Origin of the sequence: Halomonas sp. SIMBA_159 (assembly GCF_046536035.1) — a bacterium.
Taxonomy (GTDB): Bacteria; Pseudomonadota; Gammaproteobacteria; order Pseudomonadales; family Halomonadaceae; genus Vreelandella; species Vreelandella venusta_A.
This window is the reverse complement of the sequence record NZ_JAWJBT010000015.1, coordinates 1-57,671: the sequence shown is the minus strand read 5'-3', so window position 1 is coordinate 57,671 and position 57,671 is coordinate 1. Positions and strand designations below refer to the sequence as shown.

Annotated in this window: 47 protein-coding genes and 1 riboswitch (1 of these 48 running past the window's edge); of the genes, 26 read left to right on the top strand and 21 right to left on the bottom strand. The window is 56.8% G+C overall.

Features of this window, described 5'->3' with window-relative positions; all coding sequences use genetic code 11:
* Positions 1–497, bottom strand: the 5' portion of a protein-coding gene (gene cmoA / locus R0J87_RS11320) for a carboxy-S-adenosyl-L-methionine synthase CmoA (RefSeq protein WP_498886211.1). It extends 247 nt beyond the left edge of the window; 497 of the gene's 744 nt are visible here — the first part of the coding sequence; the start codon lies at positions 495–497; the stop codon falls past the left edge of the window.
* 114 nt (positions 498–611) lie between these two features.
* Between cmoA and pgi the strand changes: the two genes are divergently transcribed.
* The 5 genes from pgi to serB all read left to right on the top strand — a co-directional run bounded on the left by pgi (position 612) and on the right by serB (position 9,720).
* Positions 612–2,315 (top strand): glucose-6-phosphate isomerase, encoded by a 1,704-nt coding sequence (gene pgi, locus R0J87_RS11315; protein WP_498886210.1) that lies wholly within the window; start codon positions 612–614, stop codon positions 2,313–2,315.
* 170 nt (positions 2,316–2,485) lie between these two features.
* On the top strand, positions 2,486–4,381 hold the full coding sequence (gene parE / locus R0J87_RS11310; protein WP_498886208.1) for a DNA topoisomerase IV subunit B: 1,896 nt from the start codon (positions 2,486–2,488) through the stop codon (positions 4,379–4,381).
* A 119-nt stretch (positions 4,382–4,500) separates the two neighbouring features.
* Positions 4,501–6,468: a methyl-accepting chemotaxis protein gene (locus tag R0J87_RS11305; RefSeq protein ID WP_498886206.1), complete on the top strand. Its 1,968-nt coding sequence runs from the start codon at positions 4,501–4,503 to the stop codon at positions 6,466–6,468.
* A gap of 75 nt (positions 6,469–6,543) precedes the next feature.
* Entirely contained in the window at positions 6,544–8,799 is a 2,256-nt protein-coding gene (gene parC, locus R0J87_RS11300; protein WP_498886204.1) for a DNA topoisomerase IV subunit A, read from the top strand.
* Positions 8,800–8,802: 3 nt separating this feature from the next.
* On the top strand, positions 8,803–9,720 hold the full coding sequence (serB, locus tag R0J87_RS11295) for a phosphoserine phosphatase SerB (RefSeq protein WP_498886203.1): 918 nt from the start codon (positions 8,803–8,805) through the stop codon (positions 9,718–9,720).
* An 80-nt stretch (positions 9,721–9,800) separates the two neighbouring features.
* On the opposite strand, the gene R0J87_RS11290 is transcribed toward serB, so the two are convergent.
* The 7 genes from R0J87_RS11290 to R0J87_RS11260 form a co-directional block, all read right to left on the bottom strand.
* The gene (locus tag R0J87_RS11290) at positions 9,801–10,652 is read right to left on the bottom strand and encodes a DUF6694 family lipoprotein (RefSeq protein WP_404463294.1); all 852 of its coding nucleotides are present in this window, start codon (positions 10,650–10,652) and stop codon (positions 9,801–9,803) included.
* A gap of 205 nt (positions 10,653–10,857) precedes the next feature.
* Positions 10,858–11,244, bottom strand: coding sequence for a Na+/H+ antiporter subunit G (locus tag R0J87_RS11285; RefSeq protein WP_404342254.1), 387 nt, complete (start codon positions 11,242–11,244; stop codon positions 10,858–10,860).
* Between the two features lie 22 nt (positions 11,245–11,266).
* The gene (locus tag R0J87_RS11280) at positions 11,267–11,536 is read right to left on the bottom strand and encodes a K+/H+ antiporter subunit F (RefSeq protein ID WP_044629074.1); all 270 of its coding nucleotides are present in this window, start codon (positions 11,534–11,536) and stop codon (positions 11,267–11,269) included.
* Positions 11,530–12,027, bottom strand: a complete 498-nt coding sequence (locus R0J87_RS11275; protein ID WP_404342252.1) for a Na+/H+ antiporter subunit E — start codon at positions 12,025–12,027, stop codon at positions 11,530–11,532. Before R0J87_RS11275 ends, R0J87_RS11280 begins: the two co-directional genes overlap by 7 nt.
* Positions 12,024–13,535, bottom strand: coding sequence for a monovalent cation/H+ antiporter subunit D (locus R0J87_RS11270; RefSeq protein WP_498886200.1), 1,512 nt, complete (start codon positions 13,533–13,535; stop codon positions 12,024–12,026). Before R0J87_RS11270 ends, R0J87_RS11275 begins: the two co-directional genes overlap by 4 nt.
* A complete protein-coding gene (locus R0J87_RS11265) occupies positions 13,532–13,864 on the bottom strand; it encodes a Na+/H+ antiporter subunit C (protein ID WP_404342248.1) in 333 nt (110 codons plus the stop codon). Before R0J87_RS11265 ends, R0J87_RS11270 begins: the two co-directional genes overlap by 4 nt.
* Positions 13,864–16,695, bottom strand: a complete 2,832-nt coding sequence (locus tag R0J87_RS11260) for a monovalent cation/H+ antiporter subunit A (RefSeq protein ID WP_498886197.1) — start codon at positions 16,693–16,695, stop codon at positions 13,864–13,866. Before R0J87_RS11260 ends, R0J87_RS11265 begins: the two co-directional genes overlap by 1 nt.
* A gap of 160 nt (positions 16,696–16,855) precedes the next feature.
* Between R0J87_RS11260 and R0J87_RS11255 the strand changes: the two genes are divergently transcribed.
* From R0J87_RS11255 to R0J87_RS11245, 3 genes are read left to right on the top strand one after another with little or no spacing between them, the layout of a single operon-like run.
* Complete coding sequence (locus R0J87_RS11255; RefSeq protein WP_498886196.1) at positions 16,856–17,758, top strand: ion transporter; 903 nt, start codon at positions 16,856–16,858, stop codon at positions 17,756–17,758.
* A gap of 16 nt (positions 17,759–17,774) precedes the next feature.
* Positions 17,775–19,481, top strand: a complete 1,707-nt coding sequence (leuA, locus tag R0J87_RS11250; protein ID WP_498886194.1) for a 2-isopropylmalate synthase — start codon at positions 17,775–17,777, stop codon at positions 19,479–19,481.
* Complete coding sequence (locus R0J87_RS11245; protein WP_498886192.1) at positions 19,482–20,639, top strand: hypothetical protein; 1,158 nt, start codon at positions 19,482–19,484, stop codon at positions 20,637–20,639.
* A gap of 50 nt (positions 20,640–20,689) precedes the next feature.
* On the opposite strand, the gene atzF is transcribed toward R0J87_RS11245, so the two are convergent.
* The 8 genes from atzF to epmB form a co-directional block, all read right to left on the bottom strand.
* On the bottom strand, positions 20,690–22,507 hold the full coding sequence (atzF, locus tag R0J87_RS11240; protein WP_498886191.1) for an allophanate hydrolase: 1,818 nt from the start codon (positions 22,505–22,507) through the stop codon (positions 20,690–20,692).
* A gap of 41 nt (positions 22,508–22,548) precedes the next feature.
* On the bottom strand, positions 22,549–26,166 hold the full coding sequence (uca, locus tag R0J87_RS11235; RefSeq protein WP_498886189.1) for an urea carboxylase: 3,618 nt from the start codon (positions 26,164–26,166) through the stop codon (positions 22,549–22,551).
* A 75-nt stretch (positions 26,167–26,241) separates the two neighbouring features.
* Positions 26,242–26,880 carry an urea amidolyase associated protein UAAP2 gene (locus R0J87_RS11230; protein ID WP_498886188.1) on the bottom strand — a complete coding sequence of 213 codons (639 nt, stop codon included), beginning with the start codon at positions 26,878–26,880 and terminating at the stop codon, positions 26,242–26,244.
* Positions 26,881–26,895: 15 nt separating this feature from the next.
* Positions 26,896–27,618: an urea amidolyase associated protein UAAP1 gene (locus R0J87_RS11225; protein ID WP_498886187.1), complete on the bottom strand. Its 723-nt coding sequence runs from the start codon at positions 27,616–27,618 to the stop codon at positions 26,896–26,898.
* Positions 27,615–28,409 (bottom strand): ABC transporter ATP-binding protein, encoded by a 795-nt coding sequence (locus R0J87_RS11220; protein ID WP_498886185.1) that lies wholly within the window; start codon positions 28,407–28,409, stop codon positions 27,615–27,617. Before R0J87_RS11220 ends, R0J87_RS11225 begins: the two co-directional genes overlap by 4 nt.
* Positions 28,406–29,233 (bottom strand): ABC transporter permease, encoded by an 828-nt coding sequence (locus R0J87_RS11215; RefSeq protein WP_498886183.1) that lies wholly within the window; start codon positions 29,231–29,233, stop codon positions 28,406–28,408. Before R0J87_RS11215 ends, R0J87_RS11220 begins: the two co-directional genes overlap by 4 nt.
* Positions 29,234–29,290: 57 nt before the next feature.
* Entirely contained in the window at positions 29,291–30,379 is a 1,089-nt protein-coding gene (locus tag R0J87_RS11210; RefSeq protein WP_498886182.1) for a putative urea ABC transporter substrate-binding protein, read from the bottom strand.
* A gap of 58 nt (positions 30,380–30,437) precedes the next feature.
* A riboswitch (guanidine-I (ykkC/yxkD leader) is annotated at positions 30,438–30,557 on the bottom strand.
* Positions 30,558–30,794: 237 nt separating this feature from the next.
* Complete coding sequence (gene epmB, locus R0J87_RS11205; RefSeq protein ID WP_498886180.1) at positions 30,795–31,817, bottom strand: EF-P beta-lysylation protein EpmB; 1,023 nt, start codon at positions 31,815–31,817, stop codon at positions 30,795–30,797.
* 137 nt (positions 31,818–31,954) lie between these two features.
* Here epmB and efp point away from each other — a divergent pair, with 137 nt between their 5' ends.
* Both efp and epmA read left to right on the top strand, forming a co-directional pair.
* Positions 31,955–32,521, top strand: a complete 567-nt coding sequence (gene efp, locus R0J87_RS11200; protein WP_399845097.1) for an elongation factor P — start codon at positions 31,955–31,957, stop codon at positions 32,519–32,521.
* Positions 32,522–32,599: 78 nt separating this feature from the next.
* The gene (gene epmA / locus R0J87_RS11195; protein ID WP_498886178.1) at positions 32,600–33,580 is read left to right on the top strand and encodes an EF-P lysine aminoacylase EpmA; all 981 of its coding nucleotides are present in this window, start codon (positions 32,600–32,602) and stop codon (positions 33,578–33,580) included.
* Positions 33,581–33,606: 26 nt separating this feature from the next.
* Here the strand turns inward: epmA and asd are convergent, their stop codons facing one another.
* From asd to rsgA, 3 genes are all read right to left on the bottom strand, one after another.
* Entirely contained in the window at positions 33,607–34,449 is an 843-nt protein-coding gene (gene asd / locus R0J87_RS11190) for an archaetidylserine decarboxylase (RefSeq protein WP_498886177.1), read from the bottom strand.
* 10 nt (positions 34,450–34,459) lie between these two features.
* The gene (locus R0J87_RS11185) at positions 34,460–35,302 is read right to left on the bottom strand and encodes a sulfurtransferase (RefSeq protein WP_404463277.1); all 843 of its coding nucleotides are present in this window, start codon (positions 35,300–35,302) and stop codon (positions 34,460–34,462) included.
* A 111-nt stretch (positions 35,303–35,413) separates the two neighbouring features.
* A complete protein-coding gene (rsgA, locus tag R0J87_RS11180) occupies positions 35,414–36,433 on the bottom strand; it encodes a small ribosomal subunit biogenesis GTPase RsgA (RefSeq protein ID WP_498886176.1) in 1,020 nt (339 codons plus the stop codon).
* 145 nt (positions 36,434–36,578) lie between these two features.
* Between rsgA and orn the strand changes: the two genes are divergently transcribed.
* Positions 36,579–37,163, top strand: coding sequence for an oligoribonuclease (gene orn, locus R0J87_RS11175; protein ID WP_404463275.1), 585 nt, complete (start codon positions 36,579–36,581; stop codon positions 37,161–37,163).
* A 3-nt stretch (positions 37,164–37,166) separates the two neighbouring features.
* Here orn and queG read toward each other — a convergent pair whose 3' ends face one another.
* Positions 37,167–38,321, bottom strand: coding sequence for a tRNA epoxyqueuosine(34) reductase QueG (queG, locus tag R0J87_RS11170; RefSeq protein ID WP_498886174.1), 1,155 nt, complete (start codon positions 38,319–38,321; stop codon positions 37,167–37,169).
* A gap of 151 nt (positions 38,322–38,472) precedes the next feature.
* Between queG and R0J87_RS11165 the strand changes: the two genes are divergently transcribed.
* The 11 genes from R0J87_RS11165 (at position 38,473) to R0J87_RS11115 (ending at position 51,622) form a co-directional block, all read left to right on the top strand.
* The gene (locus R0J87_RS11165; RefSeq protein WP_498886172.1) at positions 38,473–39,966 is read left to right on the top strand and encodes an NAD(P)H-hydrate dehydratase; all 1,494 of its coding nucleotides are present in this window, start codon (positions 38,473–38,475) and stop codon (positions 39,964–39,966) included.
* Between the two features lie 11 nt (positions 39,967–39,977).
* The gene (gene tsaE, locus R0J87_RS11160) at positions 39,978–40,475 is read left to right on the top strand and encodes a tRNA (adenosine(37)-N6)-threonylcarbamoyltransferase complex ATPase subunit type 1 TsaE (RefSeq protein WP_498886170.1); all 498 of its coding nucleotides are present in this window, start codon (positions 39,978–39,980) and stop codon (positions 40,473–40,475) included.
* Positions 40,466–41,944 (top strand): N-acetylmuramoyl-L-alanine amidase, encoded by a 1,479-nt coding sequence (locus R0J87_RS11155; protein WP_404463271.1) that lies wholly within the window; start codon positions 40,466–40,468, stop codon positions 41,942–41,944. The genes tsaE and R0J87_RS11155 overlap by 10 nt, the downstream gene beginning before the upstream one ends.
* A 73-nt stretch (positions 41,945–42,017) precedes the next feature.
* Complete coding sequence (mutL, locus tag R0J87_RS11150; RefSeq protein ID WP_498886168.1) at positions 42,018–43,931, top strand: DNA mismatch repair endonuclease MutL; 1,914 nt, start codon at positions 42,018–42,020, stop codon at positions 43,929–43,931.
* Between the two features lie 33 nt (positions 43,932–43,964).
* Positions 43,965–44,903 (top strand): tRNA (adenosine(37)-N6)-dimethylallyltransferase MiaA, encoded by a 939-nt coding sequence (gene miaA / locus R0J87_RS11145; protein WP_498886167.1) that lies wholly within the window; start codon positions 43,965–43,967, stop codon positions 44,901–44,903.
* A 151-nt stretch (positions 44,904–45,054) separates the two neighbouring features.
* Positions 45,055–45,303 (top strand): RNA chaperone Hfq, encoded by a 249-nt coding sequence (gene hfq / locus R0J87_RS11140; protein ID WP_159342598.1) that lies wholly within the window; start codon positions 45,055–45,057, stop codon positions 45,301–45,303.
* Positions 45,304–45,339: 36 nt separating this feature from the next.
* Positions 45,340–46,650, top strand: a complete 1,311-nt coding sequence (hflX, locus tag R0J87_RS11135) for a ribosome rescue GTPase HflX (RefSeq protein WP_404463268.1) — start codon at positions 45,340–45,342, stop codon at positions 46,648–46,650.
* A 135-nt stretch (positions 46,651–46,785) separates the two neighbouring features.
* Positions 46,786–48,057 carry an FtsH protease activity modulator HflK gene (gene hflK, locus R0J87_RS11130; protein ID WP_404463267.1) on the top strand — a complete coding sequence of 424 codons (1,272 nt, stop codon included), beginning with the start codon at positions 46,786–46,788 and terminating at the stop codon, positions 48,055–48,057.
* On the top strand, positions 48,058–48,942 hold the full coding sequence (gene hflC / locus R0J87_RS11125) for a protease modulator HflC (protein ID WP_404342212.1): 885 nt from the start codon (positions 48,058–48,060) through the stop codon (positions 48,940–48,942). It begins immediately after the preceding gene.
* 191 nt (positions 48,943–49,133) lie between these two features.
* Positions 49,134–50,327: an ATP phosphoribosyltransferase regulatory subunit gene (locus R0J87_RS11120; protein WP_498886165.1), complete on the top strand. Its 1,194-nt coding sequence runs from the start codon at positions 49,134–49,136 to the stop codon at positions 50,325–50,327.
* Entirely contained in the window at positions 50,327–51,622 is a 1,296-nt protein-coding gene (locus tag R0J87_RS11115; RefSeq protein ID WP_404342208.1) for an adenylosuccinate synthase, read from the top strand. Before R0J87_RS11120 ends, R0J87_RS11115 begins: the two co-directional genes overlap by 1 nt.
* A gap of 89 nt (positions 51,623–51,711) precedes the next feature.
* On the opposite strand, the gene cobO is transcribed toward R0J87_RS11115, so the two are convergent.
* Entirely contained in the window at positions 51,712–52,311 is a 600-nt protein-coding gene (cobO, locus tag R0J87_RS11110; protein WP_404342206.1) for a cob(I)yrinic acid a,c-diamide adenosyltransferase, read from the bottom strand.
* A gap of 250 nt (positions 52,312–52,561) precedes the next feature.
* Between cobO and R0J87_RS11105 the strand changes: the two genes are divergently transcribed.
* From R0J87_RS11105 to R0J87_RS11090, 4 genes are all read left to right on the top strand, one after another.
* Complete coding sequence (locus tag R0J87_RS11105) at positions 52,562–53,047, top strand: YajQ family cyclic di-GMP-binding protein (RefSeq protein WP_404342204.1); 486 nt, start codon at positions 52,562–52,564, stop codon at positions 53,045–53,047.
* A gap of 77 nt (positions 53,048–53,124) precedes the next feature.
* Positions 53,125–55,755 (top strand): aminopeptidase N, encoded by a 2,631-nt coding sequence (gene pepN, locus R0J87_RS11100; protein WP_498886163.1) that lies wholly within the window; start codon positions 53,125–53,127, stop codon positions 55,753–55,755.
* Positions 55,756–55,795: 40 nt separating this feature from the next.
* Positions 55,796–56,755 carry a lipid kinase YegS gene (gene yegS / locus R0J87_RS11095; protein ID WP_498886161.1) on the top strand — a complete coding sequence of 320 codons (960 nt, stop codon included), beginning with the start codon at positions 55,796–55,798 and terminating at the stop codon, positions 56,753–56,755.
* Between the two features lie 31 nt (positions 56,756–56,786).
* Entirely contained in the window at positions 56,787–57,575 is a 789-nt protein-coding gene (locus R0J87_RS11090; RefSeq protein WP_498886160.1) for a hypothetical protein, read from the top strand.
* Positions 57,576–57,671 lie beyond the last annotated feature (96 nt).

The window sequence follows — 57,671 nt, the reverse complement described above, 5'->3', positions numbered from 1 at the left end:
GACAAAATCAGCACGCCGCCGGGCTCAAGCGTGTTGTAAAGCCGCTTGAGCAGCGCATCACGATCTGCCGGGGGCAAAAACTGCAGCGTAAAGTTGAGAATGATCATCCCCGAAGGCGCATACTCGTAGGTACGAATATCGGCTTCCTCCACTTGCATGGCGTGGTCGGGGCACTCATCGAGAAAGGTCTGCTTCGCGCGGGCCGCCATGGCCGGTGAAAGATCAATGCCGGTATAGCGGAACGCGTCGGCGGGCAGCGCGCCTGCCAGGGCGAGGCCGGATGCGCCCAGCGAGCAGCCCAGATCATAAACATGGGCGCCGTGGCGCAGATGGCGTTTGGCAATCAGGCTCAGCATGCCCAGAATTTGGCCGTAGCCGGGCACCGAGCGGCGAATCATATCGGGGAAGCACGCGACCACCTGTTCATCAAAGGAGAACCTAGCCACCTTGTCTAGGGGTGTTGAAAAGATAGCGTCGCGGTAAGATGCATCACTCATGGGCAAGCCAGGATGGTTAATGAGGCTGCGTAGTTTACGCGCCCTTGTTAACGCAGAACAGGCCTGATCAACACAGATTCCTGCCTCACGGAACGACGCCACAGGAGAGGGCACATGGCTTCAGCAACAGCAACTCCCGATACGCTACCCGCTTGGCAAACGTTACAGCAGCACGCTCAAGCACTTAAACACGTCCACTTGAAAAACCTTTTTGGGGATGACCCTGGTCGTTGGAAGCACTTTACTCGTCAGGTGGCGGGGCTCACCCTTGACCTTTCCAAGCAGCGTTGGGACGACGATACGCTGGAGCACCTGCTGGCGCTGGCTCAAGAGGCGGGCGTGCCAGGGGCCATCGAGGCGCTGCTGAGCGGTAAGCGGGTAAACGTCAGTGAGAACCGCCCAGCGCTGCATACCGCCTTGCGCCTACCTGCAGATGCGAGCCTGGAAGTGGAAGGCGAAGATATCGTCGGGGCCGTGCATGACAGCTTGGCGCAAATGGAGCGCCTAGTTCAGCGGCTACACGCTGGCCAGTGGCGCGGGGCCACCGGAAAGCCTATTCGTCACGTGGTGAATTTAGGCGTGGGCGGCTCGGATTTAGGGCCGCTGATGGTTACTCATGCGCTGGCAGACTATCGCCCCAGCGATATTCACCCGGTGGAGGTGCATTTTGCCTCCACGATGGATGGTTCCCAACTGGCGGATTATCTCAGCCGGTTTAACCCCGAAACCACGCTGTTTGTGCTCTCGTCTAAGTCGTTCACTACCATCGATACCCTCTCCAACGCCAACACGGCCCGCGACTGGCTCATCGGGCGGCTTACACAGCACGCCGACCTGCCAGAAGCCAGCCCCCATGCCAAACCGATCAGCGCAGAGCTGATTGTGCGCCAGCACTTTATTGGTGTATCCGCCAGCCCTGACAAGATGAGCGAGTGGGGGATTACCCCGGACCACCAGCTGATGTTTTGGGAGTGGGTCGGCGGGCGCTACTCGCTGTGGGGCACCATTGGGCTGCCGATTGCGCTAGTGATTGGGATGGAAAACTTTCGCGAGCTGTTGGCGGGCGCCCATGCCATGGATAGCCACTTCCGGGATGCACCGCTGGAGGACAATCTGCCGGTGTTACTGGGCTTGGCAGGCATCTGGAACGTGAATTTTCTGGATATCCGCGCCCACTCGATTCTGCCCTACGATGGGCGGCTTGAGTACTTTGCCGCCTACCTTGAGCAGTTGGAGATGGAGTCCAATGGCAAATCGGTCACCCGCCAGGGCCAAGCGGTGAACTACTCCACCTGCCCGGTGCTGTGGGGCCAGCTGGGCCCTAATGCCCAGCATGCGTTTTATCAACTGCTTCACCAGGGCACCCAGCCTGTGGTGTGCGACTTTATCGCGCCGCTTAAGCGTTACGATGAGGTCGAAAATGTAGACACCCGTCGGCACTTGAAAGCGCAGCATCGCTTGGCGCTGGCCAACTGCTTTGCTCAGTCCCGTGTGTTGATGTTGGGTGACGATGCATTAGATGAAGATGGCCCGCGCCCCGAGCACAAACGCTATCGGGGTAACCAACCCTCTTCGACGGTGCTGCTGGATAAGCTTACCCCCGCCACCCTAGGCTCGCTGATAGCGTTGTATGAGCACAAGGTCTTCGTGCAAGCGGTGATTTGGGATATCAACCCCTTTGACCAGTGGGGGGTCGAGCTTGGTAAGCAAATTGCCACCGATACCCAAGCGATTATTGACGGTGAAGGCGATCTTGGTCGAATGGATGCTTCTAGCCGTGGCTTGATTGAAGCCTTTTGGGCCGCCGAGCAGGAGTAGTGTTTCCAATTTATATGGCTGGATATACAGCTTTTTGGTTTTCCGCTATCCTGTGTGCTTTTCATAGCGGCCTCATCTGAAGAATACCCAAGGGGGCCGTCCTGTGACGGCTCCTATTGAAGCCGACAGTACGCTTTTGTTCAGTATGTTTTTTCAGGAACCGACGTTACATGACCCAGTTTGATGCCTCCCAGTACGGCGCGAGTTCTATCGAGGTCCTGTCAGGGCTTGAACCGGTGCGTAAGCGCCCGGGAATGTACACCGATACCTCGCGGCCCAACCACCTCGCCCAAGAGGTGATCGACAACAGTGTCGATGAGGCGCTCGCCGGGCACGCTTCAAGCATCAGCGTGGTACTCCATAGCGGCGGTGCCATTGAAGTGCAGGATAACGGCCGGGGCATGCCGATTGATCTACACCCGGAACATGGCGTGTCAGGGGTTGAGCTCATTCTGACCAAACTCCACGCGGGCGGTAAGTTCTCCTCTTCAAGCTACCGGTTTTCGGGTGGCCTGCACGGCGTGGGCGTGTCGGTGGTCAATGCGTTGTCACGGCGTTTGGAAGTGGAAGTGACCCGAGACGGTGCCCGCCATGCCATCGCCTTTGAACACGGCGATAAAGTTGAAGAGCTGCACGAAATTGGCAAAGCGGCCAAGCGCGCCACCGGCACGTTAGTACGCTTTTGGCCTGACGAGAGCTACTTTGATAGCCCAAAGCTGGCAGTTTCCAAGCTAAAACATCTTTTGCGCGCCAAAGCGGTGCTTTGCCCCGGTTTAGCGGTCACGCTGGTAGAGCCGGATGGCACCAAAACCGAGTGGGCCTATGCCGATGGCCTGCGCGACTACCTGGCCGAAGCCACCGATGGTTACGAAGTACTGCCCAAAGAGCCGTTTGTAGGCCACTTTAGTGACGACGAGCACGGCGTAGACTGGGCCATTCAGTGGCTGCCTGAAGGTGGCGAGGCGCTGCTTGAGAGCTACGTTAACCTGATCCCTACGCCCCAGGGCGGCACCCACGTTAGCGGCTTTCGTTCCGGGCTGTTAGACGCGCTGCGGGAATTCTGTGAATACCGCAGTCTGCTGCCCCGTGGCATCAAGCTCACCGCCGATGATTTGTGGGAGCGCGCTTCCTTCGTGCTCTCGGTGAAAATGCTTGACCCGCAGTTTGCTGGCCAAACGAAAGAGCGGCTTTCCTCGCGCACCATTGCCGGGTTTGTCTCGGGCGTGGTGAAAGATGCCTTCTCGCTGTGGCTGAATCATCACATTGAGCAGGCCGAACAGCTGGCGGAGATGGTGATTAGCGCCGCCCAACAGCGCCAGAAGAAATCTAAAAAAGTCGCCCGTAAAAAGGTCACGTCTGGCCCCGCGCTGCCCGGCAAACTGGCGGACTGTTCCGGCCAGGACCCGGCGCTGAGCGAGCTGTTTCTGGTGGAAGGGGACTCGGCGGGGGGCAGCGCCAAGCAGGCCCGAAACCGCGAGACCCAGGCTATCTTGCCGCTGCGCGGTAAAATCCTAAATACCTGGGAAGTCGAAACCCACGATATCTACGGCTCTCAAGAAGTTCACGATATTGCCGTGGCCATTGGTGCCGACCCGGGCAGTGCCGACCTTGAAAAGCTGCGTTATCACAAAATCTGCATTCTGGCCGACGCCGACTCTGACGGTTTGCATATCGCGACGCTGCTTTGCGCGCTGTTTGTGAAGCATTTCCCCAGTCTGGTCGACGCGGGCCATGTATACGTGGCCATGCCGCCGCTGTACCGCATTGATTTAGGTAAAGAAGTCCACTACGCCCTTGATGAAAGCGAGAAAGCGGCGGTTCTTAAACAGCTGGCGAAAAAACGCGGCACACCCAACGTTCAGCGTTTTAAAGGCCTGGGTGAAATGAGCCCGCTGCAGCTACGTGAAACCACCATGGCGGTGGAAACACGCCGCCTTGTGCAGCTCACCCTGGAAGAGGGTGACGGCACGCTGGAAATGATGGATATGCTGTTGGCCAAAAAGCGTGCCAGCGATCGCAAAAAGTGGCTGGAAGATTACGGCAACTTGGCAGATGTGGACGTGTAATTTGAAAGCAGGCAAACGTTAATGGTGCGTTGTTTGAGTTAACTGCTAATTGGTCGATAGTTGAATAACAGGCAAACATTCTAAAATGCGCTTAAGGCGCTCAAGCTAGGGGAAAGCCTTTGTTTAACTCAATTTCTCGGCAGTTGACGATGTCGGCAGTGATACTCACGCTGCTAATGGGCGCGGGCATCTACGGTGTGATGGCATGGCGGGGGCAGCCGCTGGTTATTGAAGCCAGCCAGTCGCTGATTGAGCGAACAGGGGGCTCCATTGTTAATGCCCTCAATGGCCAGCTAGCACGTGTGGAGGGAAATACCTCAAGCCTTGCGGCGTTGGCGGAGTCGCTACCGCGGGATGAAGCGCTCTACCGGCAAGCGCTACCCAAGGTGGTGGACGACAACGCCAACAGCACCATCGCCGGTGGCGGTATTTGGCCAGAGCCAGGAGCGTTTGAGCCCGGTGTCGATAAATTTAGTTTTTTCTGGGCACGTAACGGCCAGAGCGGGCTCGATTTTTTAGATGATTATAACGCCGCTAGCGCAGCCCCTTATCACGATGAAGCATGGTACAGCAGTGCCCGTGATGCCACGCCAGGGCAGTGTGTTTGGTCGGCGGCTTACCGTGACCCAGCGACTGGGGTCGCTATGGTGACCTGCAGCGTGCCGTACTACAGCGATAACGCCTTTGCCGGTGTGGCTACCATCGATATGCAGCTAGGCGGCGTGGCAGCATTTTTGGCAGAAAATGGTGGTGGCACGGGTGGCTATGCGTTCGTGCTGGATAGCGAGCGTAATATTATCGACTTGCCCGGTGTGGAACAGTCAACGGATGAGATGCAAAGCCTAGCAGGCGTTGCTAATGCTCAGCCTTGGCTAACGCCGGTGGTGGAAGCGCTGGAGTCAGGGCAAGCACAGACCAGTGTCGAGAGTGCGGGTGTTCTGGCAAGCCCTGCTGAAGTCCGCTTGTTCGATATGCCCACTACGGGCTGGACACTAGGGCTAGTAACCCCCAGCGACCAAGTGACGGCGCTGGCGCAAACGCTGACCCGTGACCTGCTGCTGTTTATTTTGCCGCTGCTGGCGCTGTTACTAGGGCTTGGCTGGTGGGGCGGCCGCATACTGCTGTCGCAAATTCGCAGTACTACGCATCAGATTGACCAGCTTGGCCAGGGCGATGGCGGGCGAGAGCTCACCATTTATCGCGATGATGAGATTGGCGAGCTGCGCCGCGCCGTGAACCGCTACTCCGAAAAGCTCCAGCGTCTATTCGGTGACGTGCGCGGCGTGGCGGATGCCATTGCCAGCGAATCGTCTGAGATCGCTGCTGGCAATAACGAGCTTTCCAGCAGAACAGAGCAGCAGGCCGCTTCGCTGCAAGAGACCTCCTCTACCATGGAGCAGATGGCCGCGACGGTGAAGCGGAATGCGGATAACGCCCAAGAGGCGGACCAGCGCGTGAAGGAGTCCGCTGTGAAAGTGAAGCGTGGCGGTGAGCAGGTTTCGCGCTTGGCCCAATCGATGGAAAGCATCAACGAAAGCTCGGTTGAAGTGGCTTCTATCGTTCAAGTGATTGAGAACATTGCTTTCCAGACCAATATTTTGGCGCTTAACGCCTCGGTAGAGGCGGCTCGCGCTGGAGAGCATGGGCGCGGCTTTGCCGTGGTTGCCAGCGAAGTACGCGAGCTGGCATCCCGCAGTGCAGCTTCTGCGCGTAATATTAATGGCCTGATTAAGACGACTTCCGAGCAAATCGCCACGGGCAGCGGCTACGCCGAAGAAGCCGAAGCGGCGATGAGAGAGATCGTTATGGCCATTGAGGAAGTGTCCGCTCGGATCAGTGAGATCAGCCAAGCCTCCAGCGAACAAACTAACGGAATCGATGAGATCAACCGGGCCGTGACGCAGATGGATACTGTGACCCAGCAAAATGCTGGGCTGGTCAGCCAAGCAGCGGAGGCGGCCAATGAGCTCTCGTTGCAAGCGCAGCGTTTAAAAGGGCTGTTAGATGAGTTTCATGGCAGTGCCCAGGGCGAAAATCGCTCGCGTGCATTGCCGAATAGTGAGCAGGAAATCAGGCATCTTACTTAGCGTGCCATGTTAAGTGGCCGCGAGTCCGCTTATTTAGCCGCCCCGCCAGGGGCGGTTTTGTTGTCAAGGTAGAGTATGATCGACATGGATATTCAGGTAGCGGAGGGCGACGTCGAGCGTCTGTCCCTGCGCGACTACACCGAAAAAGCGTACCTCGACTACTCGATGTACGTCATTTTAGACCGCGCGCTGCCCAACATTGGCGATGGCATGAAGCCCGTGCAGCGGCGGATCATCTACGCCATGCGCGAGCTGGCGCTGCATGCCAATGCCAAGTACAAGAAGTCGGCGCGTACTGTCGGTGACGTACTGGGTAAGTTCCACCCCCATGGGGATAGCGCCTGCTATGAAGCCATGGTGCTGATGGCACAGTCGTTCAGCTACCGCTACCCGCTGGTGGATGGCCAGGGTAACTGGGGTAGCCCGGACGACCCGAAATCTTTCGCCGCCATGCGCTATACCGAGGCCAAACTCTCCAAGTTTGCTGACGTACTGCTGAGTGAGTTGGGCCAGGGTACCGTGGAGTGGGCACCTAACTTCGATGGCACCATGCAAGAGCCGGTGGTGCTTCCCGCGCGCTTACCCCATGTGCTGCTCAACGGCGGCACGGGCATTGCCGTGGGCATGGCCACCGATATTCCACCGCATAACGTCTCGGAAGTGGTGGAGGCCACCTGCCACCTGTTGCGTCACCCTGAGGCCACCACGGCGGATCTAATGGCGTTTGTGCCTGCCCCGGATTTCCCGACGGATGCAGAGATCATCACCCCGAAAGCAGATCTGCGTAAGCTCTATGAGACCGGCCGTGGCTCGGTCAAGCTGCGCGCCCGCTATGTGCGTGAAGAGGCCAATATCGTCATTACTGCGGTGCCTTATCAGGTCAGCGGTGCCAAAGTATTGGAGCAAATCGCCGCGCAAATGCAGGCGAAAAAGCTGCCTATGGTGGCCGACCTGCGCGATGAATCGACCCATGAAGAGCCGACTCGACTGGTCATTGAGCCGCGTTCAAACCGTATTGATGTTGAATCGCTGATGGCGCATCTGTTTGCTACCACGGATCTGGAAAAGAACGTGCGGGTGAACATGAACGTGATTGGCCTAGATGGCCGACCCCGGGTGATGCCGCTGACGGATATGCTAGGCGAATGGCTGCGTTTTCGGCGTTCGACCGTGCGTCGGCGTTTAGAGCATCGGCTGGGTAAGGTCGAAGACCGCCTGCATATTCTAGAAGGCCTGCTCACGGCGTATCTGGATCTTGACGAAGTGATCCGCATTATTCGTGAAGAGGATGAGCCAAAACCTGCCTTGATGGCGGCGTTTGGCCTCACCGAACGACAGGCGGAAGCGATTCTTGAGCTGCGTCTGCGTCATCTTGCCAAGCTGGAAGAGATGAAGATTCGTGGCGAGCAGGATGAGTTAGAGAAAGAGCGCAAAACCTTGCAAGGTCTGCTGGGAAGCGAAGCTAAACTCACCACGCTGATTGAAAAAGAGATCCGCGCGGCGGGCAAGGAGCACGGTGATGAACGCCGCTCTCCGTTGGTTGAGCGTGCAGAGTCTAAAGCGCTGTCGGACGTTGAGCTACTAGGTGCAGACCCGATTACCGTGGTGCTGTCGGATAAAGGCTGGATTCGTGCTGCCAAAGGCCACGATATCGACCCCGAAGGGCTCTCCTACAAAGCGGGGGATAGTTTTCATCTCGCCGCCCGCGGAAAAACTAACCAGCCGCTGGTGCTGTTAGACGATACTGGCCGCGCCTATACTCTGGCGGCGCATAATTTGCCCAGCGCACGAGGGCAGGGCGAGCCGGTGACTGGCCGGGTTAACGTGGCGGCTGGCGCGCAAATGGCGGGGCTTATGCTGGCACCGCCCACCAAGCGCTTCCTGCTGGCCAGCGACGGGGGCTACGGGTTTGTGGCTCAGCTCGAAGCGCTCACCGGCAAAAACAAAGCCGGTAAAGCCGTACTCAGCGTACCCAAAGGCTGCAGCGTTATGCCACCCATTGAGGTGCCGGAGGGCGAAGGGCTGTGGGTGGCTTCGGTGTCGAATGAAGGTCGCTTGCTGCTGTTCCCTCTTGATCAATTGCCCGAAATGGCCAAAGGGAAGGGCAATAAGATGCTCGATATCCCCGGCCCGAGGGCCGCACGGCGGGAAGAGTTTGTGCGTGACATTACCGTGGTCGCTGAAGGCAGTGAGCTGATGATTCATGCGGGCAAGCGCAAACTGACCCTCAAAGCGGATGATCTCGCGTATTATCGCGGGGAGCGCGGCAGGCGAGGCAGTAAGCTACCGCGTGGTTTCCAAAAAGTTGATCGTTTAGAAGCAGGGGAGTAACGGATGGCACGCGGAAATATTCTGGTCACTCTGTTAGCGCCGCGCTTGACCGCCACAATAGAGTCAGCGATAGAGGCGTTAATGGTGCAGTTTGGCCTGCAGGAAGAGCGTCGCCAGACGTTGGCAGACACGGCACAAGGCGGCACCATGGATTGCTTGGAGCTTCACTTGAGCGGCGCGCCCGACGCAATAACCGCACTGCGCCAGGCAGCGTTGGAACTGGGCGAAACCCACGGTGTGGATCTTGTGGTGCAGCCAGCCAGGCCCGAGGCCACGCCGCGCTTGGTCTGCTTCGATATGGACTCCACGCTGATTAAAGCGGAAGTCATCGATGAGCTGGCGCGGCGCCATGGAGTGGGTCACGAGGTCTCGGAAGTGACCGAACGCGCCATGCGCGGTGAGCTGGATTTTAAAGCCAGCTTTCGTGAGCGTATGAGCAAGCTGGAAGGCTTAGAAGAGACGGTATTGGCCAGTATCGCCGCAGAGCTGCCGCTGATGGATGGCGTTGAGCGTCTGATGGTGAATTTGAAGCGCTTGGGCTACCGCACGGTGATCCTGTCCGGCGGCTTCACCTACTTCGCTCGCTACCTTCAGGAGCGGCTTGGCTTTGATGAAATTCATGCCAATGAGCTGGTCATCGAGCAGGGCAAAGTGACCGGAACGGTGCAGGAGCCCATCGTCGATGCCGAGCGTAAAGCGGCTCTGCTTGAGCAAATCGCTGAGCGAGAAGGGGTGCCGTTGGTGCAAACCGTTGCCGTGGGCGATGGCGCGAACGACCTGAAAATGCTGGCGACGGCGGGGTTGGGCGTGGCGTTTCGTGCTAAACCGTTGGTACGTGCCGAAGCGCGCCAAGCGATCTCTGTCGCGGGGTTGGATGGCGTGCTTTACCTGCTTGGCTATAGCGACGCAGAGCTAACCTAAGCTAAGGCAGACGACGCAGGTCAACGTAAAACGGCGGTGCTTGTTAGCACCGCCGTTTTTGTTGATCAACTGTTCGTCGTTTAGCTGTCTGCCGCTGGGCTATCCGTGGCTTGTGGGCGTATGCCGCCGTACTCGGTGCGCAGCGACTCTAGCCGGGCTGTCTCGCTTTCGGTCAGCGGAGGCGCGTTCCATAGCGGCTCGCCTTCGGCGTTATTGACGCCCTGCAGCGTGAGCGATAGTTCGGCATTGCGGGGGATTTGGTCATTGCCCCAGGGGCCAAAGCGGTTGGGTGCTAAGCTCCATGTGGCGCTTTCGCCGGGGGCTAAACCGCCTGCAATCACGTAGTAAAAGGTTTCATCTACCCAGGCGATTTCCCGCTCTGGGCTTTCCAGTAGTCCACGCAGCATGAGCTCTGAAACGGCTTGGTCAGCACCGTTCGTCACCGTTAGCTCAATCACTGGTTCCAGTGCGCCGTAGGGGCTGGTGCTGAGGTAGTAACGAGCGCTATCAATACTGATTTGCGTTAGATGCTCCTGCGCTTGCTGGGCGCTGGCCTGTTTAGCTTCCAGCCGGTTCAGCGTGCGCAGCGCCTGTTCACGTTCTCTAGCACGCCGCTGGCGTAGCATCTCATCAGCGCGCTCAATTATTTCGTCACCCGTTAGCCCATGCATATAGGCATTAGCCGATTCGGCAATTTCAGCAGCATTCATGCGTTGGGGGTTAAATAGATCAATGCCGTTAAACGATGACATGGCAATGATCTTCAGTGCGGTATCAAACTCGTCGCGCTTATAGGTGGGCAACGAATCACGAACTTTCTCAATCGAGACCACGGCGGCAGGCATAGAGCTGGTATCGACTTTTGGGTCTGAGCAGCCTGCCAGTACTAGGGCAGATAATGAAAGTGCAGATAGCCTGAGTAGGCTCCACATAGAGGTACCTCACCACAAAAAATCAATCGGCAAGAGCTTACCGGAAAGTGGCATCCGCCACTACTTTCTCTTGAGCGCTGCTCATCCGCGCGACTGAGTACTTTTGATGCCGGGTCAGCGGTTTAGCGCAGCGGCCAAAAAAAGCGCTGGCGATTGCCAGCGCTTGTGAAGCCAATAGCAGCGGAGCTTACAACAGCAGCACAGCTTAACCGTGCCCTTTGTCCGGGTGAGGCACGGGCTTTTCACCTACTTCCTCAGATCGCAGCTCGACAGGCTTGCCCTGAGTTTTTTCCGCGTGTTTTAGCCGCATATGCAGGCCAGTTTTCGCCAGCAGGTGGGCGCTTACTGGGGCGGTAATAAACAGGAACAGCGTAATCAGCAGCTCTTGGATATCCGGCTTGCCATCGACGCTCCAAAAATACCCCATAGAGGCAATCAACATACAGCCGATGCCTAGCGTGGTGGCTTTGGTAGGGCCATGTAGGCGCATGTAGAAATCGCGCAGGTGTGCCATGCCTAGCGAGCCGATGAACACAAAAACGCCACCCGCGATTAACAGTAGGGAAATCAGCGCTTCAACTAAGAATGGCATAAACGCACCTCTTTAATCGGGCTCATTCAATAATATCCCCGCGTAGAATGTACTTGCACACGGCTACCGTACTGATAAAGCCAAGCATGGCGATCAACAGTGCAGACTCAAAGTAGGTCTTGCTGTTGAGCCATAAGCCGAGCAACACAATCAGTGCGATGGAGTTGACGTACATGGTGTCCAGCGCCAGCACGCGATCAGGAAGATCGGGGCCTACGGTAAGACGATAAAGGTTCATCAGCAGGGCCATCACCACCAGCGCTAAGGTGATGTAGAGCGCAATACTCAGCATTCGTAAATCTCCTTGAGCGGCCGTTCGTAGCGTTCGCGTATTTGCTCAATGAGCGCTTCTTCATCATCCACGTTCAACGCATGAATCAGCAGGGATTTGCCGTCCATCCGAAGGTTTGCCGATACTGTGCCTGGCGTTAGGCTGATCGTGCTGGCCAGCAGCGTGATGGTGAAGCGCTCCTCCAGCATCAGCGGATACTCAATGAAGTGAGGCTTTAGCTTGCGCCACGGGTTGGCGATCAGGTACGCCACCTCGAAGTTGGCAGTCACGATATCGCCCAGCACCCGCAGGCCAAAGCGCAGCAGCATCATGGGCTTACTGATACGTGGCCGAGCATCCCAAAAGCGGTGGGTCAGCAAAGGAATTAAAATTGCCAGCGCTCCCCCCAGCACGAACTGACCAAAGGCGTAGCTGCGTACCAGCAGTAGCCACACCAACAGCAGCAGTATCGAAAGAACCGGGGTGGGCAGCCATTTGCGAGGGGTCATCATGGTGTCTCTCCTGCATTGGGCAGCAGTGTTTCAATGAGCAGCTGTGGGTTAGCGAGCTGCTCCCCGGTGGCTTGGGTATAGCTGCTCACCGGCCCGGCAAACGCCACCAGTAAAGGCGCGGCGCTGAGTAGCCAGAGCATACCGAACCACTGATAGCGCGACAGGGTGCTACCGCTGGGGCTGCCCCGGTGGCTGCGCCAAAACAGCGTAGAGCCCGCACGCGAGAGCGCGATCAGTGACGCTAGGCTGGCGAGCAGCAGCAGTGGCCATAACCACACGCGCTGAGTGCCTTCTGCCGCCACCAATACCATCGCTTTACCCAGCGCACCTGAAAGCGGTGGCATTCCCACCACAGCAATCGCACCGATGAAAAAGGTAATCGCCAGGGCGTTACCCTGTACCAGCGGGCGCCCTTTGACGATGCGCGTACCCGGCTTGCCGCGCTGCAGGCCAATCATCTCAGCCAGCAGGAACAGGCCACCGGTGACTAGCGTGGTATGGATGAGGTAGTAGAGCAGGGCGGAGGTGGCCTCTGCCGAGCGCATGCCAACGCCCGCCAGCAGTGTACCGACCGAAATCAGCACCAAGTAGGCCACCAGCAGGCGAAGGTCGCGAGCGGCCATTACGCCAACGCCAGCGGCTGCCAAGGTGGCTAGCGCTAGCCACCACACCCAAGGCTGCTCCAGCGCCACAAGGCCCCCTGCCTGTTCGCCAAAAATCAGCGAATAGACCCGCAAAATGGCGTAGATACCCACCTTGGTCATGATCGCAAACAGCGCCGCCACCGGGGCGGGTGCCGCCGCATAGGCGCGGGGTAGCCAGAAATAGAGCGGCAAAATAGCGGCTTTGAGGCCAAATACGACCAGAAGCATCAGCGCACCTGCGGTGACTAAACCCTCACGCTCAGCGGGCAGGCTAGCAAGCTTATAGCCCATATCCGCCATATTGAGCGTGCCGGTGGCCCCATACAGAATGCCCACGGCAATCAAAAACAGCGACGAGCCCGCTAGGTTAAGCACCACATAGTGAACGCTGGCCTGAATACGTGCTTTGCCGCCACCGTGCAGCAGCAGCGCATAGGAGGCCAGCAGCAGCACTTCAAAGAAGACGAACAGGTTGAACAAATCGCCGGTCAAAAACGCGCCGTTGATGCCCAGCAACTGCCACTGAAACAAACCGTGGAAGTTGCTGCCTTTCTCGTCGTCACCGCCGCAGGCAAACACGACGGCACCAATGGCGAGCACGGAGGTGAGCAGCACCATCAAGGCCGAGAGGCGGTCAAGCACCAGCACCACGCCAAACGGCGGCTGCCAATCGCCCAGCGCGTAATAGGTGATCTCACCGCTGGCGGCTTGGCGCACCAAGGCAATCGACACCAGCAGCAGAAGCAGCGTAGCAATAACGCTCACAGCGCGCTTGTAGTGCACCAGCCCCTGGCGTTGGTAGAGTAATAAAATACCCGCGACCAGCGGTAGTACCACGGGTAATACAATCAGATGCTGAATCATTCGCGGTCTTCCTTTTTACCATCCACGTGGTCGTTACCCACTTCGCTGCGCGCCCGCATGGCAAGAATGACCACGAACGCCGTCATGGCAAAGCCGATAACGATGGCGGTGAGGACCAGCGCCTGGGGCAGCGGGTCGGCGAACTGAGTACCCTCATTCACCAGTGCAGCACCGTCCGTTGTCAGCCCACCCATGGAGAACAGGAACAAGTTGACCGCATAGGAGAGCAGCGTCAGGCCGACAACGACCGGGAACGTTCTTCCGCGCAGCGTCAGGTAAAGCCCGCAGGAGGTTAAGATACCCGTGGTAATGGCGTAGAGCAGTTCCATTAGAGGGATTCCTTTTCATTCGGCGTGTCGTTGGTGTCCGGCGTTTTAGGGTCGGTCACCGGGCGGTGCGGTGTAGTGACCTTGCCCAGGTTGGCCAGAATCATCAGCGTGGCACCTACCACGGCAAGGTAGACACCCAGGTCAAACAGCAGGGCCGTGGCAAGCTCGAACGTGCCAATCAGCGGTAGGCTGAAATACCCAAACGACGACGTTAGGAAGGGGTAGCCCAATAGCCAACTGCCAAGCCCGGTGAGCGTTGCAATCGCTACACCCACCACGGCCACTGGCTGGAAGGGGAAGTTCAGGCGAGCCAGTGCCCACTCAACGCCCCGCGCCATGTACAGCAAAATCAGCGCAACGGCGGTAATCAAACCGGCAATAAAGCCGCCGCCGGGCTGGTTATGACCACGCAGGAAGATAAACGCCGAAACCAGCAGTGCCAATGGCAGCAGCGTCATCGAGATAGAGGTCAGGATGGCCGGGTAGCGGTCCGGCGACCAAACACGGCCTTCACCGTCGCTGTGTGGCATAAACAGACGCAAGCGGTTAAGCAGCTTGAAGATAGCGAGGCCCGCAATGGCCAGCACGGTAATTTCGCCCAGGGTATCGAAGCCACGGAAGTCGACCAGAATCACGTTGACCACGTTATAACCGCCACCGCCGGGCTTGCTGTTCTCCACAAAGAAGTTAGAGATGGAGAGCGTCTCACGGGTCATCACTGCGTAGTTCAAGCTAGCGACCACCAACCCCAATGCCCCCGCCAGTAGGATATCGCGCACGTTACGCATCGGGCTCGATTCGGTAGGGGTTTTTTGAGGCAAGAAGAACAGCGCCAGCATCAGCAGAATCATCGTGACGACTTCTACCGACAGCTGAGTGAGCGCGAGATCAGGTGCCGAGAAGCGTGCGAAGGTGAGGGCGACAAAGAGCCCTACTACTGACAGCATCAGCAGCGAAATTAAGCGGTAGCGATGAGTCGCGGCGGTGGCAATACCACCAAAAATGAGCATGCCCGCGCCTAGCAGCACCACGCCATCTATCGACTGGTTACCTTTGGTGCCGGTCAATTCTTGGATACTGGAAAGGCCGATCAGCCCCATCAGTAGAGCAGCGCCCAGCAACCACCCCATATAGCGCTGTAGTGAGTTGCCTTCCAGCTTGGTGATGATCTGCTCAGCGCGGTAGCCCACGGTGATGATCAGCCGTTCGAACACGCGGCGCGCATCCACACTGGCGAAGGGCTGCACAAAACGGCGCAGATCGGCATGACGCCAGTACATGGCAATGCCCGCTGCAAAGGCCAGCAAGCTCATCATCAGCGGCAAATTCACGCCGTGCCAGATGGCGAGATGGAACGACAAGGGTTCGCCCAGAACGGCCTGGGTGGCTAGCTCTAGAATGCCTGTCGCGAAAAAGGCAGGGAATAGCCCAACCAGCACACATAGCGCCACCAGCAGCTCCACGGGCAAGCGCATCAGGTGGGGCGGCTCGTGGGGGGATTTCGGCGTTTGCTCACGTGCGGGTTTGTAGAACACCGCATGAACTAGCCGCAGTGAGTATGCTACGGAGAGAATCCCGCCCAGCGTCGCCAGGGCAGGCAACACCCAGCTTAAACCGCCGAGTACCGGGGTGGCGAGCGTTTCGGTGAAGAACATCTCTTTCGAGAGGAAACCGTTAAACAGCGGCACCCCCGCCATGGCAGCGGCCGCCAAAGTGGTCAGCAGCGCGGTGACGGGCATCGCCTTTCTGAGCCCGCCAAGTTGCCTAAGCTCCCGGGTGCCGGTTTCGTGGTCGATGATGCCCGCACTCATGAACAGTGCCGCTTTAAAGGTAGCGTGGTTCAGAATGTGAAACAGCGCCGCCAACACGGCCATGGGGCTGCCAATGCCCAGCAGTACGGTGATCAACCCCAAATGGCTGACGGTCGAAAACGCCAGAATGCCTTTCAAGTCGGTTTTGAACAGCGCAAACCACGCGCCATACAGCAGCGTAATGGTACCCACCAGCGGCACGACCACGCTCCACAGCGCGCTATCCGCAATGGCAGGGTGCAACCGGGCCATTAGGAAAATACCCGCTTTTACCATCGTGGCTGAGTGCAGGTAGGCAGAAACGGGCGTGGGAGCCGCCATGGCATGGGGAAGCCAGAACTGGAACGGAAATTGAGCAGATTTGGTGAACGCACCCAGTAGCACTAGCCCTAGCATCAGGGGATAGAGCGGGTCGGCAACAATGGTGGCACCGCTGGACAGCACGTCATCCATGCGATAGCTACCGGCCATATCGCCCAGCAGCAGTAAGCCCGCCAGCAGTGCCAGGCCGCCTGCGCCGGTGACCGTCAGCGCCATGCGTGCTCCTTTACGGGCATCGCTACGATAGGACCAAAAGCCAATCAGCAGGAAGGAGGAGAGACTGGTCAACTCCCAAAACAGCCAGAGCAGGATAAGGTTGTCAGACATCGAGATGCCGACCATTGAAGCCATAAACAGCATCAAGAAGGCGTAAAAACGTCCGAAAGGCTCATCGCTTGCCAAGTAAAAATGGGCATACAATAGAATCAACAGCCCGATGCCGAGAATCAGCAGATTGAAAAGCAGCGAGAGGCCATCGAGGCGAAACGCTAACTCCAAGCCGAGTGCTGGCATCCAGGCAGCGGAAAACCGCAGCGCCTCTCCTTCCAGCAACGCGGGAATTTGCAGCAGCGTGAGTAATAGTGCCGTTGCTGGCAATATGCCCGTTGCAAGCGAGCACCAAGTGCGGCCGCGTTGGGCAGTCAGTGCCGGCACCAGTACGCCCAGTAAAGGCAGTAAGGCTATCCACAGCAGTGTCATGGGGTCATCCAGCGCAAAAAATCAATAAAATCGCCAGAGCAACCGGGGTTGCCCTGGAGGCGAAGATACATCAAGTGAAACAACAGGATATCACTTGTATGGAAGGTGTGTGATTTTAGTATAAAGTGTCGTCGTTAACCGCTTAGAGACTCCTTGTTCCATGAGTGAACCCTTCAATACCTGGCAGGCCCGTTTTGAAAAGCTGCGTAGTAACAAGCTTTTTGAGGGGCTGGTCATCTCCATTATCGTGATTTCTGCGCTGGTGATCGGCGCGAAAACCTATGAAGAAACTTCCCGTTTAGAGCAGTGGCTGATCTATCTAGATGTGGCGGTCACGGTATTCTTTCTGGTGGAGATCTTGATCAGAATGGCAGCCGAGCGCAACTTAGTCAGCTTTTTTAAGAAAGGTTGGAACGTTTTCGACTTCTTAATCGTGACTGCCAGCCTGATTCCTATGGATGATTCAGAGATGGTGCTGCTGGCGCGGCTGCTGAGAATTTTCCGTGTATTGCGGCTAGTGTCGATGATTCCTGAGCTGCAGATGCTGCTTAGCGCGCTGGTGAAATCGGTGCCGCGTATGGGTTACGTGGTTCTGTTGATGTTTATTATCTTCTATATCTATGCGGCCATTGGCAGTTTTCTATTTCACGATGTAGACGAAGGCCTGTGGGGCAATATTTCCCTCGCCATGCTCACGCTCTTTCAGGTGGCGACGTTTGAGAGTTGGGCTACTGCCGTGCTGTACCCGGCGATGGATGTTTATCCCTACGCCTGGATCTACTTTTTAACGTTCATCTTTTTGAACGCCTTTATCTTTCTCAATATGATGATTGGTATCGTGCTGGACGTGATGCAGAAAGAGAGTGCCATCCTCGATTTAGATAACGAAGACGGCGATGTGGCCCAGATGCAGGGGCTGCGCAATGATGTTCGCGATTTGCGCGCTCAGCTTGACCGTATGGAAGCTGCACTTGCGCAGACCCACTCTGCACACGGCACAGCGCAAACTAGCGCACCCCAAGACGCGGGCGGTAAACACATCGACAAGCCCACAACCGACTGACTTTAGGAGAGCCGCCATGATGTTGACTGATCCTGCCAAAAAGTATCGCCCCTTCGTGGCCGTTGATCTGCCTGACCGCCAGTGGCCGAGTCAACGTATCGAAACACCGCCTATCTGGTGCAGCGTAGATTTGCGGGACGGCAATCAGTCGCTGATTGACCCCATGGATCAAGAGCGAAAGCAGCGCCTGTTCGACATGCTGTTAAAGATTGGCTTTAAAGAGATTGAGGTGGGCTTCCCTTCCGCGTCGCAGACTGATTTTGATTTTGTTCGCGCGCTGATTGAACAAGATAAGATCCCAGAGGACGTGACCATTCAAGTGCTGACCCAAGCGCGTCCGCACTTGATTGAGCGCACCTTTGAAGCATTGAAGGGCGTCAAAAACGCCATCGTGCATGTCTATAACGCCACCGACCCGATGTTTCGTCGGGTGGTGTTTAGCGTCGACAAAACCGAGTGCATCCAAATTGCCGTGGATGCCACTGCGCAGATTCGCGATTTGATGGCGGCCAACCCGGAAACGAACTGGACCTTCCAGTACTCACCCGAGCTATTCACCACCACCGAGATGGATTTTGCGGTGGAGATTGTCGAAGCGGTGATGGATACCTTTGGCCCCAGCGTTGACAACAAAATGATCGTCAACCTGCCGGCAACGGTCGAAGTAGCCACGCCTAACAACTACGCTGATCAGATCGAGTGGTTCTGCCGCCATGTGAAAAAGCGCGATACCCTGATTGTGAGCGTTCATCCTCATAATGACCGCGGCACCGGCGTGGCAGCGGCTGAACTGACGCTAATGGCAGGCGCGGATCGTGTGGAAGGTACGCTATTTGGTAACGGCGAGCGTACTGGCAACGTGGATATCGTCACGCTGGCGATGAACATGTATACCCAAGGGGTGAATCCTCAGCTCGATTTTTCCAATATCACACCGATTATGCGTGAGGCCGAGTACTGCAATCAGTTGCCCGTTCACCCGCGCCACCCGTATGTGGGCGATTTGGTCTTTACCGCGTTCTCAGGCTCTCATCAGGATGCCATCAAAAAAGGCATGGCGGATCGCCGCGCTAATCCGGATGCCGTTTGGGATGTGCCTTACCTACCTATCGACCCTTTGGACGTAGGCCGCAGCTACGAAGCGGTTATCCGCGTGAACAGCCAGTCCGGTAAAGGTGGAATCTCTTACCTGTTAGAGCAGGAGCACGGTATTGAGCTGCCCCGCAGGCTCTCCATCGAGTTCAGCCAAGTAGTACAAGAAGTAGCGGACCGCACGGGTAAAGAGATCACCTCGCAAATGATCTACCAAGCCTTTGCCGATGAGTATTTAGAGCAGCGCTCACCGCTGGCGCTGGTGAACCACCGGCTCTCTTCTGAACCAGATAGCCCCAAAGTAGCGCTAGAGGCCATTGTCGAAAACAGCGGCCAGCGGCAAACCCTCACTGGTGAAGGCAACGGGCCGCTTGCCGCTTTCATCAAAGCGCTGGTGGCGAGTGGCCAAGAAGTTGAGATTATCGACTATCACGAGCACTCTCGCGGCCAAGGGGCGGATGCCGAAGCGATCGCGTACGTGGAAGTACGCATTGATGGCAAAGCCGTGTTTGGCGTAGGCACCGATGAAAGCATCACCAGCGCCTCCATGAAAGGTGTGCTGAGCGCGATCAACCGCCACCATTCTACCCAGCCTGCGGCGGCCAATGTGACGGCGGAGTCCTTAGGGTAAATGCTCAAACGGCCTTGGCTACTCATCGTATTAGCCGTCATGGCCCTGGCTGGGCTGTTCTCGGTGACGGCATCCCACGAGCCGTTTGAAGAAACGTTGGTACGCTTGGAAGTAGAGCGGGCACTGCCCGCTCTTGAGCCCACGCTTCAAGAAGAGTCTGCTGAGATCAACGCACTGTTTCTTCACTATGCGTCTGATCAAGCGCTATGGATGAGCGCCTCGCTGGCGATATTACGCCACGGTGATATCGCTCGAAGTGTGCTTCTCGACTATGGGTTATCGCCCCAATTCCAGCAGGTGTTGATGCGCTTTAGCGCAGATGCGGTTCTGCCTATCAGCTACTTTCGCGATCACGACGTAACGACGCTGCGTGCTCAGCACTGGATAGGTGAGCGCTATCAGCAAGTCAGCCGCTGGTGGGGCGATGAGCTATCGGATACCGATGAGCTGGGGGATGCAGACGTAGAGGCGGCCATGGCTGAGCTAACCCCTTTGCGGCGTGGTCAGATGGGAATTGCGTTACTCGACAGCAACGGCCATGGGCTGCTCAACCAGTTTGTCGTGGATGACGAAGGCAACGTGGCGTGGCTGCAAGGGGAGCGTCTGGTTTCCGGCGTAGGCGACTTTTTCACCAGCGGCCTACGTGACCTAGAAAGCCAGTGGCGGCGTGGCGAGGCAATAGGCGCAAGCGATCTGGGCTGGGCGGGTGTTGATCTGCTGGTAATGGCCAGTACTGTGAAGGTGCTCCGCGCTGGAAGAGCCGCTCGTACGGCTCGTGTGGGTGGTGTCGAGGCGCAGGCCGCTCGCACGGGGGGGCGTCAAGGGATCGTTGCCACAAGCGGGCGCTTCGCAACGCTGCCGCGCATGGCCAAAGTTGCAGCGGTCGCCGGCACGGCTTATGTGGTCATTCGCCACCCCAGCCTAGTCAGTGCATTGGGTGCCAATCTATCTCAGTGGTTAGGCTGGCCAACGTGGCTCGGGCAGTTTATTGTCTGGTTAATGGTGCTATTACCGGTAATGTTCATTGCGCGCTTTATTTATCGCTGGCTACTTACACCACTTTTGTGGCTGTTGATGCCACTGATGCGGGTATGTTTTAAAGCCGCTAATCGTTCGCTTGGCAAGCGAACTCAAGAGCAAGCGAAGGAGCTTGTGTAAAGAAGCCCATACGCAATGTTTTACATGTGCATGGGCCTTGTATATCAGCGTTAAGATTGACTTGCCAACCACCCCCGCCAGCCGCCCAATTCGGTGATGTCTTCAGCTTCACCGCCTTCATTTAGCGCCCCCGCGGTGCAGGTAAAGCCACACTTCCAACTGCCGTCTGCAAGCTCCACTTGGCCTAAGCCGAGCGGGGCAGGAATGCCTGCTAAAAAGCTGCCCAGGGTTTCGATAGGCAAACGCCAAACTTCTACTTCAATGGCTTGGCCGTTGTCGTCGCGAAGCATCGCCGGGCGCTTTGGAGGCCCACCTGCCAGAGCAAAGAGCTTATAGCGCGGGGCGCTGTGGGTGGTGCTCACCAATACGCCACCCCGCTGTGTGAGCTGATGGTTAAGCGGCAGGCCTTTTAAGTGCGCACCGCACACCACCAGCTCCATGCTGCCATCCTGGGCAGGAGCGGGTAGTTCCTCTAAAGGAGGGTGTGGAATGCTGGTTGCGCCTAACGGTAGCATTAGGCGCACTTCAAGGGCGCGGGCTAGGGAGAGTAGCGTTAAGTCTGCAAATGTCGGCCCAAACAGCGTGACGCCGACTGGCAAGTCTCGCTCGCTAAAGCCCACCGGCACCGCCAGGGCACTGTAGTCGAGCAGGTTCATAAAGTTGGTCCAGGTACCCAGGCGGGAGTTAACGCCGATAGGGTCCGCTGCCACCTCGGCCTTGCTTGGGTGAGTCACCGTTGTAGGCGTGAGCATCACATCCACCTGACTAATGAGTGCGTCGGCCTGGCGCTTATACTCAGCGAGTTTATAGCGCGCATCAAAGGCGTCTACTGCCAGCGGCGTTGCCCCACCCTGGGTGATTTGGAAAGTCACCGGGTGTACCGCATCTGGGTTGCTCTTCATTAGCTCACGAATAACATGGTAGCGTTCGGCCACCCAGGGGCCTTCATAAAGTAAGCGCGCAGCAGCCAGTAACGGCGAACAGTCCAGCTCGACCTTTTCACCGCCCAGTGCTTCAAGCTCAGCAATTGCATGGTGCATGCCTTGGGTATAGGCCGCATCGGTTTGCCACTGGGATTCCAGTGGCACCCCAAAGCGAAACGTAGCGGGCGCTTTTCCGTAGCGTTTGCCGTGTACGGCAAAGTCATGCTGGCGCGACCAAGCGCACTCGGCATCATGGGCTGCGGTAATATCCAGCACCTTTGCGGCATCGTCAGCGGTCAGCGCAAACAGGCTAATGGTATCCAGTGTGGCGCAAGCGGGTACCACGCCCCGGGTGCTAAGCAGCCCCAAGCTCGGTTTAACTCCGTATAAGTTATGAAAGCATGCAGGCACGCGGCCAGAGCCTGCCGTATCGGTGCCCAGTGCAAAGCTGACCATGCCCGCGGCTGTCACCACTGCGGAGCCGCTGCTGGAGCCGCCGGGCACCAGCGTTGGGTCGAAGGCATTGGCGGGGGTGCCATAAACTTCCAGCGCCCGCTCGCCTACCAGCCCGGTGGCGAACTGATCCAGATTGGTTTTACCCATGGGAATTGCGCCCGCATCGATCAACTGCTGCACCACAAAGGCGTTTTCCGAGGGCGTGTAAGCATAGGCCGGGCTGCCCGCAGTGGTGGGTATCCCTGCGAGGTCGATGTTGTCTTTCAGCGCAAAGGGAATGCCGTAAAGCGGCAACGTTTCCGGTGACTCACCTTCTAGGTGCTGTAAATAGGGCGCCAACTGCTCGCGACTTAAGCGGGAGATCCAGGCGGGCTCTTTACCGTGGTTTTCGGCTTGTGCGAGTAGCTCGTCGATTAATGCAGCAGGGGTGAGCTCGCCCTGCTGATAGGCGGTGTGCAGGCTTGAAATATCTAAAGCGCGTTGCATCATCTTAGATTCCTTATTTATCAGCGTTTGAAGAGTGGCTAACGTCACTTCATGTTAGTTTCATTAGCGAGCACTACCACGGGCTGACCGGGAGCAATCGATGCCCCCTCTGAAAGTGGCAGGCGAACTACATGACCATCACAGTGGGCGGTAATCTCAACTTCCATTTTCATCGACTCCACCAGCGCCACTGGCTGGCCAGCCTTTACCTGATCACCCTCTTCCACCAGTAATTTCCACAGGCTACCGGTGACGGGGCTTTCGACACCTAGCTCGCCTTCATTGAGCGCTGTGACTTCGGTGGATTCCGGCGCTTGATCCTCAAAGGTGAACTGACCGTTGGCCCGCCAGGCCGCCATTTCCGCTTGGAAAGCGGCTTCGCGCTTGGTACGGAAAGCGTCAATGGCCGCGGCGTTCTTATCAATCTCGGCCTGATAGTCCGCCAAGCGAAAGCGAGTGGTTTCGATGGGTAAGTCATATCGACCGTGGGGGAAGTCGCGGCGAATTTGCTCAAGTTCTTCATGGCTGACGTTATGAAAGCGCAACTGATCAAAAAAGCGCAGCAGCCAGGGGTTCTCAAAGTGAGCCGTGGTGCGGTAGCGGTTCCACATTTGTAGGGTGCGACCGACAAACTGGTAGCCACCGGGGCCTTCCATGCCGTAAACACACAGGTAAGCACCACCAATGCCCACGGAGTTTTCCGCTGTCCAGGTGCGGGCGGGATTGTATTTGGTGGTGACCAAGCGCTGACGCGGATCTAACGGCGTAGCGACGGGAGCGCCTAGATAAACATCGCCTAGTCCCATGACCAGATAGCGAGCATTGAAAACGATCTCGCGCACTTCCTGCTCGCTTTCCAGGGCGTTGATGCGGCGAATAAAGTCGAGGTTGCTGGGGCACCAGGGTGCATCCGGGCGCACGCTGCGCTGGTATTTATCAATCGCTTCCTGGCAGGCGGGGTCGTCCCAGGAGAGTGGTAGATGTACCACCCGAGACTCGACTTCCAGTGATTCCACATCGATCAGCGCCTGCTCGGCTTTTTGCAGATGCACCAGAAGCGTATCAAGGCTCAGTTCTCGCGGCTCGTAGTGAACCTGAAGCGAGCGAATACCTGGGGTTAATTCCCGCAATCCTGGGAGCGAATGTTCGCGCAGCCAGAGCATCCAGGCATGTACCCGAAAGCGCAGCGCAATATCCAACTCCATGGTGCCAAATTCGATCAGCAGGAAATCGTCCCCGGCGCGTCGGTATACGATGCGCTCACCGGCCTGCTTAGCGGCGACCTCGCGCAGAATGGGGGTGTCACGTTCTGGCTGAATCTCTTCGCGGGGCACCGTTTTGAGCGTATCCAACTGGTCAAGTTGGCGCTCTTCAAGGGCGCGCGCGGTGGCGAGGCTGACCGGCACAAAGCGTATCTTGTCTCCCGCAGCGAGCTGCCCCAGCTTCCAGCGCTCGGCGCGTACCACGGTGGCGGGGCATACAAAGCCGCCTAATGAGGGGCCGTCGGGGCCAAGGATGACCGGCATATCGCCTGTAAAATCGATAGTGCCGAAGGCGTAGGCATTGTCGTGAATATTGGACGGATGCAGGCCCGCCTCGCCGCCGTCGGCTCGCGCCCACTCGGGTCGGGGGCCAATCAGCCGAACGCCGGTACGGCTAGAGTTGTAGTGCACTTCCCACTCGTAATCAAAAAAGCGCTCGATATCGTCATCGGTAAAAAAGTCTGGTTCGCCGTGGGGGCCGTAAAGCACTGCCACATGCCAGGTTTTACCGCTGCCAAAGGTCGGGATGAGCATCTTCTCAAGCTGAGCCGCTGGGGTAGGCGTGAGCAGAGGCAAATCGAGCATATCGCCGCTTCTAAGTGCGCGGCCTCCGTGGCCACCAAATTGGCCTAGGGTGAAGGTACTGCGCGAGCCTAAATAGCGCGGGCACTCAATACCGCCCCGCACTAATAAGTAGGCGCGAGCGCCTGCAGCAGCTTTGCCTAGCATTAGCGTGGCTCCCGCCGATATATCTAGCACCTGCCAAAAGGGCGCCGTTTCGCCATCCAGCGTGGCGGGCAGTTCGGCACCCGCCAGCACGATTTGCGTGGCGCGGTGAAAGCGTAGCGTCGGGCCTGTCAGGGTGATTTCAAGCCCGGCAGCATCGGCGGGGTTATTGAGCAAACGATTACCCAGGCGAAACGACCAGTCATCGAAAGGCCCGGAAGGCGGCACGCCCACGTCCCAGTGCCCCTGGCGGCCGGGAAAATCTTGGATCGTTGTCATCGTGCCAGGGGCGATCACCTCTATGGCAGGTGGTGTCCACGCCAATGTAGTCAGCCAGTGAGTGTCTAGGTCAGCGTCGCTAAAACGTTCCGCACGCAGCACATGGGCGAGCCAAGCGCGGTTGGTGGTAATGCCGTAAACGCTGGCGCTATCTAAGGTGTCCGCTAGTTGTTCAATCGCAGCGTTGCGGCTGTGGGCATGAACAATTACTTTCGCTAGCATGGGGTCAAATAGCGCGGAGATTTCCAGCCCGGCTTCTATGGCATGGTCGATGCGTAGGCCGTCAGCCTGTGGGAAATCGACTTCGGTGAGTAGCCCGGCGCTGGGTCGGAAGTCGTGAGCGGGGTCTTCGGCATATAAGCGCGCCTGAACCGCATGGCCGCAGGGGGCGAGATCTTTGGTAAGTGACTCAAGGCTTGGAAGTTCACCCGCACCTAGCTTGACCATCCACTCTACAATATCAACTCCATACACCATCTCAGTGACGCCGTGCTCGACCTGGAGGCGAGTGTTCACTTCGAGAAAATAGAACGCTTGACGCTCGGTATCGTAAATAAACTCGACGGTACCAGCGCTACGGTAATTAACCGCTTTACCCAGCTGAACGGCGGTTTCTTGGAGAGCCTGGCGAACGGTTTCAGGCAGGTTGGGGGCAGGGCACTCTTCGAGCACTTTTTGGTGGCGGCGTTGGGTGGAGCAGTCGCGTTCACCGAGCGCCACCACGTTGCCCTGGCCGTCGCCAAATAGCTGCACTTCCAGGTGGCGAGCACGGGCGATATAGGCTTCCAGAAACACGCCACCATCACCGAAGTTGCGCTCACCTAGGCCTTTTACCGAATCAAAGGCACGTTCAAGCTCAGCGGGTGTTTGGCATATCTGCATGCCGATACCGCCACCGCCTGCGGTGGATTTGAGCATGACCGGGTAGCCAATCTGCTCGGCGCTGGTGAGCGCTTCATCAACGCTGGCGAGTAGTTCAGAACCAGGGACTAGCGGTACGCCCGCCTGCTTTGCGAGGGTGCGGGCTTCGTGTTTCAGGCCAAACTGTTGGATCTGTTCGACGGTGGGGCCTAAAAAGGTGAGCCCCGCAGCGTCGCAGGCAGCGATAAAACGGGTATTTTCAGACAAGAAGCCGTAGCCGGGGTGGACCGCCTGGGCACCGCTTTGTTTGGCAATGGTGATGAGCTTGTCGATATTGAGATAGGTATCGCTGGCACCGCCATCACCTAGCGGATAGGCCTCATCGGCTTGGTGAACATAAGGCGCATCGCGATCTGCATCGGCGTAAACCACCACGCTACCCACGCCGAGGGCTTTAAGTGTGCGTAAGATACGTGCGGCAATGGCACCGCGATTGGCAATCAGTACTTTGCTAAACGTTTTATTAATGGACATGGCACTGCCTGCAAACTAAGGCGGGTCGTCCCGCAGGTTGCTTGGCCTTCTAGGGTCGTCCCTAGGGCGAATCGATTATTCCCAAACCAACAGCTCGATAGGCGTGGGGTTGTAGCCGTTGCAGGGGTTGTTGAGCTGAGGGCAGTTGGAAACCAGCACGATCACATCCATCTCGGCGACCATCTCCACGTACTTGCCTGGCGCTGAGATGCCGTCTTCAAAGGTCAGCCCGCCGTCGGCGGTGACCGGCACGTTCATAAAGAAGTTGATGTTGTGGGTGATGTCGCGCTTGGTAAGGCCAAACTCTGGAAAGTTGGCAATCGCCTGCATCCAGTTATCCCGGCAAGAGTGCATATGGCGCTTTTCCAGGTCGTAGCGCACGGTGTTGCTCTCGCTGGCGCAGGCGCCGCCCAAGGTGTCGTGGCGGCCACAGGTGTCGGCGGTAATGGTTAGCATGGCGCGGCCTTCGCTGGACATCAGCGTGGTGCCTGCGGTGAGATAAACCGCGCCTTGCTCGCGCACCGTGTCCGTGGCGCTGTAGCGCTCGGCGGTATCGTCGGCACTGAAGAACAGCGTATCGGCGGCTTGGTTGCCTTCTAAGTCGAGAATACGCAGGGTTTGACCGCGTTTGACGGTGCCAATGTAATGATCGCCCGCGTTGACCGTGGTGCGGCTCAAGGCGTTTTCGGGGCGTAGGCTGCTTTCAATAATCATGATGTTCGTTCCCCCTTATAGGCCGAGGTGGTAAAGGCGATTGTTGGCGAAGCCACGTGCGTTTTCTGGCCGCGAAAGGTAGCAGGGGCTGCCTTCTGTCATTGGCTCGGCGGTGCCGAGGGCAATATCGACGCCGCGACGAGGGTATTCTGCGCTGGGGTCTAGCGGGTGGGGGCAGGTGTGCAGCAGCACGAGTGTGTCCATCTCAAAGCGCAGCGTGACGCTTTGGCCAGGCTGGCAGTGGCCGCTCACATAACGCAGCTTGCCGTCGTCGTCGCTCTCTACTCGAGAGAAAAGATTCAGGTTGGCGGCCATGTCTCGGCGGCCCAGGCCGTACTTAGCAAGCTCCACTAAAAAAGCGTCGAAGCCGGTGCGGGTCCAGTCGTTGCGGGCCTGCTGATAGCTGACTGGCTGCCAGCCTTTTTTCAGCAGATGATGGGGCATAAGATTGCCACCAACGCTGTCGTGCCAGCCCAGGTCATCATGGGTAATGGAGGCAAAAATGCGCCCCATATCCGAGTAAAGACAGTGACCCTGAGTGAGCTTAAAGGTGTGCTGGCACTTTAAGGTGTCCGGCAGGTTTAAGCGCTCCAGCAGGTTTTCCGGGTTGTAGAGGAGCATCCCCACATTGCTGTCCACTTCTTTAGCGGTCAGGGTGAGCGTGGTGCCGCGGCGCAGGCGCAGTGACCAGTGATGTCCGCCGGGCAAATGAGTGGTGTAGCTTGGTTCGCTGTTCATAGCAGCGTCTCCTGAGTATGAGTTTTCATGCCGCCTTGGCTAAGCGCCTCTTTTAATTCGATAGAGGGACGGTCTCTTGATATAGGCAGGTCGTAGGTGATCGTTGCGCCATACGCTTCTGGGGCCTGTGGGTCGTGGCGGGTTTTATCGAACACCCATAGCCGTGTTCCCAGCTCAAAGGCCTCTTTTAGGTCGTGGGTGATCATAAAGATGGTCAGCTGTTGCTCTTGCCACAGGCGATTGATCAGCACGTGCATGTCCTGGCGGATGCCTGGGTCCAGGGCACCGAAAGGCTCATCGAGGAGTAAAATACGTGGCCGCATCATTAGTGCCTGGGCGATGGCTAAGCGCTGCTGCATTCCCCCGGAGAGTTCGTGGGGGTACTTATTAAGCGCATGGCTCAGGCCCACTTCGTCAATACGGGCGCGGGCTTTTTCAATCGCGAGACGCTTGGCTGCACCAAAACTTTTGCCCAGCAGTTTGGAGCTATGTAGCTCATCGGCGATCATCACGTTGCCGAGCACGGTTAGGTGGGGAAACACCGAGTACTTCTGAAATACCACACCGCGATCCGGCCCCGGTTCATTGGGAATGGGCTGATTATCCAGCGTGAGGCTGCCCCGCGAGGTGGTTTCTGTTCCCAGCAGCATTTTAAGGAAGGTGGTTTTACCGCAACCTGAGGCGCCCACTAAGGTGACGAATTCCCCGGGCTCAACGCTAAAATTAAGGTTTTCGAGCACCACATGGTTGCCGTAGTGCTTCTCTAATCGTTTGGCCGCCAGCAGGCTCATGACTTATCTCCTTCGCCTGAGTGGTACCAAGGGAATGCCAGCCGAGAAATCCAGGCCAACAGCTGGTCAAGCAGAAACGCCAGCAGAGTGATCCAAGCCACATAGGGCAGAATGACGTCCATAGATAGGTAGCGGCGTACCAGGAAAATGCGATAGCCAAGCCCTTCCTGGGCGGCAATGGCTTCGGCGGCGATTAAAAACAGCCAAGCGGTGCCCAATGCCAAGCGAGTGGCGTTGAGTAGCCGTGGAGTAAGCTGCGGTAGCAGGACTCTTAGCAGCACTTGCCAAGAGCTAGCGCCTAAGGTTTGCGCTTTAATCAACTGCTCATCAGGCAGCCGTAGGGCGTGGCCTTGCAGGTCGCGAATCAGAAAGGGCGTTACGCCAATCACAATCAACGCAATTTTGGCGGCCTCGCCGGTGCCAAAAGCAATAAACAGGATCGGCAGTATCGCCATGGGCGGAATCAGTGAAGCGACCGTCACCAGTGGCGAGAGTTTGGCACGAACGAGGGGGATACCGCCGTTGATGATGCCTACCACTAAGCCAATCAGAGCACTGATGCCCACGCCAATCACAATGCGCTCCAGGCTTGCGAAGGTGTCGGTCCACAGCACAATCTGACCGGTGCGCACGTTTTCGGCAGTGGCCAAATGATAAAAAGAGCTTGCCATGGTAGACAGGGTGGGCAGCAGGCGGTCGTTGGGATTTTCCGCCAGCCTTGCGCTGGAGAGGCTCATATAGAGCATCGCCAATAACAAGAAGGGTAGTAGTCCTAATAGCCAGCGGCCGCCCCGCGAGGGAGTGAGGTTGATTAAACGCTTCATGGCGGTGTCCACAGATAAGAGTGGGGGAGCGGCCAGCTGCCGCTCCCATTTAACGTATTACTGGGCGTCGAGGTAAGCTTGAGTAAAACTCGGGTCGAAGCGCAGCTGCACATTACTCTCATCGCCAAACACACCGCTTGGCGTATCAATACCCACAACGCCAGCGTTGGGCGCCATGTCGCCCAGCAGGCCGTGGGTAAAGCTGAACTCGGCGACCCGCTCCATGGTGGTGAGTAGGTCAGAGCTCTCCATCAACTCGATGGCTTCAGCGGGGTCGGTATAGAGATAAGTAGCCTCTAACTGTGCACGGTAGCCTTCAAGGTCAGTACCTGCAGCGTCTGCCATAATCGTCAGTGCGTTCTCGTCGTCTGCTTCGATCAGCCCCATTACTTCATACCAAGCGCCTACTAGGGCATGACCTAGGTCGGGGTTATCCGCCAGCGTTTGGGTGTTGACGACCATCATGTCGAGAATTTCGCCAGGAATTTCCGCTGAGGTGTAGACCACGTTGGCATCGGGCATGTCGGCAATCGCGCTTAGCTGTGGGTTCCAGGCAGCAACTGCCTCAGTTGTGCTGCTGGAAAACAGGCCGACAATATCGGCATCAGAAGTGTTCACCGTTTCGATGTCACGCTCAGTTAAGCCGACACTTTCAAGGGCACGAGCAAGGAAGTAGTGAGAGACGCTAAACTGGACGAGGTTGACTTGGCGGCCAGCAATATCGGCAAGATCATCGCTGCCTTTGAGCACGATGCCGTCATTGCCGTTGGAGTAGTCGTTGATGATCAGCGCGGTAGAGTCCACGCCGCTGGCGGCGGGAATGGTTAATGCGTCCATATTGGTCATGGCGCAGCCGTCAACGTTGCCTGAGGTGAACTGGTTAATCGATTCGACGTAGTCGTTAACCTGCACCACATCGATGCTAATCCCGTATTCGTCGGCCCACTTATCGACGATGCCTTCCACATCGGCGTAAGCCCAGGGCATCCAGCCAGCATAAATCGACCAGCAAACGCTGAAGGCGTCACGTTCTTGAGCTTGTGCCTGAGTGGAGGTAAGTGGACCTGCGAGCGTAGATGCCAGCAGGGCTGCAGAGAGGGGGGCGAGCAGCAGACGTTTTGAAGGAGTGCGAGTAGGGCGAGTCATGAGAGCCTCCAGCGGCTAAGAAAAAAACTCAGGGGCATCGGCGCATCACTGTGCCTTATCCTCCCGGGCTTTTGTCCCGCCGTGTAACCTTGTTACTCACAAGGTCGACCGCTCTCGGACCAGTCACACTCATCAGGGGCGTATCGTTGATGGTGTCGGAACCCTAGCGATCTATTGGAAACTCAATTGTGCGGCAGCGTTAGCGGCCAATACCCCATGTGTTGCGTTTTTATACACAGCAAGATATTGGCCGTAAGATAAAAAAACTTTAATTTTTAGTGGGTTGGGCGATATTTTGTTAGCCTGCTTTATACTAGTTAGGTATTTAATCGCTAACAGTTTGCTTTATGTTGGTGCGCTAGTTAATCCGTTGCACTGTCATGAAACATGAATGTGATCACCCCGCTTGCTGAACTCACAAAGGCGTCTTGCTTGTCTTGCCGGGTATCTCTCTGACGAGCCGGGGCATTAAGAAGCCGGGTAAGTGCTCCAGCAGCTGTGTCACGAGTGCTTTTGCCTCGGCGTCGGGAATGTCGAAATGGGCAGCCCCTTGTACGGGATCAAATACATGCAAATAGTAAGGCAGCACGCCCGCTTCAAACAGCCGTTCCGAGAGGGCTGCGAGGGTGGGTACGCTGTCGTTAATGCCCCGTAATAGAACGCTCTGGTTCAGCAGCGTGACGCCTGCCTGTTTTAAGCGCGCGCAGGCATCCACCACGGCTTGGTCGATCTCATTGGCGTGATTGATATGCAGGACGACGACTTTTTGTAAACGGGTGTCGCCCAGCCAGCCCAGCAGGCCTTCATCTACACGGTCGGGAATGACGACGGGCAAGCGGGTGTGAATACGCAGCCGTTTTAGGTGAGGAATACTCTCTAACTGTTCGACTAGCCACGCCAGCTGCCGGTCGCTGGCGGCAAGAGGGTCACCGCCAGAAAGGATCGCCTCGTGAATAGAGGTGTCGGCACGCAGGTAGTCCAGCGCTTCCTGCCACTGGGCTCGGGAAGGCGAGTTCTCGCTATAGGGAAAATGGCGGCGAAAGCAGTAGCGGCAGTTGATTGCGCAGGCTGGGCTGGCTATCAGAAGTACCCGGTTGGCATATTTGTGGATCAGCCCTTTGACGGGGCGGTGGTCGGCTTCCTCTAAAGGGTCGGTGACGTAGCCCGGTGAGGCCAGTGTTTCATCGCCTATAGGCAACACTTGACGCAACAGCGGGTCATTAGGGTCGTTGGGCTTAATGCGGGCAAGGTAAGCGTCGGGCACGCAAATATCGAACAGGCGATGTCCGGCCTGCGCGCCGGGCAGCCATTCGGCACCTAAACCAAGGCGTTGGCAGAGCGTGTCGGGATCACGAATCGCATGAGAAAGCTGCTGCTGCCAGGAGGTCGAAACCTGGGCAGGGGCGTGGTGACCAGCGATAATGATGTTCTCCTGCAAAAAGCCCTCCTTCGGGTTATCATGCGCGCACTTAGCGGCGTTGCTATTCGCAATGACGCAACTGACGGTGACGTAAGTGGCTGGCGGATCGCCGCACGTACGACATAGACAATTGAAACAGACCATTGAGAGGCATTATGGCGAACTATTCTACCAACGAATTCAAAGCAGGTTTGAAAGTAATGCTCGACGGCGACCCCTGTTCGATCGTTGAGAACGAATTGGTTAAGCCGGGCAAGGGCCAGGCGTTCAACCGCGTGAAACTGCGCAACCTGATGACCGGTCGTGTGGGTGAGAAAACCTTCAAATCTGGCGACTCGTTGGAAGGCGCTGACGTCATGGATCTGGAAATGGAGTACCTCTACACCGACGGTGATATGTGGCACTTCATGAAGACCGACGGCTCGTTTGAGCAGTATGCGGTAGAGAAAAAAGCGCTGGGTGATACCATCAAGTGGCTAAAAGAGCAGGTGCCTTACATTCTGACCTTATGGAACGATAAGGCCATTTCCGTAACGCCGCCTAACTTCATCGAGCTGGAAGTTGTAGAGACTGACCCGGGCCTAAAAGGCGATACGGCGCAGGGTGGTTCTAAGCCTGCTACGCTGTCTTCGGGTGCTGTGGTACGTGTGCCGCTCTTTATTAACCAGGGTGAAGTGCTGAAAGTCGACACCCGTTCTGGTGAGTACGTATCACGCGCCTAATCACGCGCTGATATCAGTCTTTTATTCATAAAGCCACGCGATAATGACGCGTGGCTTTATGCTGTTAGGGAGAAGGGAATGACGGCTAACTGGCAGCCGACAGCATCAATGGAGACGCTGCGTGAGCGCGCACGTTTGCTTGCCGCTGTACGCGGTTTTTTTGCAGAGCGTGATGTCTGGGAAGTGGAAACGCCAGTGTTGGGGCAGGGGGGCAGCACGGATGTGCATTTAGTCTCACTCGCTGCGCTCGCACGAACAGAGAAAGGGCAGCGCAAGCTCTGGCTGCAAACGTCCCCTGAGTTTCATATGAAGCGCCTGTTGGCAGCAGGTAGCGGGCCTATTTTCCAGCTGGCTAGAAGCTTTCGCGATGGCGAGGTGGGGGCGCGGCATAATATCGAGTTCACTATGCTGGAGTGGTATCGGCCCGGGTATACGCTGGCGCAGTTGATCGAAGAAACGACCGCATTGGTAATGCAAGTATTGCCGAACTCACCAGGTCCGGTGGTGCATTATCGTTATCGTGAGCTGTTTCACACGCACTTAGCGGTGGACCCCTTCACGACCTCGTTGGAGACATTGCGTGCACTGGCTGCAGAGCGAGCCAATATGCCAACAAGCGCCTTGGCTGATGACGGCCGCGATACCTGCCTGGATTTGCTGATGAGCTTGGTGATTGAGCCCCACCTGGGCCAGCAAGAGTTGAGTGTGGTAGTGGATTATCCTGCCAGCCAAGCAGCGCTGGCGCGTCGCCATCAGGATGCTGATGGAGAATGGGTGGCATCACGCTTTGAGCTGTATCTGAACGGCGTTGAATTAGCCAACGGCTACGATGAGCTGACCGATGCCGAAGAGCAGCGCCAACGGTTCAATGACGATAACGAGGAGCGTCGTCGCCTAGGCTTGCCCATCGTGGATGTGGATGAGCACCTGTTGGCGGCGTTAACCCATGGCATGCCCGATGCATCGGGGGTGGCGTTGGGGATCGACCGGCTTATCCAGCAGGCGCTGAATAAAGCACGCCTGGAAGACGTGCTCTCATTTTCAACGCCTAATTGCTGAGCGGAGAGGGTGGCAAACAAGCTGCCTTAGAGCGTTTGGGTTGCCAACGATTGGCCCATCTGAACGCTTGTCCCTAGCGCATAATTGTTAAACGTCACGGGGTTGGCAAAGCACATGACCACGGTGGAGCCGAGCTTGAAGCGGCCCATCTCAGCACCTTTCTCCAGCACGACTGGCTGCCCAAAGCGCATGCGCTGAGGGTGGCCCGACAGCGGCGTTACCTGCCCAGACCAGACGGTTTCAATGGCGGCCACAATCATAGCGCCGACCAGCACCATCGCCATGGGGCCGTGCTCGGTATCAAAGATGCACACCAAACGCTCATTGCGGGCGAACAAGCCGGGCACGTAGTTGGCGGTGGCCTGGTTGACCGAAAAGAGTCGCCCTGGAACGTAGATCATTTCCCGCAGCGTGCCGGTCACTGGCATATGCACGCGGTGGTAGTCGCTCGGTGAAAGGTAAACCGTCGCGAAACTGCCGTTTAAAAACTCATCGGCTAGCGCTTTGTCGCCGCCTAGCAGGGTTTGGGCGGAAAACGTATGCCCCTTGGCCTGCACCAGTTTGCCCGCCGTGGTGAGGCGGCCAAACTGTGACAGCGTGCCATCCGCAGGGCTCAGTAGACCTTCGCCCAGTGGGCGAGCATCTGCTTTCAGCGCGCGGGTAAAAAAGTCGTTGAATGTGGCGTAGGCGGTGGGGTCTGGTTCCAGCGCCTGGCTCATATCCACCTTGAAGCGCTTGATAAACGCTTTAATCAGGGTGTCTTTCACCCAGGGGTTGTCGCACTGGGCAAATTTACCCGTCAGGCGCGACAGCGCGTGCTGAGGCAGCGGGTATTGAAGTAGTGAAAAAGCTTTTTGGGAAAGGGTCACAGTAATTTCTTCACTTCTCGATAGGTGTATCGTCGCGGTTGCCCCATTCACCCCAGGAGCCCGCGTAGCCGCGCATATTAAAGCCGAGCGCTTTACCCACTAGCCAGGTAAAGCTGCTGCGGTGGTGGCTTTGGCAGTGAGTGGCAATTTCCATCTCGGGGGTAAGGCCAAGCGCGCCAAGTTCAGTCATCAGTTCCGCATAGTCGCGAATTCTCAAAGCGCGATGGCGATCCATGGCGTCCAGCCAGTCCATATTGACGGCACCGGGAATATGTCCAAGGTGCTTATTGTTGCCACGCTCTCCGTCGAACTCTGCTTTAGAGCGGGCATCCCAAACGGCAAACTGTCTGTCGCTGAGCTTTTCTTTAATCTCATCGCAGGTAATCGCGGCGCTTGGGTTAAGAATCTCAGCGTGGTATTCGCTAGGGGTGGGTGCGGTGAGCTCGGTGCTCTCTTCCAGGCCTGCATCACGCCAGGCGTGAATGCCGCCATTCAGATAGGAGTAGCGGGTGTGGCCGATCAGCTCCAGCGTCCAGAGCAGGCGAGCTGCCCAGCCGCCGCCTTCGTCATCGTAAGCTACTACATGGGTGTCGCGGGTTAAACCTAGCGCGCTGAATAGCTGTGAGAGAAACGCCACCGAGGGTACGTCATTAGGTACCGGGCCTTCGCCACGCATTAGGTAGCGAAAATCGAGATAGATCGCGCCGGGCACATGGCCTTGGCGGTAGCTGTCGCCGTTCACGGGCACGTCAATAATCAAAAGCTGAGGGTCATCCAGGTGCGCTTGAAGCTGCTCTGGCTCCACAATTAACGGCAGTAGGTTCGTTTCTGATGAGTGGCTGGCAGTGCTCATGTCCGGCTCCCTGTCCCTAAAATGAAGACAACAATAATTGCAGTCACGGCATTTGAATCATTGTCTTATAAACCAACGTCTTATAAAAAATTGTCTTATAAATCAGTGTCGTTACGGCGTCAGACTATCGAGAATGCGTCGGTAGCTGGCGAAGCGTGCAGGGTGAATCTTGCCTGCTTCGACGGCTTCCAGTAAAGCGCAGCCGGGTTCGTTACGGTGGCGGCAGTCTCGAAAGCGGCAGTGGCCCAAGTAGGGGTGAAACTCAATAAAGCCATCGGTCACCTCCTGCTCATCTAAATGAATCAGGCCAAATTCACGAATCCCTGGGGAGTCAATTAGCTCGCCGTTACTCACCTCATCGCTGCGCATAGCGTACAGGCGCGCGGTGGTCGTGGTGTGGGTGCCTTTGCGTGAGTCTTCCGACAGCGCGCCAATACGCAGGGTTTCATCTGGTAGCAGCAGGTCAATCAGCGATGATTTCCCCACGCCACTTTGGCCAACAAAGACGGAAGTACGCCCTTCTAGCTGCTGGCGTAGGGCATCGAGCCCTTCGGGATTGGCCGTGGTGGTGCGTACTACTGGGTAGCCAAGCGCCCGGTAGCGCTCAAGTAGCTGCCCTAGCTCGCCGCCATCATCTGGCAGTAAATCGGTTTTGTTCAGCACCAGCACTGGCGCAATGCCGGTCGCTTCGGCGGCAACCAGATAGCGGTCAATCAGGTTAGGATGAGGCGCAGGTTCGACGGCAAACACAATCAGCAGCTGATCGATATTGGCAGCCACAGGCTTAAGCTGGCCGCGTGGGTCGGGGCGCTTTAAAATGCTGTCCCGCTCTTCACGGGCAACCACCACGCCGGAGCCATCCTGTCCGGCACGCCAGATGACTCGGTCGCCGGTGACCAGGCCGTCTAGGTTAGCGCGCAAGTGGCAGCGTACAGGGGTGCCGTCGGCGTCGCGAACTTCCAGCGTGCGGCCAAAGTGGGCCATTACACGGCCCGGTTGTTCAGGGCCGTATTCCCCCGCTGAGAGCTTTTCGGCATCCTGCACGTCGCGCTTTTCAGCACGCTGGGCGCGTTCTGCTTGGATTTTTTCGACTCGCCACTGCTGCTGGCGACTTAATTTACGTTTGCTCATGACCACCTGATGCTCGGTACAATAGTGGCATTGTACCCACCTGGGCGGCTTACTGTCCTGTATGGGGTGCGGGTTAGGGCAATATAAGCCACACTTTTACTCAATTCGCCGTTTAGCAGGCGATACTGGCCAAGGAATACATGTAATGAGCGAGCAAAGCGGCGCACCGCGTAGCGACCTGTTGGTGTGGATCGATTTAGAGATGACCGGCTTAGAGCCGGACAAAGAGCGCATTATTGAAGTGGCCACGTTGATCACTGATGCTCAGTTAAACGTGGTGGCGGAAGGGCCAGTGATTGCGGTCAAACAACCCGATAGCCTGTTGGCTGGGATGGATGATTGGAATCAGAAAACCCACGGCGAATCTGGGTTAGTGGCGCGGGTGAAAGCCAGCACGGTGGAGACTCAAGAAGCGGAGCGCCAAACCCTCGACTTTTTACGCCAGTACGTGGTGGCGGGCTCTTCGCCCATGTGCGGCAACAGTATTCATCAGGACCGGCGCTTTTTAGAGCGTGAAATGCCCGAACTGTGGGCATTTTTCCACTACCGCAATTTGGATGTCTCTACGATAAAAGAGCTGGCAAAGCGTTGGAACCCGGGTGCACTGGTAGGTTTCAAAAAGCAGAATGCCCACTTGGCCATGGACGATATCAAAGAGTCGATTGCTGAGCTTGCCCACTATCGCAGCACGTTTTTGCGTTTAGAAGGCGGCAGCGACGAAGAGGAGTAACCCTCACCCACGCGTCACAATGCGCGCATCCCGCTTGTGGCGCTGCTCTTCGAGCGCCCAGGCAACGTGTTCGCGTACTAGCGCGCTGGGATAGGCACGTCGTGCCCACAGCGCTGCCTCGACGGTATCACTCCACGGAGCATTGCCTAACCCAACGGCAAGATTACGCAGCCAGCGCTCATAGCCAATGCGGCGAATGGGGCTGCCAGCGGTTTTGTCCAAAAACTCCTCTTCGCCCCAGCTAAACAGCGCAATAAGCGACGCGCGGTCCAGGTCGTGGCGCGGGGAGAAGTCCGCTTCTTGGGTGATTTTTGTAAAGCGCGTGAACGGGCAGACGAGCTGGCAGTCGTCGCAGCCATACACGCGATTGCCCATGGCGCGACGGTACTCCACGGGAATCGCGCCGTGTAGCTCAATGGTGAGATAAGAGATGCACTTGCGTGAATCAACGACCTTATCGTCTACGATAGCGCCCGTGGGGCAGGCAGTGCGGCAAGCGCTACAGCTGCCGCAGTGCTCCTGCTCAAAAGGGGCATCGACAGGCAGCGGTAGGTCGGTATACAGCTCCCCAAGAAAGAACAGCGAGCCCGCTTTGGGATTTAGCAGCATGGCGTTTTTACCGAACCACCCTAAACCTGCCTTTTGGGCAAGCGCGCGCTCCATCACCGGGGCGGAGTCGACAAAGGCGCGAAAGCCAAATTTTCCTACTGCTTGCTCAATGTGCTTTGCTAACTGCGCCAAGCGTTTGCGCATTAATTTATGATAATCACGGCCTAGCGCGTAGCGGGAGATATAGGCGCGGCTAGGTTGGCCAAGCACTTTAGCGCTCTCCACCTCAGCCGGTAGGTAGTCCATGCGCACGCTGATGACTCGCTGGGTGCCGGGTTCAAGCTCGTCCGGGCGCGTCCGCTTGGTGCCGTGCTTGGCCATAAAGCCCATCTCACCGTGGTAGCCTTTATCCAGCCAGTTGGTGAGGTGCACTTCGTGGTCGTTTAGGTCAGTGTCAGTGATACCCACCTGCTGAAAACCCAGCTCGCGCCCCCACTGTTTAATCAGTGCGGCAAGCTGGCGAAGCTGTTCTGCGGAGAGCTGTTCGTGAGTTGGATGTTCACGAGACAGCTGGTTACGAGACAGTGAAAAAGTCGTGGAACTTGGCATTGTCAGTCAACGGTGGTGCGTTAAGCGCGCTATGCTAACGCATTAGCCGCTGCCACAACATGTTGCATGGCGTTATGCTTAAATTCGTTGCGCTCAAGCCTCGTGCCCGTATTGCTTAGGCGTTGATTTAGCACCCTATTAAGGAGAGATCGTGTCTACGTTGAGTACCTCATCGTTACGCCCCCTGTACAAGGCATCTCAAGTGCGCGAGTTGGATCGACGCACCATTGCTGGTGGTATCGAAAGCTTTGCGCTGATGCAGCGCGCTGCCTCCAGCGCCTGGCATAGCTTTCGCTCCCGTTGGCCGCAAGCGCGCAGCGTAACGGTGCTCTGCGGCGGTGGTAATAACGGTGGCGACGGGCATGTGCTCGCAGCGCTGGCCATGCAGTCAGGCCTTAAAGTGCAGCGCCTATCGCTCAAGCCATTAGAAGCGCTCTCAGGCGATGTGGCTCGCGCGGCTGAGCTGGCAACGGCCGCCGGGGTAGGGTTTGAAGAGTGGCACCCGCACACTACGCTTGCCGGCGAGGTCATTGTCGATGCGCTGCTGGGTACCGGGCTCTCCGGCGAGGTCGAAGGTAGTATTAAGCAGGCCATTAAAGCGATGAATGCGGCATCTCAGCCTGTGTTGGCGCTGGATATCCCGTCGGGCATTTCCGCCGATACCGGCGCGATGTTAGGCACGGCAGTGGAAGCCACCTGCACGGTAACTTTTATTGGTGACAAAATTGGCCTGCATACGGGAGATGCTCCGGCCTATACCGGTGACGTTGATTTTCGACCGCTAGGTGTTAAAGCGCAGGCGTTCTTTGATATTCCGCCTACCGCTTGGCGATTGGATGATTCGCTGCTCAGTGAAGCGTTTACGCCACGCTCGCGCACGAGTCATAAAGGCAGCATGGGGCATGTGCTGGTGATGGGCGGTGCTCCAGGCTTTGGGGGCGCGGCACTGCTGGCTTCCCAGGCGGCTGCACGCTTGGGTGCCGGTAAGGTAACGTTGGCCACGGCACACGAACATATCACCGCAAGCCTAGTACGCTGCCCAGAAGTCATGGCGCGGGCAGTGCGTGGTGGTGCTGATGCGGCAGATTTGCCTGCCTCAGCGGATGTGGTGGTGATAGGGCCAGGGCTGGGTCAAGAGGCGTGGGGCCAAGCAATGCTGCAAAGTGCGCTGCACGCAGCAACCCCGTTAGTGGTGGATGCCGATGCGCTTAACTTACTGGCGAGCCGCTGGCCTGAGCTGCGCCGAGAAGATTGGATTCTCACGCCCCACCCGGGTGAGGCGGCAAGACTATTAGGATGTTCTGTGGCCGATGTTCAGGCGGATCGTCCTGCTGCCGCCCGTGCGCTGCAGCGCGCTCGTGGTGGTATTGTGATTTTAAAAGGGGCGGGCAGCCTCGTAGTGGGGCCGAGCGGGATAGTGGTGTGCCCGTACGGTAATCCGGGCATGGCCAGCGGCGGTATGGGCGATGTGCTGAGCGGTTTTCTGGGTGCGCTGGTCGCTCAGCGTGGTCATCTGGAGCAGAGCGCTTGGCTGGGCGTCATGCTGCATGCCTTGGCAGGCGATGAGGCCGCTAAAACAGAGGGAGAGCGTGGCCTGTTAGCAAGTGATCTGGCATCCTATGCACGAGTGTTAATTAACCCGTGAAGGCGGCCAACATGCAGGTGCAACTGAACGACGAAGTGGCCCACGTTGCCTTTGGTGAGGCGCTGGGCCAAGCGCTAAAAGGCCACGGGCGTGTTTATTTAGAAGGCGACTTAGGGGCGGGCAAAACGACCTTAACGCGCGGTATCTTACGTGCCTACGGCTATCAAGGTGCGGTGAAAAGCCCCACTTACACGCTGGTAGAGCCTTATGAGTTCGGCGAGCAGCGCATTTATCACCTGGATCTTTATCGCTTAGCGGATCCAGAGGAGCTTGAGTTTATGGGCGGACGCGATGTTTTGGCGGACGATGCGCTCTGCCTGATTGAGTGGCCCAGCAGGGGCGAGGGCTGGTTGCCCGCCCCGGACCTGCGTATTCAACTCAGCGTAGCCGATCAGGGTCGCAAGGCCCTATTGACTGCGGGTAGCCCGCTTGGTCAGCGGGTTGTAGAGCAGTTAGAACGCCAGTGTATGGATAACCAACGGGAGTGTGGTGTGATTCAATGGATATGAAAAGCCCACTGATCCGTTTGGTCGGTCGGTTAGCGACCGGCTGTGCAGTGTTACTGGCAGGTACCTCAACGCTTCAGGCGGCCGCTGTGGAGAGCATGCGGCTTTGGGCTGCGCCTGACCATGCCCGTCTAGTGTTTGATCTAACGGCGGCGGCAGAGGCGAGCGTGTTTTCATTGGAGAATCCGGCGCGACTCGTCATTGATCTTGATGAAAGCCAGCTCAATACCGATGTGTCAACGCTTCCCCTCGACGGTAGTGCCATTTCTGCGGTGCGTACTGGTGTCCGTGATGGCGGTGGCCTGCGGGTAGTGTTGGAGTTAAATCGCGCAATTGAGCCGCGCCACTTTACGCTTCCGCCTAATGACCAGTATGGCCATCGTCTGGTAGTGGATTTGGAGTACCCAGGTGAGAGTGCGGTAGAAAACCCCATCGACCCGATTGAGGCGATGATTCGCGATCAGGAAACGCTGGCGCAACGCTCGGCGCAGGCTCAACTCCCCGGCGTGGAAGAAGCTGCTCCTACGCCCACGCCTGCAGCTCCGCCAGTAGAAGTGCAACCCGCCCAACCACATCCCCAGCGGGATATCATCATTGCGATAGATGCCGGTCACGGCGGTGAAGACCCCGGTGCGATTGGTCCTTCCGGTACCCGTGAAAAAGATGTCGTGCTAGAAATTGCCCGCCGGCTTGCCTCGGATGTGAATCGCACTCAGGGTTTCAAAGCTGTCTTAATACGCGATGGCGACTACTACTTAGGGCTGCGTCAACGTACTCAGCTTGCCCGCGAGCAGAAGGCTGACTTCTTTGTATCGGTGCATGCCGATGCGTTTACCAGCCCAAGGCCTCAGGGTAGCTCCGTTTACGCGCTTTCTCAGCGCGGGGCTACCTCAGAAACGGCTCAGTGGCTCGCGGATAGCGAGAACCGCTCCGACTTGATTGGCGGCGTCGATGGCAGTCTCTCGCTGCGTGATAAAGATCAGGTGCTGCGCGGGGTGCTGCTGGATCTCACCATGACCGCAACGCTCAACGACTCGCTCTCGATTGGCGGGCAGGTGCTTGAGCAGTTAGGGCGTGTGAACCGATTGCATAAATCGCGAGTAGAGCAAGCGGGCTTTATGGTGCTGAAATCGCCGGATATTCCGTCGTTACTAATTGAGGTGGGCTTTATTTCAAACCCCGATGAAGAGCGCCGCCTGCGCGACCCTGTGCACCAGCAGGGGCTTTCGACCGCCATTTTTAGTGGCTTGCGCGACCATTTTCAGCGCAACCCACCCCCAGCGAGCTTGCTGGCCTGGCAGCGCGATAATCAGCGCCGCCCCACTGGCAACGAGTACCGCATTCAGTCGGGGGATACGCTGTCAGCGATTGCGATACGCCACGGCGTGCCGGTCAATCAGCTAAAGCAAGCGAACGACCTGAATGGCGATGTTATCCGTGTGGGTCAGGTGCTGCGTATCCCCAGTTCTTAAGCCGTTGTTTAAGCGTCTGGGCTAGAGCGAGTGCTTAAAAAATCGTTTTGATGATTAGCTTCTGAGGTGTTGGTTGACTGAATTAAATTCGCTGTCTGGTCGTATTCATGTGCTCGACCCCCGCTTAGCGAACCAAATCGCGGCGGGCGAAGTGGTAGAGCGCCCCTCATCAGTGACAAAAGAGCTGATTGAGAACGCCATTGATGCGGGCAGCCAGCGTATTGAAGTAGAGATCGAGCAGGGCGGTGCCCGTCTGATTAAAGTACGCGACGATGGCATCGGCATCGGCGAGCAGGACTTGCCCCTGGCGCTGGCCCGCCATGCCACTAGCAAAATTAATAGCCTAGAAGACCTAGAGGGTGTCAGTTCGCTGGGCTTTCGAGGTGAAGCGTTGGCCTCAATCAGCTCGGTCTCACGTTTAGAGCTGGTCTCTAATGCCGATGAAGATCCCCGCCAAGGGTGGCGGGTGGTTGCTGAAGGTCGGGGCATGGAGGCCAAGGTGACGCCAGCGCCGCACCCGCGAGGCACCAGTGTGTCCGTTCGCGACCTCTTTTTTAATACGCCGGCGCGGCGCAAATTCTTGCGCACTGAAAAGACCGAGTTTGCCCATGTGGAAGAGGCGTTTCGACGCCAGGCGCTATCGCGTTACGACATTGCCTGGGTGCTGCGTCACAATCAAAAAGTGGTGCATCAACTGCCGCCGGGCCATACGCCCGCTACGCGCGAGCGCCGTATTGCCTCCCTGCTGGGTAAAAACTTTATTGAGCATGCGCGTTATATTGAACGCGAAGCGGGTGGCCTTAGGTTAAGCGGCTGGGTGGGGCTGCCGACCCACTCCCGCTCCCAGGCTGACCAGCAGTACTTCTTCGTCAATGGCCGGGTCGTGCGTGACCGCTTAGTAGCGCATGCGGTGCGCCAGGCCTACCGAGACGTGCTGTATAATGGTCGTCATCCGGTCTTTGTACTCTATCTTGAGCTGGACCCGGATGTGGTCGACGTTAACGTCCACCCCACCAAGCATGAAGTGCGCTTTCGTGATGGCCGGATGGTCCACGACTTTCTCTATTCAAGCTTGCACCACTGTCTGGCGGCTTCAAAGCCTTCTGAAGAGGAGCAAGCGTCGCCAGAAGGTCATCCGGTGCCAGTTGGCCCTGAAGCGGCCACAACGGAAGAGCCTCCCGCGCCACGTTGGCAGCAGCAGGGCATGCCGCTATCGGAAGGGGCGGATCGGCACCCCGGCGCTGAGCGAGTGCGCCGGTTTATGCAAGGGTATCAGGCGCTCCATCCTGATCACGAAGAGACGCTGTTAACGCCTCAACCAAGCCCGCCCGGCCAGCGCCCAGTTGCTAACGAAGTGCGCGAAGCGCCGCTTGCTATGCCTGCCCACGATGCCACCGCGGCACCGCCGCTGGGCTTTGCGTTAGGCCAGTTGCATGGCGTGTATATCTTGGCGCAAAACGCTCAGGGGTTAGTGCTGGTGGATATGCACGCGGCTCATGAGCGGATTGTCTACGAACGCATGAAGAACCAGCTGGCGGCGGCTAAAGGAATTGATACGCAGCCGCTGTTAGTGCCCGTTTCGTTGGCAGCGAGCCGTAGCGAGGTTGCTACCGTAGAGAGCGAGCGGGACGCCATTGCCCAACTAGGCGTTGAGTTAGATGTGGCAGGCCCTGAGACGCTGCTGGTGCGCCAACTGCCCGCACTGCTGGCCCAGGCAGACCCTGAGGCGTTGGTGCGTGAAATGCTCGAAGAGCTTGCTCGATTTGGCCGTACGCATCAGGTAGAAGCGCGTATTCATGAGTTGCTGTCTACCATGGCGTGCCATGGCAGCGTGCGTGCCAATCGTCGTTTAACGCTCGATGAAATGAATGCCCTGTTGCGCGATATGGAACGCACCGAACGCAGCGATCAGTGCAATCACGGTCGTCCCACCTGGACGCAAATGAGCATGAAAGCGCTCGACCGACTTTTTTTACGCGGCCAGTAATGATGAAGACAATAAACGGAGTGCGGTAAACAGATGGCTGATACACGCCCCTGGGCGATATTTTTGATGGGGCCTACTGCCGCTGGAAAAACCGACGCGGCAATAGCGCTCCACGAGCAGTTAGGTCACGAGCTCATCAGCGTGGATTCCGCCATGGTCTACCGGGGAATGGATGTGGGCAGCGCTAAGCCCAGCGCTGAGGAGCTTGCGCGGGCACCTCATCGGCTGATTGATATTCGCGACCCTGCCGACCCTTACTCCGCGGCAGATTTTCGTGAAGACGCCCTGCAAGAGATGCGGCAAATCAGCGCGGCTGGGAAAGTGCCGCTGCTGGTAGGCGGGACGATGCTTTACTTTAAACGCTTAGTGGAAGGTGTCGCGAACCTGCCTGCTGCGGATGCCGCCATTCGTGAACAGCTTGAAGCGAAGCGACAAGCTGAAGGCTTAACGGGCTTGCATCGCGCACTCGCTGAAGTGGACCCGGCTTCGGCGGCGCGTATACATCCTAATGACCCCCAGCGGCTAATGCGGGCTTTGGAAGTGTTTTACGCCAGCGGACGCCCGATGAGCGAGCTGTGGGCCGAGCAGCAGCCGGAAACCTTTCCATGGCGGGTGTTGTCAATAGCGTTAGCGCCTGACGATCGTAAGCTACTTCATCAGCGTATCGCTCAGCGCTTTGAAACAATGTTGAATGAGGGCTTGATAGATGAGGTGGCCGCCCTCAGAAAGCGTAATGACATTCATCTTGGCTTGCCATCGATGAAGAGTGTTGGCTACCGTCAGGTGTGGGAGTATTTAGACGGCGCTTACGATCAAGGTGAGCTGGTGTCACGAGGGGTGATTGCCACTCGACAGCTTGCTAAGCGTCAGCTCACTTGGCTACGTAGCTGGCCGTCACTTAACTGGATAGACACTCAGCAGCCGGACGCATTGGATAAGCTTCTGAAATTCGTGCGTGACAGCGGTGCTTAGCGTAAGATAGTGATTTCGTAAGCAAGTGTTTTCGAGTGGCCGGCGAGCGCTTTTGACACACCGGGCCTTTCGGGCAACAAGATTGCGGCGTAGCACCAGTAGGGCACGCCATTTGATAACCAACCCCAACGACAGTTTTAGGGAGAGCAACATGTCCAAAGGGCAGTCCCTTCAAGACCCGTACCTGAACATCTTGCGCAAGGAGCGCATTCCGGTCTCTATTTTCCTGGTAAACGGCATTAAGCTGCAGGGCCAGATTGAATCGTTTGACCAGTTTGTCATCTTGTTGCGCAATACCGTCAGTCAGATGGTTTATAAACACGCTATTTCCACGGTGGTGCCTTCGCGCAATGTGCGTCTGCCGGCACAAGACCCTTCAGCACCTGATGCTGAAATCTAACACCGCTGGATAGCAAGAGAGTCCACGAGGTATTGATTGTTTTTTGAACGCCCAGAAGCCGGTGAAACGGCAGTTCTTGTTCACGTAGACTTCTATGATGAGCAAGCACGTGAAGACCCGGGTGAGTTCTTGGAGCTCGTGCGCTCTGCTGGCGCAGAGCCCGCGACATTGCTCACAGCTAGCCGACAGCGGCCTGACTCCCGTACGTTTATTGGGTCAGGTAAGCTGGAAGAGCTGCGGGCAATGCTCGCAGCTCATCAAGCAGAACTGGTCATCTTCAACCACAGTTTAAGTCCCTCTCAGCAGCGTAACCTTGAGCAAGAGCTCAAGTGCCGGGTACTGGATCGTACCGGTCTGATACTTGATATTTTTGCTCAGCGGGCACGAACACATGAAGGTAAGCTGCAAGTAGAGCTTGCCCAGCTTGAATATATGTCCACACGCCTAATTCGTGGCTGGACACACCTTGAGCGTCAAAAAGGCGGCATTGGTCTGCGCGGCCCTGGCGAAACACAGCTAGAGACTGACAGACGCCTGCTGCGGGGCAGAATTAAGTCCATTCATAAGCGGCTGGATAAAGTGCGCAGCCAGCGAGAGCAGAACCGCCGTGCGCGTGCGCGGGCAGAAATCCACAGCGTTTCGCTGGTTGGGTATACCAATGCGGGTAAATCGACGCTGTTTAACGCGTTGACGAGCGCAGAGGTTTACGCAGCGGACCAGCTATTTGCTACCCTGGACCCAACGCTTCGTCGACTTGAAATCGAAGACGTTGGCCCAGTTGTAATGGCAGATACCGTGGGCTTTATTCGCCACTTGCCTCATAAACTTGTGGAGGCCTTTCAGGCGACGCTGCAAGAAGCGGCTGAGGCGACTTTGCTGGTGCATGTCATTGATGCAGCCGACCCCGATCGGGAGCTTAACGTCGAGCAAGTGGATAATGTACTGAAAGAGATCGGGGCAGATAACGTTCCGGTTCTTAAAGTCATGAATAAAATCGACAAGCTGGACAGCGCCCCGCGCATTGAGCGCGACGGTCACGGTGTGCCTGAAGTGGTATGGTTATCTGCCCAACAGGGTAACGGTTTAGAATTGCTGCATGAAGCGCTGACCGAGCGTCTGGCTAATGATGTGATTGGCTTTTCGCTGACCTTGTCGCCGGAGCAGGGCAAGTTGCGTGCGGGTCTGCATGAATTAAATGCCGTTCGCGAAGAAAACTTTGATGAGCAAGGGCGCTCCGTATTGGATGTGCGTTTGCCCAGGCGCGACTTTAACCAGCTGATGGCTCAGTTAGGCGAGCGTGCCAATACCTATTTACCAGAAGCATTACGCGAATCTGACGAATGGTAGCCCATCAAGTACCAAGGCCATAGCTTCAGGCTGTGGCAGTATGGTACAAGATTGATATAGCAATAATATCAAAAGCACCCGGCCTTGCATGAATACAAGGCAAAGTGCAGGTGAACACCTTAGTGGAGACGAAGTATGGCCTGGAATGAGCCTGGTGGTGGCAACCAGCACGACCCCTGGAGCGGTGGTGGCCGACGCGGTAATAACAGCGGCGGTGATCGCGGCGGGGACAATGGTGGTGGCAATAACGGCAATAAAGGTGGCAATAACCAAGGGCCACCTGACCTTGACGAAGCGCTGAAAAAATTCCAAGACAAGCTTAATGGCATGCTTGGCGGCAGCGGTAAAAAAAGCGGCGGTGGTGGCAGCGGTAAGAGTGGTGGTGGTAAGCCGCGTAACTCTTTCGCACTGCCTGGCCTGCTGGTTATTGTTGCCCTAGCCATTTGGGCGGCGTCTGGTTTCTACTTGGTCGACCAATCTGAGCGTGGCGTTGTGCTGCGTTTCGGTGAGTATCAAGGCATTGTCGAGCCAGGCCTGCAGTGGAACCCGCCGTTAATTGACGACGTGCGGATGGTGAACGTCACCCGCGTTCGCTCTGTCTCTCAAACGCAATCCATGCTGACCCGCGACGAGAACATCGTTGAAGTGGAGATTTCTGCACAGTATCAAGTGGCTAACCCGCGTGATTTCGTACTTAACGTACGTGACCCGGCGCTGTCGATTGAAAATGCGTTGGATTCTGCTTTGCGTCACGTAGTGGGTGGAACGGATATGATTGATATCCTGACCTCCGGCCGTGAGATTCTGGGTAGCTCTGTTGCTAGTCGTCTGCAAACGTACCTAGACGCCTATGGCGCTGGTATTCGTCTGCAAACCATTAACATCGAATCAACGTCCGCACCTGCGCCGGTCATTGATGCTTTTGATGACGTTATTCGTGCTCGTGAAGACCGTCAGCGCACCATCAACGAAGGTATGGCGTACGCCAACGCGATTATTCCTGCCGCCCAGGGTCAAGCCCAGCGTGTGGTTGAGCAAGGTCAGGGTTACCGCGAGTCCGTCGTTGCCGAAGCGCAAGGTCAAGCTAACCGCTTCAATGCGTTGTTGACCGAATACCGCAATGCGCCGGAGATCATGCGTGAGCGTATGTACTTGGATGCGATTGAGGAAGTCTTTGGTAATACGCCCAAGGTGCTGTTGGATGTGAGCGAAAACGCCCCGTTGATGTACCTGCCGCTCGACCAGATGCGCGGCAACAGCGGCGACGGCAGCTCAGCGTCCTCTAGCAATAGCAGTGACAGCAGTGGCGAGGAAATTGACCCACGCGTGCTGGAGTCGCTGCGGGGTAGTCAGAGCAGCTCCTCATCGTCGTCTAGTAACAACCCTATCCGCAGGGAGGGCCGCTAAATGATTAATAATCGATCCCTGCTTATCGTAGGTGGCTTAGCCGCCGTGGCGTGGCTAGCAAGCAACAGCCTATACGTAGTAGATGAAACCGAACGTGCGGTGAAGCTGCGTTTTGGTGAAGTTATCGAAGAAAACATCCAGCCGGGTTTACACGCCAAAATTCCGATTGCTCAAACAATTCGCAAATTTGACACCCGTTTGCTGACGCTGGATACCGATACCAGCCGTTATCTGACCCTTGAGCAGAAAGCGGTGATCGTAGACTCCTATGTGAAGTGGCAAGTGATTAACCCCACTCGTTACTACGAAGCGACCGCTGGCGATGAGATGATGGCGATTCGCCTGATTCAACCGCGAGTGGATGAGAGTCTGCGTAACGAATTTGGTCGGCTGAATCTGCAGGAAATCATTGCCGAGCGCCGTGATGACCTGATGACAGGGCCTACCTCAGAGCTTGACGAGTTGATGCGCGAAGAGCTTGGCGTAGCGATCCGCGATATCCGCATCAAGCGTATCGACTTGCCAGAAGATGTCTCTGCCGCCGTATTTGAGCGTATGCGTTCAGAGCGGGAGCGTGAAGCCCGTGAATGGCGCGCACAGGGTCAAGAAGAGGCCGAGCGCATTCGTGCTAACGCCGACCGTCGTCGCCAGGTTCTGCTTGCTCAAGCGAACGAGCGCTCTGAAACCTTGCGTGGTGAAGGTGACGCCGAGGCAGCTGCGATCTTCTCCCAGGCTTACGGCCAGGATCAGGAGTTTTTCGCTTTCTGGCGCAGTCTAAACGCCTATCGTGAAAGCTTCTCTGGTGATGGCAACCTGTTGGTGCTAGAGCCGGATAGCGATTTCTTCCGCTACCTGCGCAGCTCAGTGCCCAGTAGCGCTGAGTAATGGCGCTTGAACCCCGTTAAGCGGTGCGCTTGGCGGGGTTCATCTAGCGTATAAACGTGATAGACTTTATCTACCGGGCGTCGCCCGGTTTTTTTGTGGCCCTCGTTTCGTGAACGTTTCCACGCAACGCCTTGTGAGGCTTTGGGTGGCGTCGTCAGAAAGGGCCTTCATCGTCTCGCAGGATTGTTCACATGACCATCGCTGACCGCTGGCTATTGCCCGACGGCATGGATGAGGTGCTGCCGCCTCAGGCAAGCCGCATGGAAGAGCTGCGCCGTGCGCTGCTTGATCTTTACCATTGCTGGGGCTACGACCAAGTAATGCCGCCTCCGGTGGAGTTTTTGGACTCCTTGCTGACAGGTACCGGCACCGATCTCGACCTCCAAACGTTCAAGCTAACCGACCAGTTAACGGGCCGCATGATGGGGGCCTCCGCTGATGTCACGCCTCAAGTGGCGCGAATGGACGCACATTCGTTAAAGCGCCAAGGCCCTGTGCGGTTGTGTTACTGCACCAATGTGCTGCGTGCCAAAGCTGACCAACACCAGGGCGGCCGTAGTCCGGTTCAGGTGGGAGCCGAGCTGTTTGGTCATGCAGGCTTAGAGGCTGATAGTGAAATCATCCACTTAGCATTGGCAAGTCTACATGCGGCGGGCGCTGATGAAATTCACCTGGCGTTGGGCCACATTGGTATTTACCGTAGCCTTGTAGAGGCCGCTGCACTCAGCGATGAGCAAGAGCGTGCGCTATTTGAGGCCTTGGCGTTAAAATCACCGGGTCAGCTAGCAGAGCAAGTGAACGCCAGTGTGCGCGATCCTGTGCTGGCCGATATGCTGATGGCCCTGGGTGAGTTACATGGCGATGCCAGTGTATTGGCCCAGGCCCGCGAGCGGTTTGCAGGTGCCCCTGCACCGGTCATGGCGGCACTTGATCAGCTCGAAGCGCTTTATAAAGGCGTTCTGGCGCGCTTTGATGTCTCGCTCTATTTTGATCTGGCAGAGCTGCGCGGCTATCAATACCACACCGGTATGATGTTCGCGGCTTACGTGCCGGGTTATGGTCATGCGCTGGCCAAAGGCGGGCGCTATGATGATACCGGTCGTGCGTTTGGCCGTGCACGGCCTGCCACCGGCTTCTCGATGGACCTGAAACAATTGGCATCGCTGGCGTTGGCATCACCCAGCCGGGGTGCGGTTTGGGCGCCTGCCCAAGAAGAAGAGTCGCTTAACGCTGCCATTGTGGCGCTGCGTGAGCAGGGTGAACGCGTAATTCAAGCGCTGCCTGGGCAGCGTACTGGGCCGGCGGAGCACAGCTGTGACCGCCGTCTTGAGTTTATCGATGGTCGTTGGCAGACAACGGCCCTGACACAAGAGACGAGTGCATAATGGGTAAGAATGTCGTAGTCCTGGGTACCCAGTGGGGTGATGAAGGCAAAGGCAAGATCGTTGACCTGCTCACTGAATCCGCCTCTGCTGTGGTGCGCTTCCAAGGCGGCCATAACGCAGGCCACACGCTGGTCATCGACGGTGAGAAAACCGTTCTCCACCTGATTCCTTCAGGCGTGCTGCGCCCTGGTAAAACTTGCGTGATTGGCAACGGCGTGGTGCTCTCGCCGGAAGCGCTGATCAAAGAGATCCGCGAGTTGGAAGCGAAGGGCGTGCCCGTGCGTGAGCGCCTGCGTCTTTCTCCGGCGTGCCCGCTGATCCTGCCTTACCATGTGCGTCTAGACCAAGCGCGTGAGAAAGCCCGCGGTGTTGCCAAAATCGGTACTACTGGTCGTGGTATTGGCCCGGCGTACGAAGACAAAGTGGCTCGTCGCGGCCTGCGTTTGGGCGATATGCTTCATCGCGAGCGGTTTGCCTCCAAACTGGGTGAAGTGCTCGACTATCACAACTTTGTACTGGTGAATTACCACGGTGAGCCGGCGGTAGACTTCCAGGAAGTGCTGGATAGCGCCATGCAAATGGCCGAAGAGCTGCGCCCGATGGTATGCGATACCGTCAGCATGGTGCATGACCTGCGTAAGGCGAACGAAAATATCCTGTTTGAAGGTGCTCAGGGTTCGCTGCTGGACATCGACCACGGTACTTACCCGTACGTCACCAGCTCAAACACCACCGCTGGCGGCACGGCCACCGGTTCGGGTGTAGGCCCGCTGTACCTTGATTACGTGCTGGGTATTACCAAGGCTTACACCACCCGCGTAGGTTCCGGCCCGTTCCCCACAGAGCTGTTTGACGACCACGGCCGTCACCTGGCTGAGCGCGGACACGAGTTTGGTGCTACCACTGGCCGCCCGCGCCGCTGCGGTTGGTTCGATGCGGTGGCGCTGCGTCATGCCGTGCAAATCAACTCTGTCTCCGGCATCTGCCTAACCAAGCTTGACGTGCTGGACGGCTTGGAAAATATCCGTGTGTGTGTCGGCTACCGCAGCAAAGACGGCGACGTGCTGGATAACCCGGTGGATTCTGAAGGCTATGAAGCGGTTGAGCCGCTTTATCACGATCTGCCGGGCTGGAAAGAGTCAACGTTGGGCGCGAAGAAGGTGGAAGACCTGCCTGCTAACGCCCGCGCCTACATCAGCTTCCTGGAAGAACAGGTAGGCACCAGCATCGACATTATTTCTACCGGTCCAGATCGCGTAGAAACCATCGTTTTGCGTAACCCGTTTGAAGGTTAAGCACTGATTGGCAGCGATGTTATCGGCTAGGTCCGATTAAAAGAAGGGGTGGCTTTGCCGCCCCTTCTTTATTAAAACTCGATATCGCATTAAAAATCGATGCCACGACGGGCCTGCAGGCCGTTGTTGAAGGCGTGGCGCACCTCCTGCATCTCGGTCACTGTATCTGCCATGGCGACTAGCTCGCGGTGTGCATTACGCCCAGTGATAATCACCGTTTGCTCTTTTGGCCGATGAAGCAGCGCGTGTTTAACGGTCTCAATATCTAAATAGCCAAACTTCAGCATGTAGGTGATTTCATCCAACACCACTAAGTAGGTGTCTGGGTCTGCCAACATTTTCTCGGCTTCCTGCCATACTTCCTGACAGGCAACGGTGTCTGCTTCACGGTTTTGGGTATCCCAGGTAAAACCCGTGGCCATAATAGCGACGCTCAGGTTAGGGTCTTCTTCTAGCCGGTTGCGCTCACCGCACTCCCATAAGCCTTTAATAAATTGCACCACGCCCACTTTATATCCATAGCCTAGCGCGCGCGTAACGGTTCCCCAGGCGGCCGTGGTTTTGCCTTTACCATTGCCGGTATTCACCAGCAGTAGGCCGCGCTGCTCGGTGGCTTGGGCGACTTTGTCATCCACCCGTGCCTTTAGCTTTTCCATTGACGCTTTGTGGCGGGCATCACGATCGCTCATTATGTCTCCTCGGTTATTGGATTAAGGTGCTGTATCACCGTGCTGTGCCAACGTACTTTGTCACCGCGCTATGTCAGCAGAGTACGCCAGCGAGCGGTAATTTAACATCGCTGAGCAAAGCATTTGTATAACTTTTGAGATGGTCTGAGATCATGTTGCAAAGGGAGTGTTCAACTTTTGCCAAGAGAATTGGCCGGTAGGGTGCTTGCTGCTCTAGAATAATGGGTCATGTCTTGCCAGGAACGTTGTCATGCCCTCATTTGATATTGTGTCAGAATTTGATCAGCACGAAGCCGCTAACGCGGTTGACCAAGCGAATCGTGAAGTACAGTCGCGGTTTGATTTTAAAGGCGTGGATGCCAGCTTTGCTTTAGAAGGCGATAAAGTACAGTTGGAAGCTGAAGTGGATTTCCAGCTCAAGCAAATGCTGGATGTATTGCGCAACCGCCTGATTGCACGCGGTATCGACGCTCGCTGCATGGATGTGAAAGATGCGATGCTATCAGGCGTGAAAGCGCGCCAGGAAGTGGTCCTAAAGCAGGGGCTTGATCAAGCGGAAGCCAAAGATGTGGTGAAGCGTATTAAAGCCAGTAAATTAAAGGTTCAGGCCCAGATTCAGGGTGAAAAAGTGCGCGTCACAGGTAAGAAGCGTGATGACTTGCAGAGCGTAATGGCGCTGTTGCGCGCAGAAGAGGGGCCCGACTTGCCGCTGCAGTTTGATAACTTCCGCGATTAACGATCATAAGAAATATTCATTGAGTAGCGCGCTGTTTGCGCTATTCGACTACTTAAAGCTTACAGGAGTCTCGCACTATGTCTGATCCGCAGCCGGTTTATTTAAGCGACTACCAGCCGCCCGCCTACCAAGTAACCCATACCGAGCTGACGTTTGATCTTGACCCCACCGCGACCCGTGTTAAAGCACGCCTCACCGTAGAGCGCCACGCCAGTGCTGAACAAACCGCGCCGCTGGTGCTGAACGGCGAACACCTGACGCTGCACGCGCTCGCGATTAACGGCCAGGCGCTCGCTGAGGCCGATTACCAGCTCACCGATGAGACGCTCACAATTCCCAGTGTTCCGGCAGCGTTTACCCTGGAGAGCGAAGTCGAGATTTCTCCTAGCAGTAACACTGCCTTAGAAGGGCTGTATCAATCGAACGGCATGTACTGCACGCAGTGTGAAGCGGAAGGATTTCGCCGCATCACCTATTACCCTGACCGCCCGGATGTCATGGCCACGTTTAAGGTCACTGTGATAGGTGATGCGCAGCAGGAGCCGGTGTTATTAGCGAACGGCAACCCGGTTGATCAGGGCACTGTAGAGAGCGGCCGACACTTTGTTACTTTGGAAGATCCGCACCCCAAGCCTTGCTATCTTTTTGCGCTGGTGGCAGGCGATTTAACCAAGGTCGAAGATCACTTCACCACCATGAGCGGCCGCCATGTCACGCTGCAGCTGTGGGTGGAGCAAGAGAATCTCGATAAGACCGACCATGCGATGGCGTCGCTGAAGCGAGCAATGACATGGGATGAAGAAACTTACGGCCGCGAGTACGACCTTGATCTGTTTATGATCGTCGCGGTGAATGACTTCAATATGGGGGCAATGGAGAACAAAGGGCTAAATATCTTTAACTCTGCCGCTGTGCTGACTCACCCAAATACCGCCACCGATGCGGCGTTCCAAAACGTTGAAGGCATTGTGGCGCATGAATATTTTCATAACTGGTCCGGCAACCGCGTTACCTGCCGCGACTGGTTCCAGCTCTCTCTTAAAGAGGGCTTTACAGTTTTCCGCGATCAGTGCTTCTCAGCGGATACCAACTCTGCGCCTGTGAAGCGCATCCAAGACGTCTCGTTTTTCCGCACCGCTCAGTTTGCCGAAGATGCCGGCCCCACGGCACACCCCATCCGTCCAGACCACTTTATTGAAATCACCAATTTCTACACCCTAACGATTTATGAGAAAGGGGCAGAAGTGGTGCGTATGCTGCGCAATTTGCTGGGCTGGGAGGCATTCCGCCGCGGCTCGGATCTCTATTTCGAACGTTTTGATGGCCAAGCCGTAACGATTGAAGACTTCGTTGGCTGCATGGCCGAGGTGTCTGGCATTGATCTAGGCCAGTTTATGCGCTGGTACTCCCAGGCAGGCACGCCGGAAATTGATGCGCACGGCGAGTACGACTACGCCCACGCTGAGTATCATCTTACCCTGCGTCAGCGCACCCCAGCGACTCCAGGTCAGCCTGATAAGCACCCGCTGCATATTCCTGTGCGCATGGGCTTGGTGGGCACTAAATCGGGTCAGGATCTTACCCTGACGCTTGAGGGGGAGAAGCTCGGTAAAGACGCCGTTATTCACCTTACTGACGATGAGCAAACCTTTGTGTTCACCGATGTGGCAGAGGCGCCGGTTCCTTCACTGCTGCGTGATTTCTCTGCCCCTGTGAAGCTTCACTTCCCTTACTCACGGGAAGATCTCGCTTTCTTGTTAACCCACGATAGTGATGGCTTTAATCGTTGGGATGCCGGTCAGCGCTTGGCGATGCTGGCTCTGGACGATCTTATTGCTGCCCACCGCAACGGTGTAGAAAAGGTCATGGACAGCCGCGTTGTGGAAGCGTTTAGGGCGTTGCTGACCTCTTCCATGGACGATAAAGCGGTGCTGGCAGAAATGTTAACGCTGCCATCGGAAGCCTATATCGCCGAGCAGCAGCCGATTGTGGATGTGGACGCGATCCACGCCGCGCGTGAATTTGTGCGTCAATCACTGGCACTGGCGCTCCGTGATGAGTTCCTTAGCGTGTACAACGCTAATGTTACCGAAGAGCCGTATGCGCCGACTGCTGAACAAATTGCTCAGCGAAGCCTCAAAAATATTGCGCTGTCCTATCTAGTGTCCATTGAAGACGCAGAAAGCATCGCGCTGTGTGAAGCGCAGTTTGCGGCTAATCACAATATGACAGATGTGCGTCATGCGCTGACACTGCTAGTGCATAGCGACCGCGATGATTTGGCGACGCCAGCGCTAAAAGCATTTGGAGAAAAGTGGGCGCACGATCCGCTGGTGATGGATCAGTGGTTTACGATTCAAGTCACTCGCCCGCAGTCGGACGTACTGGAGCGCGTGCAGTATTTAATGCAGCACCCGGCGTTCTCAATGAAGAACCCCAACAAAGTGCGTGCACTGATTGGCGCATTTGCCCAGAACCGCGTGAACTTCCACCGGTTGGATGGCAAAGGCTATGCGTTGCTGGCAGACGTAGTGATTGAGCTGAACCGTCTGAACCCAGAAATTGCCGCGCGGCTCGTCACTCCGTTAACTCGCTGGCAGCGGTTTGATGAAGTACGCCAGCAGCTGATGCGTGCGGAGCTAGAGCGGATCAAGCAAGAGCCGCTATCGTCAAATGTATTTGAGGTCGTCGAGAAAGCGCTGGCCTAAGCTGATGCCAGCGAATTAACCATGGAAAGGGAAGGCGCCGGTGAAAGATTCACAGCAGCGTTATTTACTGATTATCAACGGTAAGTCTGCCGGAAATCCGGCGCTACGCGACGCCGTTGAAGCGCAACGTAAGGCAGGGATGCCCATCATCGTTCGCGCAACCTGGGAAGGCGGCGACGCCGCTGAATTTGCCGCCCAGGCGGTCGAATTAGGAGCCACCCGAGTCATTGCCTGCGGTGGCGATGGCACCGTCAACGAAGTCGTTAACGGGCTGATGCGCATTCCCCACGACCACCGGCCTGCGTTAGGGGTTGTGCCCTTGGGCAGTGCCAATGACTTTGCTAACTCGGTCGGTTTGCCGCTTGAGCCACAGGAAGCCTTAGCGGCCGCGGTGAGCTTCAGTGCCTCGCCAATTGACGTGATCCGAATGACTGCTGACGCTAATGGCGAACAGGAGTTGAGTTACTACGTCAACATGACCACTGGTGGCTTTGGGGCAGAAATTACTTCCTCCACGCCTAAAACGCTCAAGCGTATGTTGGGGGGTGGTGCCTATTCACTCATGGGGGCGCTCAAAGCCTGGCGGCATCGCAGCTATCGCGGCACCTTACATTGGAGTGATGACGAGCAGGCGGCTTCGCTGCTGCTGTTAGCCTTAGGGAATGGGCGTCAGTCGGGCGGGGGGCAGGTGCTGGCACCCAGAGCCAAATTAGATGATGGGCGCCTCGACGTGCTGTTGGTGAAGGATTTTCGCTCGGTGTTTGAGCTGCCCGCGTTGCTCGCTGAATTGCAACAGTTCCCCGTTGAAGGGCGCTATGTACGCTACTTCACAGCCAGCCAACTGACGGTCACTACCCAGCCTGACGACGACCCGTGGCCACTTACCTTAGATGGGGAAGCCAAGCGCTATGATCGTTTTAGTGCTGAGGTCGTGCCGCTGGCGCTCAAAGTATTGCTGCCTGAAGGCTGTACGCTGCTGTCTGCTAACGACCGCCATTGAACATATATTTAGCTGTAAGGAGCATCGCTCAATGACTAACCGAATTTGGATGCCTGTGCTGGCCAGCATGGCGCTGTTGCTCAGCGCATGCGGAGATAGCCAGGAAGAGGCCACGGTCGCTCCTGAGGAGTCACCTGCAACAACCGACCAAGCTAGCGAGCCTGCCGCAACGGCAGATGAGCCGCTTGCCGAACAGCCCGCTGAGCGCGAGAGCGACACCGATACCGCAGAAGAAGCCGCTCCCTCAGAGATGCCGTCGCCGAGTGAGGTAGAAGACGATATTGAGGCTAGCCAAGCGGCTGAAGAGCTAGAACAAGCGGAAGCCATACGTGAGGAAGGCACCGATACCAGCGCGGCGATGCCCGACGAAACACTGCAAGCTGATGCCGAGACGCTTGCAGCCGACCCTGAGGAAGCGCTGGATGAAGCCAGTGCCATGCCCGGTGAAACCACACGCTCTGATGTGGATGAGGTGATTGCTGAAACAGAGCGTCGTTTTGAAGAGGCGCAGCGTCAGCTTGAGCAACAGTACCAGGAAATTGAGCAGCAGACGCCTGAGCTTATGCCCATGGATAGCGATCCGATTGAGCCAAGTTGGGAGCGCGAGAGCAGCCTGCCTGATAGCCCTCAACAGGAAGGAGAGTTGGGAGCAAGGGACGTAGACGCATTAATTGAAGATACCGAGCGTCAGTTTGAAGAGGCTCAGCAGCGTCTCGAAGAGCAGTTTCAATCACTGGAGAGTGAGCAGCCCGCCCAAGGCTCGACACCAGAGAGTGATGATGAGTTAACCCGAGAAGAAAGTACGGAAGAGTCACCATAAAAAAAGCCCGCCTTTGGCGTAATGCCAGTCAGTTAAGCCTGACTGGCTTTTTACTCACCGCATATTTCTGTGGTCGTGCCCGGACAGCACGCGGGT

What these genes read in the sequence shown, in the direction of transcription:
- pgi (WP_498886210.1), top strand. Translation starts at nt 612, where the DNA reads ATGGCTTCAGCAACAGCAACTCCCGATACGCTACCCGCTTGGCAAACG.
- parE (WP_498886208.1), top strand. Translation starts at nt 2,486, where the DNA reads ATGACCCAGTTTGATGCCTCCCAGTACGGCGCGAGTTCTATCGAGGTC.
- parC (WP_498886204.1), top strand. Translation starts at nt 6,544, where the DNA reads ATGATCGACATGGATATTCAGGTAGCGGAGGGCGACGTCGAGCGTCTG.
- serB (WP_498886203.1), top strand. Translation starts at nt 8,803, where the DNA reads ATGGCACGCGGAAATATTCTGGTCACTCTGTTAGCGCCGCGCTTGACC.
- R0J87_RS11290 (WP_404463294.1), bottom strand. Translation starts at nt 10,652, where the DNA reads ATGTGGAGCCTACTCAGGCTATCTGCACTTTCATTATCTGCCCTAGTA.
- R0J87_RS11285 (WP_404342254.1), bottom strand. Translation starts at nt 11,244, where the DNA reads ATGCCATTCTTAGTTGAAGCGCTGATTTCCCTACTGTTAATCGCGGGT.
- R0J87_RS11280 (WP_044629074.1), bottom strand. Translation starts at nt 11,536, where the DNA reads ATGCTGAGTATTGCGCTCTACATCACCTTAGCGCTGGTGGTGATGGCC.
- R0J87_RS11275 (WP_404342252.1), bottom strand. Translation starts at nt 12,027, where the DNA reads ATGATGACCCCTCGCAAATGGCTGCCCACCCCGGTTCTTTCGATACTG.
- R0J87_RS11270 (WP_498886200.1), bottom strand. Translation starts at nt 13,535, where the DNA reads ATGATTCAGCATCTGATTGTATTACCCGTGGTACTACCGCTGGTCGCG.
- R0J87_RS11265 (WP_404342248.1), bottom strand. Translation starts at nt 13,864, where the DNA reads ATGGAACTGCTCTACGCCATTACCACGGGTATCTTAACCTCCTGCGGG.
- R0J87_RS11260 (WP_498886197.1), bottom strand. Translation starts at nt 16,695, where the DNA reads ATGACACTGCTGTGGATAGCCTTACTGCCTTTACTGGGCGTACTGGTG.
- R0J87_RS11255 (WP_498886196.1), top strand. Translation starts at nt 16,856, where the DNA reads ATGAGTGAACCCTTCAATACCTGGCAGGCCCGTTTTGAAAAGCTGCGT.
- leuA (WP_498886194.1), top strand. Translation starts at nt 17,775, where the DNA reads ATGATGTTGACTGATCCTGCCAAAAAGTATCGCCCCTTCGTGGCCGTT.
- R0J87_RS11245 (WP_498886192.1), top strand. Translation starts at nt 19,482, where the DNA reads ATGCTCAAACGGCCTTGGCTACTCATCGTATTAGCCGTCATGGCCCTG.
- atzF (WP_498886191.1), bottom strand. Translation starts at nt 22,507, where the DNA reads ATGATGCAACGCGCTTTAGATATTTCAAGCCTGCACACCGCCTATCAG.
- uca (WP_498886189.1), bottom strand. Translation starts at nt 26,166, where the DNA reads ATGTCCATTAATAAAACGTTTAGCAAAGTACTGATTGCCAATCGCGGT.
- R0J87_RS11230 (WP_498886188.1), bottom strand. Translation starts at nt 26,880, where the DNA reads ATGATTATTGAAAGCAGCCTACGCCCCGAAAACGCCTTGAGCCGCACC.
- R0J87_RS11225 (WP_498886187.1), bottom strand. Translation starts at nt 27,618, where the DNA reads ATGAACAGCGAACCAAGCTACACCACTCATTTGCCCGGCGGACATCAC.
- R0J87_RS11220 (WP_498886185.1), bottom strand. Translation starts at nt 28,409, where the DNA reads ATGAGCCTGCTGGCGGCCAAACGATTAGAGAAGCACTACGGCAACCAT.
- R0J87_RS11215 (WP_498886183.1), bottom strand. Translation starts at nt 29,233, where the DNA reads ATGAAGCGTTTAATCAACCTCACTCCCTCGCGGGGCGGCCGCTGGCTA.
- R0J87_RS11210 (WP_498886182.1), bottom strand. Translation starts at nt 30,379, where the DNA reads ATGACTCGCCCTACTCGCACTCCTTCAAAACGTCTGCTGCTCGCCCCC.
- efp (WP_399845097.1), top strand. Translation starts at nt 31,955, where the DNA reads ATGGCGAACTATTCTACCAACGAATTCAAAGCAGGTTTGAAAGTAATG.
- epmA (WP_498886178.1), top strand. Translation starts at nt 32,600, where the DNA reads ATGACGGCTAACTGGCAGCCGACAGCATCAATGGAGACGCTGCGTGAG.
- R0J87_RS11185 (WP_404463277.1), bottom strand. Translation starts at nt 35,302, where the DNA reads ATGAGCACTGCCAGCCACTCATCAGAAACGAACCTACTGCCGTTAATT.
- rsgA (WP_498886176.1), bottom strand. Translation starts at nt 36,433, where the DNA reads ATGAGCAAACGTAAATTAAGTCGCCAGCAGCAGTGGCGAGTCGAAAAA.
- orn (WP_404463275.1), top strand. Translation starts at nt 36,579, where the DNA reads ATGAGCGAGCAAAGCGGCGCACCGCGTAGCGACCTGTTGGTGTGGATC.
- queG (WP_498886174.1), bottom strand. Translation starts at nt 38,321, where the DNA reads ATGCCAAGTTCCACGACTTTTTCACTGTCTCGTAACCAGCTGTCTCGT.
- tsaE (WP_498886170.1), top strand. Translation starts at nt 39,978, where the DNA reads ATGCAGGTGCAACTGAACGACGAAGTGGCCCACGTTGCCTTTGGTGAG.
- R0J87_RS11155 (WP_404463271.1), top strand. Translation starts at nt 40,466, where the DNA reads ATGGATATGAAAAGCCCACTGATCCGTTTGGTCGGTCGGTTAGCGACC.
- miaA (WP_498886167.1), top strand. Translation starts at nt 43,965, where the DNA reads ATGGCTGATACACGCCCCTGGGCGATATTTTTGATGGGGCCTACTGCC.
- hfq (WP_159342598.1), top strand. Translation starts at nt 45,055, where the DNA reads ATGTCCAAAGGGCAGTCCCTTCAAGACCCGTACCTGAACATCTTGCGC.
- hflK (WP_404463267.1), top strand. Translation starts at nt 46,786, where the DNA reads ATGGCCTGGAATGAGCCTGGTGGTGGCAACCAGCACGACCCCTGGAGC.
- hflC (WP_404342212.1), top strand. Translation starts at nt 48,058, where the DNA reads ATGATTAATAATCGATCCCTGCTTATCGTAGGTGGCTTAGCCGCCGTG.
- R0J87_RS11120 (WP_498886165.1), top strand. Translation starts at nt 49,134, where the DNA reads ATGACCATCGCTGACCGCTGGCTATTGCCCGACGGCATGGATGAGGTG.
- R0J87_RS11115 (WP_404342208.1), top strand. Translation starts at nt 50,327, where the DNA reads ATGGGTAAGAATGTCGTAGTCCTGGGTACCCAGTGGGGTGATGAAGGC.
- cobO (WP_404342206.1), bottom strand. Translation starts at nt 52,311, where the DNA reads ATGAGCGATCGTGATGCCCGCCACAAAGCGTCAATGGAAAAGCTAAAG.
- R0J87_RS11105 (WP_404342204.1), top strand. Translation starts at nt 52,562, where the DNA reads ATGCCCTCATTTGATATTGTGTCAGAATTTGATCAGCACGAAGCCGCT.
- pepN (WP_498886163.1), top strand. Translation starts at nt 53,125, where the DNA reads ATGTCTGATCCGCAGCCGGTTTATTTAAGCGACTACCAGCCGCCCGCC.
- R0J87_RS11090 (WP_498886160.1), top strand. Translation starts at nt 56,787, where the DNA reads ATGACTAACCGAATTTGGATGCCTGTGCTGGCCAGCATGGCGCTGTTG.